The sequence below is a fragment of the Paenibacillus vietnamensis genome (genome assembly GCF_020169515.1).
Classification (GTDB): domain Bacteria; phylum Bacillota; class Bacilli; order Paenibacillales; family Paenibacillaceae; genus Pristimantibacillus; species Pristimantibacillus vietnamensis.
The window spans coordinates 625,678-683,348 of record NZ_JAHMHW010000002.1 but is presented as its reverse complement, the minus strand read 5'-3'; the positions used below and the strand labels follow the sequence as shown (position 1 = coordinate 683,348).

At 56.6% G+C, this 57,671-nt stretch carries 43 protein-coding genes and 1 riboswitch (2 of these 44 only partly in view); of the genes, 34 read left to right on the top strand and 9 right to left on the bottom strand.

What is annotated here, in order from left to right; genetic code table 11:
* The 3 genes in view from preA to KP806_RS08280 are tightly spaced (at most 19 nt apart) and all read left to right on the top strand, a layout consistent with a single transcriptional unit that may run on beyond the window.
* On the top strand, nt 1-645 hold the 3' portion of the coding sequence (gene preA / locus KP806_RS08290; RefSeq protein WP_224723084.1) for an NAD-dependent dihydropyrimidine dehydrogenase subunit PreA. Its footprint begins 660 nt before the window's first position; 645 of the gene's 1,305 nt are visible here — the last part of the coding sequence; its start codon lies beyond the left edge, outside the window; the stop codon is at nt 643-645.
* Nucleotides 646-647: 2 nt separating this feature from the next.
* A complete protein-coding gene (hydA, locus tag KP806_RS08285; protein ID WP_224723083.1) occupies nt 648-2,075 on the top strand; it encodes a dihydropyrimidinase in 1,428 nt (475 codons plus the stop codon).
* Between the two features lie 19 nt (nt 2,076-2,094).
* Nucleotides 2,095-2,313 carry a hypothetical protein gene (locus KP806_RS08280; protein WP_224723082.1) on the top strand — a complete coding sequence of 73 codons (219 nt, stop codon included), beginning with the start codon at nt 2,095-2,097 and terminating at the stop codon, nt 2,311-2,313.
* 34 nt (nt 2,314-2,347) lie between these two features.
* On the opposite strand, the gene KP806_RS08275 is transcribed toward KP806_RS08280, so the two are convergent.
* Complete coding sequence (locus KP806_RS08275; protein ID WP_224723081.1) at nt 2,348-3,964, bottom strand: PucR family transcriptional regulator; 1,617 nt, start codon at nt 3,962-3,964, stop codon at nt 2,348-2,350.
* Nucleotides 3,965-4,173: 209 nt separating this feature from the next.
* Here KP806_RS08275 and KP806_RS08270 point away from each other — a divergent pair, with 209 nt between their 5' ends.
* The 4 genes from KP806_RS08270 (at nt 4,174) to KP806_RS08255 (ending at nt 11,411) form a co-directional block, all read left to right on the top strand.
* Nucleotides 4,174-5,646, top strand: coding sequence for a CoA-acylating methylmalonate-semialdehyde dehydrogenase (locus KP806_RS08270; protein ID WP_318153512.1), 1,473 nt, complete (start codon nt 4,174-4,176; stop codon nt 5,644-5,646).
* 19 nt (nt 5,647-5,665) lie between these two features.
* Nucleotides 5,666-6,793: an alanine dehydrogenase gene (gene ald / locus KP806_RS08265; protein WP_224723080.1), complete on the top strand. Its 1,128-nt coding sequence runs from the start codon at nt 5,666-5,668 to the stop codon at nt 6,791-6,793.
* 362 nt (nt 6,794-7,155) lie between these two features.
* The gene (locus KP806_RS08260) at nt 7,156-8,322 is read left to right on the top strand and encodes an exonuclease SbcCD subunit D (RefSeq protein WP_224723079.1); all 1,167 of its coding nucleotides are present in this window, start codon (nt 7,156-7,158) and stop codon (nt 8,320-8,322) included.
* Entirely contained in the window at nt 8,319-11,411 is a 3,093-nt protein-coding gene (locus KP806_RS08255) for an AAA family ATPase (protein ID WP_224723078.1), read from the top strand. Before KP806_RS08260 ends, KP806_RS08255 begins: the two co-directional genes overlap by 4 nt.
* 108 nt (nt 11,412-11,519) lie before the next feature.
* On the opposite strand, the gene KP806_RS08250 is transcribed toward KP806_RS08255, so the two are convergent.
* Nucleotides 11,520-12,053, bottom strand: a complete 534-nt coding sequence (locus KP806_RS08250; protein WP_224723077.1) for a hypothetical protein — start codon at nt 12,051-12,053, stop codon at nt 11,520-11,522.
* Nucleotides 12,054-12,132: 79 nt separating this feature from the next.
* Between KP806_RS08250 and KP806_RS08245 the strand changes: the two genes are divergently transcribed.
* Nucleotides 12,133-12,513, top strand: a complete 381-nt coding sequence (locus KP806_RS08245) for a DUF423 domain-containing protein (protein ID WP_224723076.1) — start codon at nt 12,133-12,135, stop codon at nt 12,511-12,513.
* A 157-nt stretch (nt 12,514-12,670) separates the two neighbouring features.
* Complete coding sequence (locus KP806_RS08240; protein ID WP_224723075.1) at nt 12,671-14,560, top strand: putative bifunctional diguanylate cyclase/phosphodiesterase; 1,890 nt, start codon at nt 12,671-12,673, stop codon at nt 14,558-14,560.
* Between the two features lie 54 nt (nt 14,561-14,614).
* Here the strand turns inward: KP806_RS08240 and KP806_RS08235 are convergent, their stop codons facing one another.
* Nucleotides 14,615-15,163 carry a hypothetical protein gene (locus tag KP806_RS08235; protein ID WP_224723074.1) on the bottom strand — a complete coding sequence of 183 codons (549 nt, stop codon included), beginning with the start codon at nt 15,161-15,163 and terminating at the stop codon, nt 14,615-14,617.
* Nucleotides 15,164-15,327: 164 nt separating this feature from the next.
* Here KP806_RS08235 and KP806_RS08230 point away from each other — a divergent pair, with 164 nt between their 5' ends.
* Entirely contained in the window at nt 15,328-15,633 is a 306-nt protein-coding gene (locus KP806_RS08230) for a YunC family protein (RefSeq protein ID WP_224723073.1), read from the top strand.
* An 80-nt stretch (nt 15,634-15,713) separates the two neighbouring features.
* Here the strand turns inward: KP806_RS08230 and mtnA are convergent, their stop codons facing one another.
* Both mtnA and mtnK read right to left on the bottom strand, forming a co-directional pair.
* Nucleotides 15,714-16,766: an S-methyl-5-thioribose-1-phosphate isomerase gene (gene mtnA / locus KP806_RS08225; protein WP_224723072.1), complete on the bottom strand. Its 1,053-nt coding sequence runs from the start codon at nt 16,764-16,766 to the stop codon at nt 15,714-15,716.
* Nucleotides 16,767-16,796: 30 nt separating this feature from the next.
* The gene (gene mtnK, locus KP806_RS08220; protein ID WP_224723071.1) at nt 16,797-18,008 is read right to left on the bottom strand and encodes an S-methyl-5-thioribose kinase; all 1,212 of its coding nucleotides are present in this window, start codon (nt 18,006-18,008) and stop codon (nt 16,797-16,799) included.
* A gap of 150 nt (nt 18,009-18,158) precedes the next feature.
* Between mtnK and KP806_RS08215 the strand changes: the two genes are divergently transcribed.
* The 6 genes from KP806_RS08215 to sufB all read left to right on the top strand — a co-directional run bounded on the left by KP806_RS08215 (nt 18,159) and on the right by sufB (nt 24,088).
* Nucleotides 18,159-18,740 (top strand): DUF1802 family protein, encoded by a 582-nt coding sequence (locus tag KP806_RS08215; RefSeq protein ID WP_224723070.1) that lies wholly within the window; start codon nt 18,159-18,161, stop codon nt 18,738-18,740.
* Nucleotides 18,741-18,916: 176 nt separating this feature from the next.
* Nucleotides 18,917-19,696, top strand: a complete 780-nt coding sequence (sufC, locus tag KP806_RS08210) for a Fe-S cluster assembly ATPase SufC (RefSeq protein WP_224723069.1) — start codon at nt 18,917-18,919, stop codon at nt 19,694-19,696.
* Between the two features lie 21 nt (nt 19,697-19,717).
* Nucleotides 19,718-21,025 (top strand): Fe-S cluster assembly protein SufD, encoded by a 1,308-nt coding sequence (gene sufD, locus KP806_RS08205; RefSeq protein WP_224723068.1) that lies wholly within the window; start codon nt 19,718-19,720, stop codon nt 21,023-21,025.
* Nucleotides 21,022-22,248, top strand: coding sequence for a cysteine desulfurase (locus KP806_RS08200; RefSeq protein ID WP_224723067.1), 1,227 nt, complete (start codon nt 21,022-21,024; stop codon nt 22,246-22,248). The genes sufD and KP806_RS08200 overlap by 4 nt, the downstream gene beginning before the upstream one ends.
* Nucleotides 22,235-22,660 (top strand): Fe-S cluster assembly sulfur transfer protein SufU, encoded by a 426-nt coding sequence (gene sufU / locus KP806_RS08195; protein WP_224723066.1) that lies wholly within the window; start codon nt 22,235-22,237, stop codon nt 22,658-22,660. Before KP806_RS08200 ends, sufU begins: the two co-directional genes overlap by 14 nt.
* Nucleotides 22,661-22,690: 30 nt before the next feature.
* Entirely contained in the window at nt 22,691-24,088 is a 1,398-nt protein-coding gene (gene sufB / locus KP806_RS08190; RefSeq protein WP_224723065.1) for a Fe-S cluster assembly protein SufB, read from the top strand.
* 94 nt (nt 24,089-24,182) lie between these two features.
* Here sufB and KP806_RS08185 read toward each other — a convergent pair whose 3' ends face one another.
* The 3 genes from KP806_RS08185 to KP806_RS27765 form a co-directional block, all read right to left on the bottom strand.
* Nucleotides 24,183-25,238 (bottom strand): HD-GYP domain-containing protein, encoded by a 1,056-nt coding sequence (locus KP806_RS08185; protein WP_224723064.1) that lies wholly within the window; start codon nt 25,236-25,238, stop codon nt 24,183-24,185.
* Between the two features lie 90 nt (nt 25,239-25,328).
* On the bottom strand, nt 25,329-26,417 hold the full coding sequence (locus KP806_RS08180) for a ThiF family adenylyltransferase (protein WP_318153511.1): 1,089 nt from the start codon (nt 26,415-26,417) through the stop codon (nt 25,329-25,331).
* A complete protein-coding gene (locus KP806_RS27765; protein WP_318153510.1) occupies nt 26,418-27,149 on the bottom strand; it encodes a molybdenum cofactor biosynthesis protein in 732 nt (243 codons plus the stop codon).
* A gap of 101 nt (nt 27,150-27,250) precedes the next feature.
* Here KP806_RS27765 and moaA point away from each other — a divergent pair, with 101 nt between their 5' ends.
* From moaA to KP806_RS08080, 17 genes are all read left to right on the top strand, one after another.
* Complete coding sequence (gene moaA, locus KP806_RS08165) at nt 27,251-28,252, top strand: GTP 3',8-cyclase MoaA (RefSeq protein ID WP_224723063.1); 1,002 nt, start codon at nt 27,251-27,253, stop codon at nt 28,250-28,252.
* Nucleotides 28,253-28,260: 8 nt separating this feature from the next.
* A complete protein-coding gene (locus KP806_RS08160) occupies nt 28,261-28,734 on the top strand; it encodes a hypothetical protein (protein ID WP_224723062.1) in 474 nt (157 codons plus the stop codon).
* A 47-nt stretch (nt 28,735-28,781) separates the two neighbouring features.
* Nucleotides 28,782-30,266: a bifunctional metallophosphatase/5'-nucleotidase gene (locus KP806_RS08155; protein ID WP_224723061.1), complete on the top strand. Its 1,485-nt coding sequence runs from the start codon at nt 28,782-28,784 to the stop codon at nt 30,264-30,266.
* Between the two features lie 109 nt (nt 30,267-30,375).
* A complete protein-coding gene (locus tag KP806_RS08150) occupies nt 30,376-31,494 on the top strand; it encodes an HD-GYP domain-containing protein (protein WP_224723060.1) in 1,119 nt (372 codons plus the stop codon).
* Between the two features lie 131 nt (nt 31,495-31,625).
* Complete coding sequence (gene yfkAB, locus KP806_RS08145) at nt 31,626-32,780, top strand: radical SAM/CxCxxxxC motif protein YfkAB (protein ID WP_224723059.1); 1,155 nt, start codon at nt 31,626-31,628, stop codon at nt 32,778-32,780.
* 54 nt (nt 32,781-32,834) lie between these two features.
* A complete protein-coding gene (ytvI, locus tag KP806_RS08140) occupies nt 32,835-33,866 on the top strand; it encodes a sporulation integral membrane protein YtvI (protein WP_224723058.1) in 1,032 nt (343 codons plus the stop codon).
* Between the two features lie 66 nt (nt 33,867-33,932).
* Nucleotides 33,933-34,036, top strand: a riboswitch (TPP riboswitch).
* A 330-nt stretch (nt 34,037-34,366) separates the two neighbouring features.
* Nucleotides 34,367-36,130, top strand: coding sequence for a phosphomethylpyrimidine synthase ThiC (thiC, locus tag KP806_RS08135; RefSeq protein WP_224723057.1), 1,764 nt, complete (start codon nt 34,367-34,369; stop codon nt 36,128-36,130).
* Nucleotides 36,123-37,205 (top strand): ThiF family adenylyltransferase, encoded by a 1,083-nt coding sequence (locus KP806_RS08130; protein ID WP_224723056.1) that lies wholly within the window; start codon nt 36,123-36,125, stop codon nt 37,203-37,205. Before thiC ends, KP806_RS08130 begins: the two co-directional genes overlap by 8 nt.
* A 15-nt stretch (nt 37,206-37,220) precedes the next feature.
* Entirely contained in the window at nt 37,221-38,063 is an 843-nt protein-coding gene (gene thiE / locus KP806_RS08125) for a thiamine phosphate synthase (protein WP_318153509.1), read from the top strand.
* Between the two features lie 5 nt (nt 38,064-38,068).
* A complete protein-coding gene (locus KP806_RS08115; RefSeq protein WP_263575603.1) occupies nt 38,069-38,887 on the top strand; it encodes a thiazole synthase in 819 nt (272 codons plus the stop codon).
* On the top strand, nt 38,884-40,020 hold the full coding sequence (gene thiO / locus KP806_RS08110; protein WP_224723055.1) for a glycine oxidase ThiO: 1,137 nt from the start codon (nt 38,884-38,886) through the stop codon (nt 40,018-40,020). The genes KP806_RS08115 and thiO overlap by 4 nt, the downstream gene beginning before the upstream one ends.
* Before the next feature lie 178 nt (nt 40,021-40,198).
* Nucleotides 40,199-41,239, top strand: a complete 1,041-nt coding sequence (locus KP806_RS08105) for a FecCD family ABC transporter permease (protein WP_224723054.1) — start codon at nt 40,199-40,201, stop codon at nt 41,237-41,239.
* A 2-nt stretch (nt 41,240-41,241) separates the two neighbouring features.
* Nucleotides 41,242-42,264 (top strand): FecCD family ABC transporter permease, encoded by a 1,023-nt coding sequence (locus KP806_RS08100; RefSeq protein ID WP_224723053.1) that lies wholly within the window; start codon nt 41,242-41,244, stop codon nt 42,262-42,264.
* A gap of 155 nt (nt 42,265-42,419) precedes the next feature.
* Entirely contained in the window at nt 42,420-49,859 is a 7,440-nt protein-coding gene (locus tag KP806_RS08095; RefSeq protein WP_224723052.1) for a WIAG-tail domain, read from the top strand.
* Between the two features lie 246 nt (nt 49,860-50,105).
* Nucleotides 50,106-51,980, top strand: coding sequence for a hypothetical protein (locus KP806_RS08090; RefSeq protein WP_224723051.1), 1,875 nt, complete (start codon nt 50,106-50,108; stop codon nt 51,978-51,980).
* Nucleotides 51,981-52,045: 65 nt separating this feature from the next.
* Complete coding sequence (locus KP806_RS08085; protein WP_224723050.1) at nt 52,046-53,434, top strand: glycosyltransferase family 2 protein; 1,389 nt, start codon at nt 52,046-52,048, stop codon at nt 53,432-53,434.
* A gap of 29 nt (nt 53,435-53,463) precedes the next feature.
* Nucleotides 53,464-53,640, top strand: coding sequence for a hypothetical protein (locus KP806_RS08080; RefSeq protein ID WP_224723049.1), 177 nt, complete (start codon nt 53,464-53,466; stop codon nt 53,638-53,640).
* Between the two features lie 80 nt (nt 53,641-53,720).
* Here the strand turns inward: KP806_RS08080 and KP806_RS08075 are convergent, their stop codons facing one another.
* Nucleotides 53,721-54,728 carry a ketoacyl-ACP synthase III gene (locus tag KP806_RS08075; RefSeq protein ID WP_224723048.1) on the bottom strand — a complete coding sequence of 336 codons (1,008 nt, stop codon included), beginning with the start codon at nt 54,726-54,728 and terminating at the stop codon, nt 53,721-53,723.
* Nucleotides 54,729-54,999: 271 nt separating this feature from the next.
* On the opposite strand from KP806_RS08075, the gene KP806_RS08070 reads away from it, so the two are divergent.
* On the top strand, nt 55,000-57,671 hold the 5' portion of the coding sequence (locus tag KP806_RS08070) for a coiled-coil domain-containing protein (protein WP_224723047.1). It continues 2,530 nt past the right edge of the window; only the first 2,672 of its 5,202 coding nucleotides appear in the window; its start codon is at nt 55,000-55,002; the stop codon falls past the right edge of the window.

The window sequence follows — 57,671 nt, the reverse complement described above, 5'->3', positions numbered from 1 at the left end:
GGCAAGGGGGCGCACGGCGGCTACTGCGGGCCTGCCGTAAAGCCGATCGCGCTGAATATGGTGGCGGAATGCGCCAGAAATCCGGAGGTGGGCATTCCGATTTCCGGCATTGGCGGCATTTCCAATTGGCGCGACGCGACCGAGTTTTTGCTGATGGGCTCGACATGCGTGCAAGTTTGCACCGCGGCGATGCATCACGGCTTCAGCATCGTGGAGGATATGATCGACGGCCTAACTAATTATTTGGACGAAAAAGGGCTGGCATCCGTGAACGAGCTGATCGGCAGATCGGTCGGCCGTTATTCCGATTGGGGCGATCTGGATCTCAATTATGCAGTCGTCGCGCGCATCGACCGAGACAACTGTATCGTCTGCAACAAATGCCATATCGCCTGTGAAGATACGTCGCATCAGTGTATCGAACGCCATACGGACGACAGCGGCGCAGCTTATTTGCTGGTCCGCGAGGAGGATTGCGTCGGCTGTAACTTGTGCTCGATCGTTTGTCCGGTGGAGGGGGCCATATCGATGATCGAGGTGCCGTCATCCGATCCGCCGCTCAGCTGGAATCAGCGCCAGGCGGCGATTACGGCGATTAACCCGGACAACGGCGGGGACGATTCCGGCGAGAAGGAGGCGGTATAAGGATGAAGGCAAAATTAATCAAAAACGGAACGATTGTTACGGCGGCGGACACTTATAAGGCGGATGTGCTGATTAAGGACGGGAAAATCGCCCAAATCGGCTTTGACATGGAACCCGAGGCGGACGAGATCATCGATGCCGCCGGCAAGCTGCTATTTCCTGGAGGAGTAGATCCGCATACGCATCTGGATATGCCGTTCGGCGGGACGGTGACGGCGGATGACTTTGCGACGGGGACGATCGCGGCGGCATTCGGCGGGACGACGACGATTGTCGATTTCTGCCTGACGGGCAAGGGCAAGCCGCTTCGCGAATCGATTGAGGAGTGGCATGCGAAGGCGGCCGGAAAAGCGGTTATCGATTACGGCTTTCATCTGATGATCGGGGAAATAAACGACGACGTCCTGGCGGAGCTGCCCGTAATTGTGAAGGATGAAGGCATTACGTCGCTCAAGGTATTCATGGCATACAAAAACGTGTTCCAGGCCGATGACGGTACGTTATTCCGTACGATGCTGGCCGCGAAAGAGCTTGGCGCGATGGTGATGGTGCATGCGGAGAACGGCGACGTGATCGCTTATTTGATCGAGCAGGCGCTGAAGGAGGGTAGGACGGAGCCGATCTACCATGCGCTGACGAGGCCTTCTGTCATTGAAGGCGAGGCGACGGGCCGGGCGGCCAAGCTGGCGGCTCTGGCAGGAGCGCGGCTATATGTCGTGCATGTGACCTGCGAGGAGGCGGTGCGGCAAATTACAGAGGCCCGAAGCCTGGGCGCCGACGTATGGGGCGAAACCTGTCCGCAGTATTTGGTGCTGGATCAATCCTGTCTGGAAAAGCCGGACTTCGAGGGGGCGAAATATGTCTGGTCGCCGCCGCTGCGGGAGCCTTATCACCAGGAATCGCTGTGGAACGCGCTGAAGAGCGGGCAGCTGCAAACCGTCGGCTCCGACCATTGTTCGTTTAATTTTGACGGCCAGAAGGATCTTGGACTCGGCGATTTCAGCAAAATTCCGAACGGCGGACCGATTATCGAGGACCGCTTATCCCTGCTTTATTCCGAGGGGGTAGGCAAGGGGCGCATCACTCTTAATCAGTTCGTCGAGATGATCTCGACACGCAGCGCGAAGCTGTTCGGCTTGTTTCCGCGGAAGGGGACGATCGCGATCGGAAGCGATGCGGATATCGTCATCTTCGACCCGGAGGCGCAGCGCGTGATCTCGGCGGAGTCGCATCATATGAACGTAGATTACAATCCGTTTGAAGGGATCTCCGTAAAGGGGGTTCCGGTGAGCGTGCTCAGCAGAGGGGAATTCGTCATCCGCGACCGTCATTTCGTAGGCCGGAAGGGCGCCGGACGATATTTGAAGCGGACGCCCTACATCGAGACGGATATCGCGGCACGGGCAGCCAAATCCCAGGTTAAGCATTAATGCCAAAGGAGGGAGCCGCATGACGGCCTACGGGCAATTCATCGAGGAGCGGGACAAAATTGACGCATTCGTCCGTTTGCAATACCGGATCGCGGCGGTGCGGGAGGATTTGAGCGGCGCATGGCTGACGCTCGAGCATCCGGGCGGCGACCGGACGGAGCTGCTTGTCCGGACGGCGGATGCGCGGAAGCATTTGGCCAATGTGCTGATCCGGCAGTCAGGCGTTTCCCGGCCGTAAGCTCAGGAGCCTGAGCGGGCCGCCCGCAACAACGCTACTTAATCGTCCCGTGCACGTATTCGTAAGAGCACAGCGCCAGCTCCACGGCCAGTCTCTTATCCGGCTCCATGTAGTCGTCGCCTAGCAGAGCTGCCAGCTTATCCAGTCTGTGATAAAGCGTCTGCCTGGCGATGTGGAGAGCTTTTGCCGTATCCTGCTTGGAGCCGGAATGGGCCAGGTAAATTTTGAGCGTTAGCAGCAGCTGCCCGTTCTTCTCCCGGTCGTAATTCACAATGGCACCTAAATATTCATCCATCAATGCGGGAAGCGCATCGGCTTTCTTGAGCGCGTAAATGATTTTGCGCAAATGCAGATCGCTGTAAAAGGGGGATGGAAGCGGGCCGAGATCCTTCTGGATCGCCAGCGTTTCCTTTGCCGTTAGGTAGCTTTCGGAGATATTCGAAAGCTGCGCCATATAGCAGCCGATTCCGACAACAGAAGAGAAGAGCGCCGCCTCCTGATGCCGCTCCGTCTTCCTCAGCCGGTCGACCGCCCTCATTACACGTTCCTTGAAGGTAGCGGCGCCCAGTTGGTCGATCATAATAAACACAATTTCATCCTGAAGAGTGAGCGGCAGCAGCAGAAGGCCTTCCCCTTCGAAGATGGAGCGCGCGACCATGTTCTTCTGAATGAGCGCGGAGCCGTCGTGTACCGGGGCCGCTCCCCCGTCCGCCGGGGGATATTCGAACAGGCATACCGCTGCGCCGGTCAGCTTGGAGTTAGGCTTATAGGCGCCGAGATAGGCACGGATATCTTTGGTGGAATGTTTGCCGTTCAGCCAATCGATCGCCCACAAATCGTCCTTGTGGCGCCGCCGTTCCTCCATATACTTCGTACGCATCATCTCCTGAGCAATCGCCGTAGCGCACCGGTCAAGCGCCAGGATTTGAAATTCGCTGAGCTCCTGTCCGGAATGAATCAGCAAATCGGCGAACAGATGGTCCAGCGCCAAGATCGGACGGTGGGCAATCGAGCTTTTCGTCTGCGCCGTTTCCAGCATTTTTCCATAAATCCATTGTTCAAAAAATTGATCGGCTTTGGCGCGCGGCAGCTGCGGAACGAATACCGCCTCGGCGCCGTGAGGGAAAAAAGCGGTTTGGGCACCCGTCGTTTGATGAAGCAGCCGCAGCAGGGGCAAGATCCCTTTGCCGGAGAGAAGCAGCTGGTTCAGCTCCGCCGACAGCGCCTCCAGCTCGGATACCATACGATGGTGCTGATGGATGAAATGGGCATGCAAATCCTGGGTAATATCGATGTAGCGGACTTCTTCGTGGAAAAAAATAAGGGGAAAGCTTTCACGCATGGCCAGCTCCTTCATTTTGCCGAAAGGCCGTTTCGCATAAGTGCCAAGCTCGATGCATAAGCCGGAAGCTCCGCTGTCAATCAGCTGCCTTACGAAGGAGAGGCTCAGCTCCTCGTCGTCGTGCCAGCCGATTCCCGTACTCAGAATGAGCTCATGGCCGTTTAACAAATGGCCGACCTGGATTACCTCCATAATGTGGACCCATTTGACAGTCCGGTTAAGCGCGGCTTCATTTGCGAACGCTTCTGCCTTCCGGAATAAGGGACGATTCAAAATGTCTTTCACAGTCAGCTGCAGCACGGTTTTCACCAAAGGCAGTCACCTTCCTTACCGGATTAGTTGCGATATGCTTATTGCTTGAATTCTAAGATTATAAAGTTCCACATTATATGTACTTAGAATTCTTCGCGAAACGAAAGCTGATCTGCCAAAAGGATGGCATCAGCCGTTTACGCTTGATTATACAAGATGTCCGGCCCCTTGTGCGGAAAATTTGTGCAGATTGGAGCTGAGCGAAGATGGCGATGGAACCGGAATCGACGAGTAATACGGGGCCGCTGCGCAATTTGATCGGCGGCAAATGGACCGCTGCGACCGGAGGGCAGACGGAGGCCGTGTTTAATCCCGCAACAGGCGCGGTGCTTACGCATGTCCCGATGTCCGGGAAGGCCGAGACGGAAGCAGCGGTCAGGGCGGCCAGGGACGCATTTCCTGCCTGGAGCAAGACGCCCGTACCGCGCCGCGCCAGAGTGCTGTTCCGTTATTGGCAATTGCTGCAGGAGCATGCCGAAGAGCTGGCCGGACTGATTACCTCCGAAAACGGCAAAAGCATGAAGGAGGCGCTCGGCGAGGTGCAGCGGGGCATCGAGAACGTGGAATTCGCCGCAGGCGCTCCTTCGCTCATGATGGGCGAGACGCTGGCCAATATTGCGACGGATCTCGATTCGGAGCTGTTTCGCGTGCCTCTTGGCGTAGTCGGCGGCATAACCCCCTTCAATTTTCCGATGATGGTGCCCTGCTGGATGTTTCCGCTTGCGATTGCCCTTGGCAACACGTTTGTCCTGAAGCCATCCGAACGCACGCCGCTTACCGCAAATCGGCTGGCCGAGCTGCTTCAGGAGGCGGGGCTGCCGGACGGAGTGATGAACGTTGTGCACGGCGGACGGGACGTGGTGGATGCGCTGACCGGAGAAAATGACGTAAAGGCCGTTTCCTTCGTAGGGTCGCAGCCTGTAGCCAAATATGTGTACAGTCGCGCTGCCGCTAACGGGAAGCGGGTTCAGGCGCTGGCGGGCGCCAAAAATATTCATATCGTCATGCCAGATGCGCATATAGGCAAAACGGTGGAGAATATAATCGCCTCTTCGTTAGGAAGCGCCGGGGAGCGCTGCATGGCTTGCTCCGCGGTCGTCGCGGTCGGTGACGGAGCCGGCTTCATCCAGGCTTTGCAGGAGGCGGCCGGTAATATCGTGATCGGCTCCGGCGTGCTGGAGGAGTCTGTGCTGACGCCGGTCATCCGGGAGGAGCACCGCGCGCGCATCGAATCGTTCATCGCGGCCGGCGAGTCCGAAGGGGCGAAGCTGCTGCTGGACGGCAGGCTGGCCCCGGCCCGCCAGGCGGAAGGCTACTTCCTGGGACCGACGATCTTCGATGAAGTGAAGCCGGAAATGACGATCGCGACCGAGGAAATTTTCGGACCCGTTCTGTCGGTGCTGCGGGCTGCGGATCTGGATGAAGCGATCGCAATCGTTAACGGCTCCCGGTTCGGCAATTCGGCGGTCATTTATACCGAGAACGCAAAAGCGGTGCGGCAGTTCCGCGAAGAAGCGGAGGCGGGAATGCTCGGGGTGAACGTCGGCGTACCGGCGCCGATGGCGTTTTTTCCGTTCTCAGGCTGGAAGGATTCCTTTTACGGGGATTTGCATGCGAACGGCAAGGATGGCGTTGCTTTCTACACGAAGCGGAAAATGATCACTTCGAGATATTTTTAGCAGAGGGAGGCGAAACAGGATGGAGATCGGGATTCCGAAAGAAGTGAAAAGCCAGGAGCACCGGATCGCCATTACGCCTGTCGGCGTCCTCGAGCTGACGCGCCAGGGCCATCAAGTGTTTATCGAAAGCGGGGCCGGCTCGGGCGCCGGCATTCCGGACGAACGTTTTGCGGAAGCGGGAGCGGTCATCGTGCCCTATGCCGAGGATGCATGGGGGAGGCAGCTGGTGCTCAAGGTGAAGGAGCCGCAGCCGGAGGAGTACCGATTCTTTCACGAACGGCTGGCGCTGTTCACCTATCTTCATCTTGCAGCCGAAGCGGAGCTGACGGAAGCCCTTGTCCGCGGCAAGGTAACGGCGATTGCTTATGAGACCGTTCAGCTCGCAGGCGGGCAGCTTCCGCTGCTGACGCCGATGAGCGATATCGCCGGACGCATGGCAGCGCAAATCGGAGCGAGGTTTCTGGAAAAGGCCGCAGGCGGCAAAGGCCTGCTGATGGGAGGCGTGCCCGGCGTAAGGAAAGCGAAGGTGTCGATTATCGGCGGCGGAGTCGTCGGAACGGGAGCAGCGCAAATTGCGCTTGGGCTCGGCGCGGAGGTGGCGATTTTGGATACCGATCTCGACCGGCTGCGCAGCCTGGACGAACGGTTCGGAGGACGGATTCAGACGCTCGCCTCCACCTATAGCCAAGTCGCCGAGTCGGTGGCTTCCTCCGATCTTGTTATCGGCGCGGTGCTCATTCCCGGTGCGCGCGCGCCGAAGCTCGTGAAGGAAGCGTCGGTGAGCGCTATGGGCAGCGGCTCGGTTATCGTAGACGTAGCGATCGATCAGGGCGGCATCTTCGAAACGGTGGACCGGATGACGACGCATGCCGCTCCTGTGTTCGAGAAGCACGGAGTGCTGCATTATGCGGTCGCCAACATGCCGGGAGCTGTCCCTCAGACGGCAACCGCCGCGCTGACGAATGCGACGCTGCCGTACGTCGTTTCGATTGCGAATGCCGGCGTGAAGGCGGCTTTGCTTGGCAACGCGGCCCTCGGCAAAGGCTTGAACACGACGGCGGGCTGCGTAACCCATGAAGCCGTCGCGAAAGCTCATGGCTTCGCCCATTCCGCGCTCGGAGAAGTACTGCAAACGATGACGGCATAATGAGGAAAACGGTCTCGACGGGCGGCCGCCGATTTTTGGAGTATATAGAAGAAAAGAATCTAAACGTTCGTTAGGGGCGCTTAGGTTCTTTTTTTATTGGATGAAACGACAATTTCTGGTTCGTTGATCAGCTTGAAGAGATACGTTCCAGATTTTCTCCAATTCCGGAATTGCCGGCAGTCCGGGCCGCAAGCCGACTAGTGAATCCGAGGCTGACTATTGCCCTAGCGTCTATGAGATGCGAGGGGGATTTGCGCGCCCGGCCGCGCACTAGCCGCCGCGGTTCCGCGAGTGGTAAGATAGATGATAGGACTTTTGTATTCGACATTCAAGATTACTAGGCAAGATAGGAGTGGAAACGAGTGAAGCTGTTTCATACCGCGGACTGGCATTTGGGCAAGCTGGTTCAAGGCGTATATATGACGGAAGACCAGCGTTACGCGCTTCAGCAGCTGCTGGAGGCGATCGAAGCGGAGAGGCCGGATGCGGTCATTATCGCAGGCGATTTGTACGACCGCGCCGTTCCGCCGACGGAGGCGGTCGAGCTGCTGGACGAGCTGCTCGAGCGTATCGTAATCGGTTTAAATACGCCGGTGCTGGCGATATCGGGCAATCATGATAGCCCGGACCGTATCAGCTTCGGCACAAAGCTGATGGAAAGCCGCGGTCTATATCTGGTCGGGCAGCTTAAAGCGGAGCCGGAGCCTGTCGTGCTTCGCGATGCCGGCGGCGAAGTGCATTTCCACCTTATCCCATACGCCGACCCCGCACAGGTTAGGCATCTTCTCGGGGATGAGACGATCCGGACGCATGACGATGCGATGCGGGCCGTCGTTAAGGGACTCGAAGCCCGTATGGATCCGGCTGCCAGACAGGTGTTCGTCGGGCATGCTTTCGTAACGGCTTCCGGCGAGCCCGCCGCAAATACAAGCGAATCCGAGCGCCCGCTGGCCGTTGGAGGCGCGGAGCATGTGAGCGCCGCCTATTTCGAGCGTTTCCATTATACGGCGCTCGGTCACTTGCACCAGGCGCATTTTGTCCGGAACGAAACGATCAGGTATGCAGGCTCGCCGTTAAAATATTCGATTTCCGAAGAAAACCACGTGAAGGGCTTTTATGTCGTGGAGCTGGACGAATCGGGGGCCGTGCACATCGAGAAGCGCGAGCTTAAGCCGCTGCGCAACCTGCGAAGGGTGACCGCTTCGATCGAGGAGCTTGAGAAGCACGAGCCGAACGAGGATTATGTGTTCGTGACGCTGCTGAACGATAACCCGGTGTTGTTTCCGATGGAGAAGGTGCGGGCGGTATATCCGAATACGCTGCATGTGGAACGCCGCGCGGCATCGCTTGCCGGAACGGATGGAGCGGCTGAAGAGGCGGGTTCCGGGGGCCGGCGGGAAGCTGACCCGATTGAGCTGTTCGCCGCTTTTTATCAGGAGGTAAAAGGACAGTCGCTTTCGGAAGCGAAAAAAAGGATATTTGCGGAGTCCTATGCGGAGCTGCTGCGAGAGGAAGGGGGTGCCGTATGAAGCCGCTAAAGCTGACGATGACGGCCTTCGGTCCGTACCGCGATACGGAGACGGTCGATTTCCGGGAGCTGGAGGACCGCCGGCTGTTCGTCATATCCGGCAATACGGGAGCGGGCAAAACCTCGATTTTTGATGCGATTTGCTTTGCGTTCTACGGTACGGCCAGCGGCGAGGACCGTTCCGACCCGCGGATGCTGCGAAGCCACTTCGCAGGGGAAGAGACGCATACCGCCGTCGAATTCGAATTTGCCATCGGACGCAAATCGTATTCGGTGCTTCGCCAGATGCCGCACCGCAAAGGCGGGAACAAAAGCGAGACCGGCGGAAAGGCCGAGCTGTACGAGACGACGGGCGGACAAGCCGTGCCGGCGGTAGACCGATTCACCGTATCCGATGTAAATGCCAAGCTGGAAGCGCTGATCGGGCTGACGAAGGAGCAGTTCAGCCAGATTGTCATGCTGCCGCAAGGGGAATTCCGCAAGCTGCTGACGTCCGATACGGATAATAAGGAAGAGATTTTGCGGCGCATTTTCCGAACGGAGCTTTATGAAAGACTGGAAGGAAGCTTCCAGCGTAAAAACCGGGAGCTGCAGGAACAGCTGAAGGAAGGCAGGGCGGCGACTGCGGCTTATATCAATCAAGCCAGAGAGGCGCTGCCCGAGCGCGGGGAAAGCGGGCTGGCGCGCACGTTCCTGCAGGAGGTATACAGTCCTGCGCAGGTCGTCGAAGCGCTGGAAGCGGAGCATGCTTATTATCGCGAGGCCGCCGGTCAAGCGGAGCGGCGCAAGGCGGAGCTTGCGGCCTGGATCGAGCAGCAGGAAGCAGCGCTCAGGGAAGCATCGGCACTGAACGCCAAGCACGACGAGCATGATCAGAAGCAGCTCAGGCTCGGGCAGCTGCATGCGCGCAGCGAGGAATTCGCGGGCAAGGAGCAGCGGCTCCTGGTGGCCGACAAAGCGGCCCGCCTGGCCCCTTACATGGAGCAGGCCCAGCGGGCCAAGACGATGGCCGATTCGAAGCGGAACCAGCTTGCGGCCAGGCAGGCGGAGCTGGACGGGGCGGCCGCTGAGCACGCTTTGGCCGAAGAGCGGCATCGCGCAGAGGAAGGCCGGGAGGAGGAACGACGGTCGGCCGAGCGAGAGTACAGCCGTCTTGCGGAGCTGGTGCCGGTCGTGAAGACGCTCGCAGCGCAGCAGCAGGCGATCGATAAGCTGCTGGCGGAGGAGAAAAGCTGTGCTGCGGAGCTGGCGGCCAATGAGGCGGCGCTGAACAGGCTCCGCGAGGAGAAGCAAGCGGGGAGCGCTTCGATCAGAGCCGCGGAGCTGGAAACGGCGGGGCTTGCGGACAAGCTTGAACGGCTCCGCATGATCGAGCAGCAGGGCAAGCAGCTGAAGCGTATAGTCGACACGGAGAAGGAGCTGGCGCGGATAGCGCAGCTGGAGGCTGAATTTACCCGGCAGTACGAGAGGAAAAAAGCAGAGCACGACCGGTTGGAGGCATCCTGGATCGAGGGTCAGGCTTCCTTGCTGGCCGCGCATCTGCATGACGGTAAGCCTTGTCCGGTATGCGGCAGCGTCAGTCACCCCGGCAAGGCGGATACGGCCGCAAAGGTCGCTTCCCGCGAGCTGCTGCAGCAGGCAAAGGAGGGGCTGAGCGCAGCGGAGCGGGAGCTGCTCGGAGCAAGAGCGCAGGCGGCCGCCTCGCAAGCCGCCCGTGAGGAAGGGCTGCGGGAGCTGACCGAAGCCGGCTTGCAGGCGACGGAGCTGGAGGAGCAGCGTTCCCGGCTGCTGCGGGAATGGAAGGCCGTCAAGGAGGAAGCCGACCGGCTTCAGGCCAAGGCCAAGCTGCTGCCGGAGCTGAAGAGACGGGCCGAGGAGCAGGAGCAGGCGCTCGAGCGTCAGCTTGCCGCCAGGGAACGCTTGCAGCAGGAGCAGCAGCGCCGCATGGTGGAACGGGCGTCCGGCCAATCGGCGCTGCAGAAGGAGCTTGACCGCATTCCCGAGGAGCTGCGGTCCGAGAGCCGGCTGGCGGCCAAGCTTCGTGAAGTGAAAGAGGCAAGCGAACGGCTGGCGGCTGCATGGAAGCAAGCGCAGGAGCGGCTGGGCCGGCTGGCGGCGAAGCTGGCGGAGCAGAAGGCTTATGCGGAGCAGGCGAAGCTGCAGCTGGAGGAAGCGGAAAGCGAGTTCAGGCAGGCCGAGTCCCGGCAGCTGGAAGAGCTTGCAAAAGCCGGTTTCGCGGATGAGACGCAGTACAGGGAGGCCGCGATGACGGATGCTGCGCGTGCTGCCTTAAAGGAAGAAATCGAGGCGTACCGCTCGGCTTGCGCTTTGCTGGTTCAACAGCTGGCGGAGCTCAAAGCAGCGCTTGCAGGGAAGGACAGAATCGCGCTGGACGGCCTGCAGGAGCGTCTGGCGGATATGAAACGCGACCTGGAGCAAGCGATCGCTTCCGAGCAAGCCTTTCTCAGGACCGGACAGGAGGCGGAGCGGCTTGCGGCTTCGATCGGCCGCGCTCATCACTCTGCGAAGGAGCTGGAGGCAAGGCTGGAGGAAGTCATGGACATCTACCAGATGCTTAAAGGCGACAATGCGCTAAAAATATCGTTCGAACGGTACATTCTGATCGAGTTTCTGGAGCATATTCTGCATGCGGCGAATATCCGGCTTCGCGGGCTTTCGAACGGTCAGTTTACGCTGAAGCGAAGTGACCGCCTCGAAACGCGCGGCAAGCAGAGCGGCCTGGGACTGGACGTTTATGACGCGTACACGGGGCAAAACCGTGACGTCAAAACGTTGTCCGGCGGCGAGAAGTTTAACGCTTCCTTATGTCTCGCGCTGGGGATGACCGATGTCATCCAGGCCCATCAAGGCGGCGTTTCGATTGAGATGATGTTTATCGACGAAGGCTTCGGCTCGCTTGATGAAGAGTCGCTTCAGAAGGCTGTGACTGCGCTGGTCGATTTGCAAAAGGCGGGACGGATGATCGGAGTGATTTCTCACGTGCAGGAGCTTAAGGATGCTTTTCCGGCCTGCCTGGAAGTGAAGAAGACGAAGGAAGGCTTCAGCCGCACGGCCATTTCGTTGAAATAGGGCTCTTTTGTTGCACAAAAAAAGCCTGCTTCCATTCCCCGGACCGATCCGAGAGAAATGGAAGCAGGCTTGTCATGCGGCAGCTAATCCGGTGGAGTCCCGCGTCCGTTAAACGGCGCCGGCCGCTCCCAGAGCCATGCCGACGACAACCAAGCCGACCGCGCCGACAACGAGAATGCCGTTCAGAATGATGCCGATTACGCTGAAAACTTTTTTGCGGTTTTTGGAGAACGCACCGATTATGCCGAGGATGAGGCCTATGAAGGCTACCCCGATCGACGCGAGCATACTTAATCCGGCCAGCATGATCGGAACGATCGCATCTTCGCCGATTGCATCCATGATGGCGTTCGGATCCTCGGGGGATTCCAGCAGCAGCTCTTCGTTGCCGACGATTTGGTCGGCGAATGCGGCGCCGAATGCGATGGCGACAATAATCAGCACGACGGCAACCAAGGCTAATACGAAGGAAGCGATGCCGAGGCCGGATTGCTTCGCCGGAGCTTCCTGTGGAGGAAACGGATTGGAGAAAACCGGCCTGCCTCCGTAAGGATCTTGCCCGGAGCGCGGTCCGGCTTCGTCATTTGTATCGGTGAACCGCTCTTTGTTCAAATCAATCGGATCATTACGGTCATTATCCATCTAGATCTTCTCCTTTTCCAAAATAAAACATGCCGAGTACGGTAAAATTATACACAATGCCGAAAGGAATGAAAACCATATGTTTCCTAAATATTTTGCAATCGGGGCCATCAATGCGGCGCTAGCCATCGCCCTCGGCGCTTTCGGGGCCCATGGTCTGGAGGACAAAATCAGCGAGCATTATTTGGACGTATTCGAAACGGGCGTCCGCTACCATATGTACAGTGCGTTAGGCCTTATGCTCCTATCACTGCTCGCCAAGCAGCTCGGAACGGCCAAGCTCGTTCATGCAGGCGGCAGGCTCATTCTGGCAGGCGCCGTTATATTCAGCGGGAGCCTGTATATATTGGCGTTGACCAGCTACAGCAAGCTCGGAGCGATAACGCCGCTCGGCGGCGTTGCCATGCTGGCGGGTTGGATTTGCGTCATTACCGCTGCGCTGAAATCGAAAGCCGACTAAACGATAACGCTCCGTATAAGTATTTTATCAACAATATTCGCAGATATGTAACAGAAACCGGTTACTTATTAGCAAATTTTTCTATGACGAAACGCGTCCATCGTTTATAATAAAGCGAACACCGGCTTAACTTGTAATAGAGGAAGGACGTTGATGCGTGACGAAACGAATGGATGGCTTTCCTGAAGTGCACAAGCGGCTTTTGAACGGATCTTCTCTTATAAGCTTGGCGCTGGCGGCGCTGGCTGCCGTCTGTCTGGCGACTTCGCTGCTGTATACGGCCAACCTGATTTATAAATGGACGGCCGCGGCTCTCGCGGCCGTTTTAGCCGTTTCGGCACTCCTGGTATACCTGTGGGGCCGGAAGTCCCGCAGCCCGCGAAATTATCAATCGGCGGTAGCCGAGGCGCTGCTGCGTTCCGAAGCCGTGCCTCTGGCCGTGCTCGACCGGAACGGCAGGGTGATGGAGGCAAACGAAGCTTCGGGCCGAACGCTCGGCTATCATCGGGCCGATTTGCTCGGCGAAGCGATTTCCAAGCTGGTGGAGCCCGCAAGCCGGCAGCAGCTGGGGGATGCTTTGGAGCAGGCCATGAAAGGCGAAACTACACAGACGAATTTGAATATTACCCACCGCTCGGGTTATCCTCTGGAGCTGCAGGTCGTATGCGCGCCGATCGTTATGGATGATGCTGTCGTCGGCACCGTGCTTGTCAGTCAGGATTTGAGCGACCGGAAACGAAACGTTGAACGGATCCGATACATGGCGTATTACGATGACATGACCGGCTTGCCGAATCGTTCCCTGTTCCAAATGAAGCTGACGGAGACGCTCGCCAGAGCGAAGGAGGAGAACAGGGTTGTCGGCATTTGTTATTTGGACCTGGACCGCTTCAAGCTGGTCAATGCCTCTTTCGGCCGCGAGTTCGGAGATATGCTTCTGATGCAGGTAGCCGAGAGGCTGAACCGGGATTTGTCGGAGCAGGATTTTGCGGCGAGAATGGAAGGCGACGAGTTTGCTTTATTGTTCAGCAGCATTCAGTCGGAACGGCAGCTGCACGAGCGCTCGATCCTGCTGTTGAAATCCATCGAGGAGCCGTACGAGCTTAGGGGGTTCCCGCTCCATATTACGGCAAGCATCGGAGCGGTGACGAACCGCTGCGAGGAGGACGATGGCTATACGCTGATCAAAAAGGCCGATATGGCGCTCGTGAAGGCCAAGGAAAGCGGCAAAAACGATTGTTTGCTGTATTCGGACAGCTGGAGCAATTCATCGCTTGAAAAGCTGACGCTTCAGCACGAAATGTACCGTGCGATCCAGAGGAATGAATTCATCCTGCATTATCAGCCCCAATACGGTTTGGAGTCGGGAACGATGGTCGGCGTGGAGGCGCTGGTCAGATGGAATCATCCGCTGAAGGGCATGATCCCGCCCGGAAGTTTTATTCCACTCGCGGAAGAGAGCGGAATGATCGTGCAGATCGGCGAATGGGTGCTGGAGGAGGCCTGCAGGCAAAATAAAGCTTGGCAGGACGCAGGGCTTCCGCCGATTCCAGTATCCGTAAATCTGTCGATCAGGCAGTTCGTCCAGCACGACCTGGCAAGCAAAGTAGCGGCCGTGCTTGACAGAACAGGCCTGGAACCCAAATATCTCGACCTGGAAATTACGGAGTCGATGACGATGGACGTCGGACATGTATCCCGCTGCTTGCTGGCATTGACCGATTTGGGAGTCAATATCAGCGTCGACGATTTCGGTACGGGTTACAGCTCCTTTCATTATCTGAAGAGCTTTCCGATCGACCGGCTGAAAATCGACCGCTCCTTTGTACGCGACATCGAGCAGGATCCGAGCGACGCCGAAATCGTAGCAGCAATTATCGCCATGGCTCATAATCTCAATATTCAGGTCATCGCGGAAGGCGTGGAGAATGAGGAGCAAATGGAGTTTCTGCGGAAGCATCACTGCGACGAAATGCAGGGCTACTATAGGAGCCCGCCGGTAACAAGCGACAATATCGAACAGCTGCTTGCATCCGGTTATATGTAAAATACCCGTTCACTTGCTGCTTGGCAGCTGAACGGGTATTTTTTTGCGATTACATTAGGAAAAATCTTCAATTTCGTTCAAGCGGAACGTATAGACCTGCTTCTCATCCACGTGATAGACGGTGATTAAATTTTCGTTCTCATCCATGTTAATAATTCTGCAGGGAATGCTGAGCTTGATGCCGAGCCCTTTATTGACGATCAGACGAATGAGGGTGTTGCTTTTCATCATGGCGCGTATGTTGTCAAAGCCGTTCAAGCTGTTTACTTCCTGCTTGCCGCTTTTTCTTGTGGCCGCGGGAGGAATGCCGGCGTGATTTCCTGCTGCTTGAGGCGTTCCGGACTGCTGGTGCGCCATCTTGGGAGCGCTTCCGGGCGGGCTTGTCCCTATCGGAACTTCACTCCATCCGGGAGCGGAAGCTTTGCGGTTGTCGATTTGCGTGCCGAGCTGAATGCCGGAGGTTATACGGTAATCCAGGAGACCGGATCGGTTGAGCGAGTGAATGAGCTGCTCTAAGGCCAGCGCATGGCTGCCGCCCTCTACGAGCACTTCGATATTGTAAATAAAAGAACTGGATTCCGAAGCGGGCGTGTATTTGTTCATGGATCCTCCGAGCAATTTGACGTAGTTCCAATATACCATTAATTCAGGGGTTCATGAAGACCTATAATTTAGCCTATATTCAAACACTGTAACGAAAAATGCTGCATATAATGATGATGCGTTGTCATCCCTCTTGACCATAGAACGAAGGAGGTGGATCCTATATGATGCGAATGGTTCCTTTCACGCTGGAGTCGGGCGAAACCGTTCTTGGCGTTGAGGCGAAGCTTCCTAAAACGACTTTGCTCGCGATCATGACGGATAAAGGATATATCATGTGCGGCGCACTTGACGTCGCACTTCTGAATGAACGGCTGAAGGAGCGGGAAATAATAGCCGGCCGTGCGGTCGGCGTACGTACGCTTGAGGAGCTGATGGAAGCCCCGCTCGAATCGGTTACGTTTACAGCGGAAAAGCTTGGCGTTACACCGGGCATGAAAGGCTCGGAAGCGCTTCGCCGCATGCTCTAGCCGGTTTATAAAAAAGCCCTAACCGATTCACAGGACGGCGCAGCCGGCCTGAAACATGGATTAGGGCTTTTATTGACTTTCTATACGAAAAGCTTGCGCAGGTTCTGTTCATACGGGGCCTGGACGATGCCCTTCTCCGTAATGATGGCAGTTACATACTCGTTAGGAGTGACGTCAAAAGCCGGATTGTATACTTTAATTCCCTGCGGCGCGGTACGTTTGCCGAAGCCTTCCGTAATTTCTTCCGCTTGGCGCTCCTCGATCGGGATTTCTGCTCCCGTTGGCGTATCCAGATCGATCGTCGAAAGCGGGCAGGCAACGTAAAACGGAATGCCGTGCGCTTTGGCGAGCACCGCGACGCTGTAGGTTCCGATTTTGTTGGCTACGTCGCCGTTGGCCGCAACGCGGTCCGTGCCGACGATAACCGCATCGACCCAGCCTTTGGACATGACCATGCCGGCCATATTATCGCAGATGAGCGTAACATCGACGCCGGCCTGCTGCAGCTCGAAAGCCGTCAAGCGAGCCCCTTGCAGTACGGGACGGGTTTCGTCCGCGAACACCCTCAGCGTTATTCCCCGCTCCAATGCCAGATAAAACGGAGCCAGCGCCGTTCCGTATTTCGCTGTGGCCAAGCCCCCCGCGTTGCAGTGGGTGAGAACACCCATGTCGTTTTTGAACAAAGTGAGCGCATGCTCGCCGATCAAGCGGTTCGTTTCTTCATCCTCGCTCTGGATCGTAATCGCTTCGGTGAGGAGCGAGGCTTTGCACTCCTCCAAGGATAAGCCCTTCTCCGCGAATGCGGCTGCGGCTGCTTTCATACGGTCGAGCGCCCAGAACAGGTTGACGGCCGTGGGTCTCGAGGTTGCCAAATAATCGGCTTGCCGGTTGACCTGAGCAAGCCAGCCTTCCACCGTTTCTTCGTCGCGGCTGCCCAGTACGACGCCGTAGGCGGCCGAGATTCCGATAGCCGGAGCCCCGCGGACTTTCAGATGCCTGATCGCTTCCCATACGTCCTCGGACGTCGAAAGCGGCAAATAGACGATTTCCTCCGGCAGCAGCCGTTGGTCCAGCAAATCAAGCCGGCCTTCGTTCCATATGACCGATTGCAGGCCCGTGTAATTGGTTGTCATGATGTTAAATCAGATCCTTTCCGAATTCAATCATTTGCCGGCTGCGCTATAAACCGCATCGATGACTTCATCGATCGATTGAACGCTGCGGTTGCTGCGGATAAGCGTCGTGCCGATTTCAAGCGCAAGGCGCTGTGCTTTTTCTTTTGCAGCGGCGTCCGGAATGCGGTCGATATCGATGACGTGGGACAATCCGACGATTCGTCTGACGATTTTGCAGCCGGCGAAGCCGACCGCGTCTTGCAGCAGGCGATTCATGTAAGATTCTTTGTAGGCCGGAGTAGTGGACGCAATGCGGTCAATGCCGTCGGCATCCCACAGAGCGCGGAATTTTTGGTCAAACAGCTGCCATACGTCGCGCGCGGTATCCGTCAAATAACGGCGGTACTCGCTGCGCTGGTGGGCATCCGCGGACCAGTGCTCCTGTCCGGCGAAATTAAGCAGCAGGTTCGCGATGACGGCGCCGATATCGAAGCCGATCGGACCGTAATAAGCGAACTCCGGATCGATAACTTTTGTGGATTCCGGCGTTACGAAAACGCTCCCCGTATGCAAATCCCCGTGCAGAAGAGCTTGAGCGCTCGTCAAAAATTTCTCCCTGAGCAGCGCAACCTCGAGATGGAGCTCGCTGTCCCGCCAGAGGGCTTCGGCCGCGTCGCGGATCGCGGCATCAAAGCTGTTGTTAGGCGAATCCGTATACGGGTCGTCAAAGATAAGATCTTCGGTAATTTTGCACAGCTCCGGATTAATAAAGGATTTCACGCGATTTTTCTTATCCTGCTGATTCATGCCGAGATCGGATGTGTAAAATAACGTGCGTGCCATAAAGGTGGAAATGTCATCGGCGAATTTTGGGTAACGCGTTCCCGCGATAAGGCCATGGCGCATAATGATATGGTCGCTTAAGTCTTCCATAATCGTAAGAGCCAATTCGGGATCGTAACCGTAAACGACAGGGACTAGGCCCGGCGCGAGCTCACCTTCGATCAGCAGCTTTTCGCTTTCGATGCGGGCTCTGTCCAGTGTCAGGGGCCATGATTCGCCGACAACCTTGGCGTACGGCAACGCTTGCTTCAGAATGACGCTCTTGCCGCTGGCGGAATCTGTAATGCGGAATACCAGGTTCAGGTTGCCGTCGCCGATTTCGCTGCACTTCAGCGAAGCGCCGGCCGGGAAAAACCCTTCAATCGAGGATGCTATTTGAATGGCTTCCTGTTCGGTTAATGGATGATATGCAGACATGGCAGTCCACCTCCGGTTTCTATATATTGACCGGGCGTTAAAGCCCAGTATTCACCTCAACATAGTATAATGGATTATATTTCGCCATGGAATACTTTCCTTTGATATAATGTTATCAATTTTAGACAAGTTGGATGGAGGATGCAAAAAATGTCCGCTCAGGATGAGAAAGAGACGGTTGCGTTAAAGGAGTGGGCCGTAAGCGTCAAGGCGCTTGCGGAAGGAAAACAAATCATTGTTATGCGGAAGGGAGGAATTATTGAAGAGACCCGCGATTTCCGGCTTATCAGCCCTTCCTTTTACTTAATGCCGGCATACGAGCACCAGAAGAAGCATTTGCTAAAGGCCGGGTATGAGACCGATTTGGACGAGACGCTGGCCGATTGGACGCCGGATATGGATTCTGTTACCATAAATGCTTATGCGGAGGTTGCAGAGGACATCGAAATCATGGACCAGGATAAGCTCGACAAAATTCGCGATTTTCATATTTGGACGGATACGTTCGCCGAAGAGAGGTTGCGCTGGAAGAAGACGAAGCCGCTGCATCTGCTCGTGCTGCGGGTATACCGGCTGGAGAAAGCGGCGCAAATTCCGGTGAGGCCGGCTTATAACGGCTGCAAATCTTGGGTAAAACTGGAGGATGGGATTGACGAGCCTAGGCTTGTGCCCGTTCTGGACGAGCAGACGTTTCAGGAGGAGTGGAGGAAAATCAAGCAGGCGCTTGCGTAATTTACCGCCGCAATGTGAGCGAAATTGACAAAACGGCATAACCCGCATTGATTTAAAACAAAAACTATATTAAAATAATTATTGAGAATCAGTGAGAATCACTCTATAATAGACAGGCTTGTTTATTGTTGGAGCGATTAGGCGACATATACCAACCTTGGAGGGATCAGCATATTATGGCAACGCAATTCGTCATCGATGGACTGAAAGCGTCTATCGACGGAAAAGAAATTTTGAAAGGCATCAACCTTGAAATTAAAGGCGGAGAAATTCACGCAATCATGGGCCCGAACGGTACAGGCAAATCCACGCTGGCATCTGCTTTGATGGGCCATCCTAAATATGAAGTGACGGAAGGCTCGGCCCAGTTGAACGGCGAGGATCTGCTCGAGATGGAAGTTGACGAGCGCGCACGCGCCGGCCTGTTCCTGGCTATGCAATATCCGAGCGAAATCCCTGGCGTTACAAACTCCGACTTTTTGCGCAGCGCTCTTAACGCCCGCCGCGGCGAAGGCAACGAAATCTCGCTGATCAAGTTCATCCGCCAAATGGAAGGCAAGATGAAGGATCTGGAAATGAATCCGGAATTCGCTCACCGCTATTTGAACGAAGGTTTCTCCGGCGGCGAGAAAAAACGCAACGAAATTTTGCAAATGATGCTGCTTGATCCGAAGATCGTCGTGCTTGACGAGATCGACTCCGGTCTTGACATCGACGCCCTTCGCATCGTGTCGAACGGTGTCAACGCGATGCGCTCCGAGGATCGCGGTTTCCTGATCATTACCCACTACCAGCGCTTGCTGAACTATATCAAACCAGACTTCGTTCACGTAATGATGCAAGGACGCATCGTGAAATCGGGCGGTCCTGAGCTGGCTGAACGACTTGAGAACGAAGGTTACGATTGGGTTAAAGAAGAACTTGGCATCGTAGACGAAACGGTCGGCCAGGCTTAAGCGGAGAAGGAGGCATAACGGATGAGTACACAACTATCGACGCAAGCCAACCGGCAATCGGCCGAGGCGCTTGCCCGCAGCAAAGGCGAACCGGACTGGCTCGTTGAGCTTCGCGGCGAAGCGGCCGAGCTCGCAGGAACGATTGAATGGCCAAAGCCCGAGAAGGTTCGTATCGAACGCTGGAACCTGACGGCGATCGGCAATTACGAGCAGCCGAAAGAGGCAGGTGCCGTAAGCGAACTTCCTGAGGTCGTACGCGGACTTGTTGCCGAAGGCACGGAAAACTTGTTGATTCAGCGCAATTCAGGAGCCGTTTGGAAACAGACGTCCAGTGAATTAGCCGCTAAAGGCGTTATTTTTACCGATCTGGAGACGGCATGCCGGGAGCATGGCGATCTTGTACAGCCTTATCTGTTCCAAGCGATCGCAAAGGACGAGGATAAGCTGACGGCGCTTAACGCGGCGCTGTGGAACGGAGGCGTGTTCGTTTACGTTCCGAAAAACGTCGAAGTCGAGCTTCCGCTTCAAGCGATCTTGTACAACGACAATCCGGAAGCGACGTTCGCTCCGCATATTCTGATCGTTGCGGATAGCAACAGCCGCGTCACGTATGTCGATTGTGCGGTATCCGATCCAGGCGCCGCTGCCGGCCCGTTCGTTCATCCGTCTATCGTCGAGGTGTTCGTCAAGCCGGGTGCGCTCGTTCGTTTCGGATCCATTCATTCGATGGGCGAGACGGGTGTCGATATGACGATCCGCCGGGCCGTTGTCGAGAATGACGGACGCGTCGAATGGATTATCGGCGATCTGAACGACGGAAATACGCTGTCCGATACAAAATCGGTGCTCAAGGGACAAGGCTCCACTTCCGATACGAAGGTTATCAGCGTAGGCATGAACTCGCAGCAGAACAGCCTGACGACTCAGGCCGTCCATTTCGGCAAGAGCTCGGACAGCAACATGGTCACTCGTGCGGTTATGAAGGATTCCGCATCGGCGATCATTAACGGAATTACAAAGATCGAGCATGGCGCGACAAAAGCAAACGGCGTACAAACCGAGAAGGTGCTGATGCTTAGCCCGAAAGCGCGCGGCGACGCCAACCCGATTTTGCTCATTGATGAAGACGATGTAACGGCCGGTCACGCGGCAAGCGTTGGGCAAGTAAACCCGGAGCAGGTCTATTACCTGATGTCCCGCGGTATATCTAAGCAAGACGCTGAACGTTTAATCATTTACGGCTTTTTGGCTCCGGTCGTATCGGAAATTCCGGTCGAAGCGGTACGCGGGCAGCTTCAGCGTTTGCTCGAAAGGAAGCTAGAGGGATGAATATAAATGCGATTCGGGAGCAATTTCCGATATTGCATCAAGAAATAAACGGGCATCCGCTCGTTTATCTGGATAGCGCGGCGTCTTCTCAGAAGCCGCGTTCCGTCATTGATGCGGTTAAACGTTACTATGAGCTGGATAATTCGAACGTCCATCGCGGCGTGCATACTCTTGGTTCTAGAGCGACTGACGCTTATGAAGGTGCGCGCGAGAAGGTTGCCAAGCTGCTGAATGCCGGTGCTCCGGAGCAAATTATTTTCACGCGGGGCACGACAACCGCTCTGAATCTGGTTGCGACCAGCTATGCCCGTTCCGTATGCAAAGAAGGCGATGAGATCGTCATTACGCCGATGGAGCATCACAGCAACTTAATTCCTTGGCAGCAGGCGGCTAAAGCGACGGGGGCTACGCTCAAGTATATTCCGCTGCAGCCGGACGGTACGATATCGATTGGCGATGTGGAAAATACGATTACGCCGAATACAAAGGTCGTTTCGGTAACCTATGTTTCCAACGTGCTTGGCGTGATCAATCCAATTAAGGATATTACGCAAATCGCCCACCGCAACGGCGCTGTCATGGTTGTAGACGGTGCGCAAAGCACGCCGCATATGAAAGTCGATCTTCAAGATCTGGACGTAGATTTTTACGCTTTTTCCGGTCACAAAATGTGCGGACCAACCGGAATCGGCGCATTGTTCGGCAAGAAAGCGCTGCTTAACAAGATGGAGCCTTTCGAATACGGCGGTGAAATGATCGATTTTGTCGATTTGTATGAATCGACCTGGAAGGAAATCCCTTACCGCTTTGAAGGCGGCACGCCGATCATTGCCGGCGCGGTCGGCCTCGGCGCTGCGATTGACTTCCTGAATGAAATCGGCTTTGACGAAATTGACAAGCACGAGCGCCTGCTGGCCTCGTACGCCTATGAGAAGTTGTCGGCGCTAGAAGGCATTACGCTGTACGGACCTGAACAGAACCGTGTCGGCCTCGTGACATTCAATCTCGAGGACGTTCATCCGCACGACGTAGCTACCGTTCTGGATTCCAAAGGGATTGCGATTCGCGCAGGTCATCATTGCTGCCAGCCTCTAATGAGATGGCTGAATGTTTCGGCTACCGCAAGAGCAAGCTTTTATTTATACAATTCGGAAGAAGACATTGACCGCTTGGCAGACGCGTTATTACAGACAAAGGAGTTCTTCGGTCATGCAATTGGATGATTTATACCGCAGAGTCATCATGGATCATTATAAGAATCCCCGAAACCGCGGAACGATGAATGAAGAATCGGTTACGATCAATCTCAACAATCCGACCTGCGGCGACCGCATTTCTTTGCAGCTGCAGGTGGTGGACGGGAAAGTGACGGATGCGAAATTCAGCGGCGAAGGCTGCTCGATCAGCATGAGCTCCGCATCGATGATGACGGAAGCCGTGAAGGGCAGAACTTTTGACGAGGCGCTGTCGATGGCCGACCGGTTTTCTTCCCTTATGAAAGGCGAGCCGGTCGAATTCGAGGAGCTGGAGGATATCGAAGCCCTTTCCGGCGTGAACAAGTTCCCGGCGAGAATCAAATGCGCTACGCTCGCTTGGAATGCGCTGCGCAAAGGGATCGAGCATCAGCAGGACTAACAACACTTGAAATAGAGGAGCGTGACGATCATGGCAAAATCAATGCCGGAAATGGAAGAGTATAAATATGGTTTCCGCGACGAGCATAAAGCGATTTTCCAATCGGGTAAAGGCTTGACGCCTGAAATCGTGCGGACCATCTCCGAGATGAAGAACGAACCGGAATGGATGCTTGAATTCCGTCTTAAATCTCTGGAGCAATTTAACAAAATGCCGATGCCTCGTTGGGGCGGCAACATGGACGATTTGGATTTCGACGATATCCAGTACTATGTTAAGCCTTCCGAGAAGCAGGGCAAAACCTGGGAAGAGGTTCCATCCGAAATTAAAGAAACGTTCGACAAGCTGGGCATCCCTGAAGCGGAACAAAAGTTTCTGGCCGGCGTTTCGGCTCAATACGAGTCCGAGGTCGTCTATCACAGCATGCAGGAGGATCTCGAGAAGCAAGGCGTTATCTTTACGGATACGGACACTGCACTTCGCGAGCATCCGGAGCTGCTGAAGGAATATTTCGGAACGATTATTCCTCCGAATGACAACAAATTCGCTGCTCTGAACAGCGCGGTATGGTCGGGCGGAAGCTTTATTTACGTACCGAAGGGCGTGAAGTGTGAAATTCCGCTTCAAGCTTACTTCCGGATTAACTCGGAGAACATGGGCCAGTTCGAGCGTACGCTCATTATCGCGGACGAAGACAGCTCCGTGCATTACGTTGAAGGCTGTACGGCTCCTGTCTACAGCACGAACTCGCTTCACAGCGCTGTCGTTGAAATTCTTTGCAAAAAGAACGCGCGCGTTCGTTACACGACGATCCAAAACTGGGCGCCTAACATTTATAACCTTGTAACGAAGCGTGCGGTAGCCGACGAGAACGCAACGATGGAATGGGTTGACGGCAACATCGGCTCCAAGCTGACGATGAAGTACCCGGCTGTCGTACTGCGCGGCCGCGGCGCGAAAGGCATGGTATTGTCCATTGCCGTTGCCGGCAAAGGCCAGCACCAGGATGCAGGCGCGAAAATGACTCATCTGGCTCCGGACACGAGCTCGACGATCATTTCCAAATCGATCAGCAAGCATGGCGGAAAAGTAACCTACCGCGGCCTTGCTTCGTTCGGACGCAACTCCGACGGCGCGAAAGCGAATATCAAATGCGACACGCTCATTTTGGACAATGAGTCGACTTCGGATACAATTCCGTACAACGAAATTTTGAACGACAACATCACGTTGGAGCACGAAGCAACCGTATCGAAGGTATCGGAAGATCAATTGTTCTATTTGATGAGCCGCGGCCTTAGCGAAGCGGAAGCGACGCAAATGATCGTAATGGGCTTCATCGAGCCGTTTACGAAAGAGCTGCCGATGGAATATGCGGTAGAGATGAACCGTCTCATCAAATTCGAGATGGAAGGTTCGATCGGTTAAGGAATGCAATAAAAAGTCCCGCGGACGGCAAGATTACTTGCTGCCCGCGGGACTTTTGTTTTGATGCGCATTGAATTCACGCTCGTCGCTTGCTTCATAAATAAACATGCTCGATCTCGTAATCGCGCTCAAGGGTCAAATCGATAAAGCGGTCATCCACCTGGATAAGCGGCTGAAAAAATTCGGTCGGATGGGTCAGCACGATGATACCCGACTCGCCGTTCGAGAGCTCAATGCGTTTCCCGATAAAATTGGGCATCATATGCTTAATGAAGGTTTGAGTGGTATAAGGATCGAGCTCCGAGAAGCTCAGCCGGTATAATTCCTTTAACACAAACCATAAATCCCGTTTCTTCCGGTAGACTCGCTCGGAGATCATGGCGCTGTAAATATCGGCGACAGCTACGATTTTGGCGACGGGATGAATGCGGTCTCCGGATAGTCCTTCGGGATAACCTGTCCCGTTAAACCGCTCATGATGCTGAAGCGCGCCGATCGCTGCGACGTGGTCATCGGAGGAGGCGGTCAAGATTTCATAACCGTAAACGGTATGGCATTTGACTTTCTCGAATTCTTCATTTGTCAGCTCGCCGGGTTTATTCAATATGCGGGTATCCAGCATGCAATTTCCGATATTGTGCAGATACCCGGCCTTGCCGATCTTTATAGCCTCTTCGTTGGAGTACCCGACCCAGGAAGCCAAATAGTAGGAAAGCATGCCGACCTGCACCGAGTGCTGACAGGCGTAGTCGTCCTTCGTATTGAGGAGGAGAAGCATCGAGACGACGTCCCGTTCCATTTGCAGATTGTTCAGCAAGGGAGTAAAGACGGCTGCGGCTCGCCGAATATCGATTTGACCGTGCCCGGAAGCTTCGGCAAATAATTCGGCCATCATATGGACAGCGTTCTCGTAAAGCGGCTTTACGGCGGGCAGCCATTTCGGGCTGACCGTCGTTTCAAGCGTACGGGTAATTGTATCATACGTTTTACGTGCTTCTATATCGACATAATCGATTTTGTGCCGGAGAAGTCTTGCAATTTCTTGACTGCTTAGAGCCGTTCCGCCGGAAAGCACTTGAAGCCCGTTATCGTTAAATACATCGCGGCTCAACTGGTCTCCGTTCTTAAGATCCGTGACATGAACTCTCATCAAGACACCCCTGCTTATGTTAGTCACAATATACCTACTCATAGTAGCAATGAATGATCGGCTTGGCAATAAGAGGGTTATTTGGTGAGACTAAATACCTAGCAATTCGGCATAAACCGATCTTGCTTTCAGCGTCTGATCCGTCCCTTGTACGATAGCGCGGCCATCGGCGAATAGGACAAAGGTCAATCCGTCTTCCAGCTCGAGCCGCAGCAGAAAGCGGTTCAGGGTCAGCTTTCCGGCCAGGCTTAGGCGGCCTGCCAGCTGCTCCAGCTGAAGTGCCGCCGGCCTGCTTGGCGTAATCTGAACCGCATTGCGTCCGCAAAGGGACCCGGCGGCAGGCTCTGTCAGCTGCTCGTCCAAATAGGCGTAATGCCCCAGCCCGCAGCACGGGCAGTCGCCGCGTTTCGCTCCGGCTGCAGACACCGGCAGCCAGGCATGGTTCCATAAATCGACCTGGAACAAAGTGCGGTGCAGCGCCTGACGGTTGCCGGACAGGAGCTTTAATGCCTCCGAAGCCTGAATGGAGGCGATAATGTCGACGATCGGCGACATCACACCTGCGGTCTCGCAGGTATCGGTTGTACCCGGGGCCGGAGGATTCCGATATAAGCATCTGTAGCATGGCGTTTCATGAGGCAAAATCGTCATCGTCATGCCCGCAGCGCCGACCGCGCCGCCGTAAATCCACGGGATTCGATGCTTCACGCTGTAATCGTTGATCAAATATCTGACGGAAAAATTATCGCTGCCGTCTATGACGAGATCTACGCCTGCTAACAGCTCTTCGGCGTTAGCGGCCGTTAAATCGGCAACGACCGGCTCGATGGACACGGAGCTGTTGGCGGCGCGTAAATGGACCGCGGCCGCTTCCGCCTTCGGAAGCAAGGAGAGGACATCCTGCTCCGTATACAGCATCTGCCGCTGCAGGTTGCTCCATTCGACGAGGTCTCTATCAATCAGGCGAACGAACCCGACTCCGGAGCGCACGAGGTGCTGGGCAATGACGCAGCCGAGAGCGCCCATGCCGACGACGGCCGCCCGGCTGCGGGCGAGTGACTGCTGTCCGCTCCCCCCGAGCGGAGCAAACCGCTTCTGTCTGGCGTAACGGTCGGCGCCGGGCGGCTGAAGGGCGGCATCTTCTAAGACCGCACTCGTCCGAGCTTTCATCTCATCCATTTATAGTGCCTCCGTCGGGTTCCAGGGGCCGAGTTGATGGCCCTTCCATTCGGAGCCGTCTTCCCAAATTTCTTTTTTCCAAATCGGAACGATTTGCTTGAGACGCTCAATCGCATAGCGGCTGGCCTCGTAGCAGCTGTCGCGGTGCGGCGCCGAAACGGCGATGACGACGCTCGTTTCCGCCAGGCCGACGGCGCCGATCCGATGGCTGATCGCGCACAGGGCGCCGTTCCATCGCCCGGCGATTTCCTCTCCGATCTGGCGCATCGTGGCTACGGCCATCGGGGCGTAGGCTTCGTATTCCAGCAGCACGGTACGCTGGCCATGCGTCCATTCGCGCGTCGTTCCTACGAAGGCGATAGAAGCGCCATGCTCCGGCACGATCACCTTCGCCAGCACATCGTCAGCGCTGATCGGATCCGGAGTGACGACGTACAAGTCGGCTGCTCCGGATCCGCATGACGGCCCAGGATGGTCCTCACCGCCGGATACGGGCGGCAGCAGGGCAAGCTCGTCGTTTACGCTCAGGAGCGTATCCTCGGCTGCGTAGGCATGATTGCGGGCGATGAACGATATTTGAATCAAAGCGGTTTGCTCCGGATATTCCGCGCAAATGATTGCTTTCAGTTCTGCCGCGCTAAGCTCGTCCGATTGGGAGGTGAGCTCAAGAACCGGTACCCCGAGCCGTTCCGGCAGTCCCGCAAACAATTTGATAGACCATACATGTGTCATGTCACAAAACCTCTCATCTTCTAGGCTTAAACTGTTTATAGAATATCATAATTCCTAAAAAAATGTTATGCTGTAACATAGACAGAAAGGAAGTGGAGCTCATGCAGGCCTTGACGGACCGCTTTGGAAGGGTACACGATTATTTGCGGATATCGGTAACGGACCGCTGCAATTTGCGGTGCTTGTACTGCATGCCCGAAGAGGGAATGGAGTTTACCGAATCCGAAAATTTGCTTTCATATGATCAAATTGTCCAGGTGGTCGAAGCCGGGGCGGAGCTTGGCATTACGAAGCTGCGAATAACGGGTGGCGAGCCGCTGATCCGGCCGGGTCTGGACGGTCTTATCGGCAGACTGTCAGCCATTCCGGGCATCAAGGATATCGCTCTGACGACCAATGGCATCTTTCTGGCCAAGCAAGCCGAAGCTCTTCGCGCTGCCGGTCTGAACCGGGTAAATATCAGCCTGGACACGCTGGATCCGGCACGCTTCCGCTTTATAGCACGAAGGGGAGAGCTGAAGCGCGTCATGGAAGGAATCGAAGCGGCCGCTGCTGTGGGATTCAATCCGATCAAGCTGAACTGCGTGCTGCTGAAGGGAGTCAACGAGGATGAGATCGCGAGCTTCCTGAAGATGGCGTACGAGCATCCGCTGCATGTCAGGTTTATTGAATATATGCCGATCGGTCATGCGGACGAAAATTGGAAAAAGCACTATTTGCCGCTTTCTCGCGTGCTTGAGGTTGCCGAACGGGAGGGATATTCGATCCGCCGCAGGACGAATGTCCACGGCAACGGGCCGTCAGATGACTGGCAAATGGAAGGCGCCCGCGGCTCCTTCGGCCTGATCCATCCGATCAGCGACCATTTCTGCAGTACTTGCAACCGGCTCCGCCTGACGGCTGACGGCTCGATCAAGCCGTGCCTGTACTGGGTCGATGAGCTAAATGTGAAGGATGCGTTCGGCAGCCGGGAAGCAATGAAGCGGCTTCTGCTGCGCGCGATGGACATTAAGCCGGAAAATCATGAAATGGCCGCGAAGCTCGCGGATCAGACGTTGTCGCATGTCCCTACGGACCGGCGGATGTCGCAAATTGGAGGGTAAACGGACGGATGAAGGAAAAGGAAATCGTAATCGATCATTTTCAGCTGGGCATGTCGGCCACGACGGCAGAGGAGATGGCAAAGCTGGCAGGAGAATGCTTCCCGATCGGGGGGAGAGTGCAGGAGGCGGCCGGAGAGGCGTTTGACTGGCATGACTGGTACACGGCATGGGTAAAAGAACAAGGGCCTGAGAACGGGGCTCAAGAGCCTACGCATCTTATGGTGCAGGCGGCGGATACGTTCGAAGCGACGATTCCTTGGGAGCAGCTCGGACAAGCAGCCGTGTTGTTCGCTCAAGGCGGCGTTCCTCTGGAGAAAGCCGGACCGATCCGCCTTTATGTTCCGAACGGAAGCAGCAAATGCCTGAACGTGAAGAGCGTCGTGCGCCTGAGGCTCGCAAGGCTCGATGGCAGCGGGCACGAAGAAGCCAGCTACGGCTTTAAGCGGACATTTTCCGCGGAAGACTTGCGTATGAACAAATAACAGCGTTTTATTCCCGATTCCGGAGCGATGAGGAGGCGGCTTATAATTTGACGGACCGGTTTCATACACAGGTAGTTCTCCTTCATAGTAACGATATTCACAGTCGTCTCGAAAATGCAGCCAAAATTGCGGCATTCATCGCAGAAGAGCGGAGATCCCGAGGCGGGGACGGCGTTCTGGCGGTGGATATCGGCGATCATATGGACCGGATGCGCGTAGAAACCGAAGGCAGCGACGGAGCGGTAAATGTAGAGCTGCTTAACGATGCCGGCTATGAAGCGATTACGCTCGGCAACAACGAAGGTTTGACGTATTCCATTCAGGATTTGACCGCGGCTTATTCCGGACGCGCCCGATTTGCGGTCGTATGCGCCAATATGAAGCTTGCCGCTACGGGGGAGCAGCCGGATTGGCTGCTCCCAAGCGTCACCATCAGCAAAAACGGCCTTCGGATCGGACTGATCGGCGCGACGGCGCCGTTCACGTCGTTCTACTCCCTGCTTGGCTGGGAGGCGACCGACCCTTTCGAAGCGATAGCGGATCAGGTCGAGCGGCTGCGCGGCCAAGCGGACGTGATTGTCGTTATGTCTCATCTGGGCATCATCTCAGACCGGCAGATGGCGGAGAAATTGAGCGGAATCGACCTGATTCTGGGGGCGCATACGCATCATTTGCTCGAGGAGCCGCTTGTCATCGGCGGCACGACGATTTGCGCAGCCGGCAAATTCGGCGAGTACATCGGGCGGGTAGAAATCGGGATCGATCCGCTTTCGTCTCGCCCCGTGTTCCGCGCAGCCTGCGTGCCGACGGCCGCCATGGCGGAGCAGCCCGAGGCCGCCGCGATCATCGGCGGCTACCGCAAGGCGGGCGAGCAGCGCCTCTCCCGGGTCGTCGCCCGGCTGACCGCGCCGCTGCCCGCCTGGGCCGAGCGGGAATCGCCGCTCGGCAACTTGCTGGCCGCCGGCCTGCGCCGCTGGACCGATGCCGAGATCGGCATCGTCAATGCGGGGCAGCTGCTGGGCGGGCTCGCGCAGGGCGACGTGACGGCGGGCGAATTGCACGCGCTGTGCCCGTCGCCGATTAATCCGTGCCGGATGGTCATCGCCGGCGCGCATATCCGGGCGGCGCTCGAGCAGTCGCTGCTGGCCGAATTTGTGCACAAGCCGATCAAGGGCTACGGCTTCCGCGGCGAAGTGCTCGGAATGCTGGCAGTAGACGGGCTTGCGGTCGAATACGATTTTACCAGGCCGGAAATGAACAGGCTTGTCGCGGTAACCGTGAACGGCCAGCCGCTTGCCGACGAGAGGCTGTATACGGTCGGAACGATCGACATGTTCACCTTCCGTGCCGGCTACGAGTCTCTGGCCAATGCGGAATCGTTTGAATATTTTTTGCCGGAATTTCTCCGGGACGTCATCGCCGAGCAGCTTCAGGATCCGGAGGCGCTAGACGATTGCCTGCACGGCCGTTGGCAGGAACTGTCGACGGCTCAGGAAGAAAATTGCGGAATAAAGGCGAATGATGTCGATTAAAATAGAATAAAATGGTTGCGGTTTTCCCCTTTTTCCCTTACATTAACAATACGAACGGCTTTTTCCGATGTATTAGTTAATAGCATTCAAACAGGGAAGGATCGAGAAAATGCGTTTGTTACCGATTGCAAAGTGCAGACCCGGCATGAAGCTGGCGAAAAAAATTTTTTCCCAGGAAGGGCTCGTCCTCCTCGGAGAAAACATAGAATTGACGGAGCGCCTCATCACCCGTCTGGAGCAGTGCGGCATTCAGTACGCGTACATCGCCGATCCGAGAACGGCGGATATCGTGCTGCCGAGCATGATTAGCGACGATACGATGCGGCAGGCGCTGGGGGAAATCCGGAAGACGTTCCGCGACATGATGGACCGGCCCAAGCGCAAGAAGGGTGTCACGTATCCGTTCATCGCCCAGCCGATCAAACATATGATGAATTCGATCATCGACGAGCTGTCCGAGCATAAGGATGCCATGATCATGCTGATGGACATGAGCTCGGTCGACCATTATTTATATCAGCACTCCCTGAACGTATGCGTATATACGACGCTGCTCGGGCTGTCGCACGGATACAGCCGCGACGAGCTTACGACGCTCGGGATGGGGGCGCTGCTCCACGACATCGGAAAGACGCAAATCGCGGTCGACGTGCTGAAGAAGCCGGGCTCCTTGACGAAAGAGGAGTATGACGAGATGAAGCAGCATGCGAGAATCGGCTACGAGCTTCTCAAGGATGAACCGAATTTGCCGCTCCTGGTTGCGCACTGCGCATTCCAGCATCACGAGCGGATCGACGGCAGCGGCTATCCCCGCGGCATCAAAGGCAATGAAATTCACGATTACGCGAAATGGATCGGTCTCGTAGATTCCTATGACGCGATGACGACCAACCGGGTGTACAGCTCGCCGATATTGCCGCATCACGCCATTGAGCGGTTATACGCCGGTACGGGAACGCTGTACGAGCAAAGGATGCTGCAGCTGTTCCGCGACAAGGTGGCAATCTACCCGATCGGCATTTCCGTCAGGCTGCAGACGGGCGAGCAGGGGATCGTTACGGACATTAACCTCTCTTATCCTCATCGCCCGATTATTAGGGTGCTGTACGACGAGGCGGGCGAGGAGCTCAAAGCGCCGTACGAAATCGATTTGTCCAAGCAGCTGACCAAGATGATCGCCAGCGTGGGCGACGATACGCCTGAAGTTCAGCATGCCGCAGGCATATAGGATGAAGCGGGAGCCGCCAGGGCTCCCTTTCTTTTTTGAACGTACAGGATTTGTTTGCTTTCCTGCTGATGCGGGCATTACAATAATAGCAGAATGTTTTATTCCAGATCATGAAGTCAGGTGCTGAAGAAATGAATAGGATAGACTTGCAACAACCGAACGCAACCCTCAATAGCGCGGCGGCGCTGTCCCCGCACAACGACCCCTGGGACCCGATACGCTCGCTTCACAGGCACGGCAAACACCGGCTGACGAGCGTCGAAATGACCGTATCCAATCTTTGCAATATGCGCTGCGAGCACTGCGCCGTCGGGGACACCCTCGTCCTCTCGGAGCCGGTCAAGCTGCCTCTTGCACAAATGCTGAGGAGACTGGATGAAGTAGAGCATTTGGAGACGATCAGCATTACGGGCGGCGAACCGTCCTTCTCCGACAGGACCGTCCGAGAGTATATGGTTCCATTGCTGCAGTACGCACGCAGCCGGGGCCTTAAGTCCCAGATCAACTCGAACGTTACGCTCCCTTACAGCAGGTACGAGCAGCTCGCCCCTTATTTGGACGTCATGCATATTTCGTTTAACTATACGTCGGCCGAAGATTTTCATCAGATCGGATTTGCAAAGGCGGGCCATCACGTTTCTCTCGAGGCGGCTGCCAAGCTGTACGAACGGATGATCGACAATGCGCGCCGTTTGAGCGATGCCGGCGTGCTGGTATCGGCGGAGTCGATGATCAATTACCGGACGCACGACAAAATCGACGAAATCCACAGGCTGATCGTTGAAATGGGCTGTCAGCGCCACGAGGTGCATCCGATGTACCCGAGCTCTTTTGCCAAGGATTTGCCTGTGCTTCCGCGCGATCAGATGGTGATGGCAATCGAGAAGCTGCTGGATACCCGTGACCCGTCCGTATGGATGCTCTTCGGCACACTCCCTTTTTATCATTGCGGAGACAATCCGGAAGAACGGAAGCTGCTGAGGCGGCTGGCGGCGGAGAACAACGTAACGGTCCGCAACGATCCGGACGGCCGAAACCGCCTTAACGTCAACCTGTTTACAGGCGAAGTATTCGTAACCGATTTTTCCGATGTGCCGGCATTCGGCAATATTGCCGACTCGAAGCTCGACGATTTGTTCAACAAGTGGCTAGGGCATTCCTTGGCGCGGAGCGTAAACTGCCATTGCCCGGCAGCTTCCTGCTGCGGTCCGAACCTGCTTGTGAAGGATATGTATTACAAAGACACCGATTTCCTGACACGGACAGCCGTAATGGACGCCGTATAGGCTTAAGTGCCCTGTTGGATGCATATAGCATAAGAGAAAGGAGGAGAGTCTATTTTGTCTATTAAGACAATCGTTTTTATCGCGCTGGGCTTACTGCTTCTCTATTTGCTGTTTACGGTTGGAGCGCCTTTTCTGCTCGCGCTAGTCGTCGCGATTTTTCTCGAGCCGCTGAACCAGCTGCTCATGAAGCGGTTCCGGATCAACAGGCTTGTGGCCGCAACGGTGTCGAGCAGCCTGTTCACGGTCATTTTGATCGGACTTATCGCGCTGCTGGGTGTGAAAGTCGTCGCCGAGCTGATCGCGTTTTTCAAAAAGGTGCCGAATTACTTCGAAAATGCGAGCACTCTTGTCGACGATCTCATGCTGCGGGCGCAATCCGCCTATCAAAATTTTCCGCCGGATGCGGTCGCCACGCTTGAGGAATGGCTGCAGGGCTTAACCAGCACGCTTACGAAGATGGTCGGTTCCTTATCCAACTCGGTCATCGCTTTTGCTTCGAGCATCCCGGGCATGTTTATTTTCTTCATCGTGTTCCTCGTTGCGGTGTATATGATCAGCTTCAGCCTACATACGATGAAAGCGACCGTGCTGTCCTTGTTCGACGAGAAATCGCAGCCTCAGGTCAGCGAAGTGATGGATAACTTGAAAAAGTCGATTTTCGGCTTTTTGCGCTCGCAGTTCATTTTAAGCGCCTTGACGTATATCATTTCGTTGATCGGCTTGCTGGTGCTCGACGTCAAGTACCCGCTGGCCATCGCTTTGTTGATCATTATCGTCGACATCATGCCGATTCTGGGCACGGGCTCGGTGCTTGTGCCTTGGGGCACGTATTTGCTGCTTACCGGCAATCTTTACGCAGGCATCGGCTTAATCGTGATGTTCTTGTTCATTACCGTGTTCCGCCGGATCGTGGAGCCGAAAATTCTCGGGGATTCGGTCGGTATCGGGTCGCTGTCGGCGCTTGTCAGCCTTTATGTGGGCTTCAAGCTCGTCGGCGTCATCGGCGTGTTTCTCGGACCACTGGTCGTCATTATTTACATGGCGGCACGCAAGGCGGGCCTGTTCCAGACGAAAATCAGGCTGTAGCTGCGGCCGTGAAATTTCAAACGGAGGGTTGACACCTTTCCGTCATTAACGTTATAGTCAAACAAGGAAATCCACTAGGGGCGCCGTTACGGCTGAGATAAAGCGCAAGCTTTGGTCCCTTTGAACCTGATCTGGGTTATGCCAGCGTAGGAAAGTGGGAATGTGCGTTTTTGATATTGCGCGATTTGGCTCTGCCGCGTTCGGCTGCATGGCGGCGGAACGGGAATGTAAGGCGGAGGTTAGCCTGTCCGGGAAGTCCCGGCCGTTCGGATCGCGTCTGACGACACACTTCAACCGCTTCCTCGCAGGGGCGGTTTTTTTGTTGCGCAAATCACGCCGAAGCTTATGCGGAGCGTGATGAAGCGGACAGCGCCGTCCTCGCGGGAGACAGCTCTATCGGCCTGCGGGTGCCCGGGAGCGGCGGTTCTTCTAACTTTCTTATAGCCTTGCGCATGCCTCCAGCAGGAATTCTAATTATTCCATTTGGGAGGTTTTTTGTTATGGCGATATTAACGACGCCGCTGCCGGGCAGCAAGAAGGTATACGTAACGGGATCACAGGAAAGCATTCGGGTGCCGATGAGGGAAATCGCATTGGAGCCAAGCTCGGGCCGAAATGGGGAAGAGTTACCGAACGAGCCTGTGCGCGTGTACGACGCAAGCGGACCCTATACGGATGAAAGCTATACCGCCGATGTCAGACGCGGGCTGCCGGCTTTGCGGCTAGGCTGGATCGAAAGCCGCGGCGACGTGGAGTCTTACGAGGGGCGCGAGGTGAAGCCGGAGGACAACGGGTTTGTGTCCGCAGAGCGAGCGGAGCAGAAGGGCGCCGAAGTTTTCCCGAACTTAAACCGGAAGCCGCTTAGAGCCAAAACGGGCCAAAACGTAACGCAGCTGCATTATGCCCGTAAAGGCATTATTACGCCGGAGATGGAATATATCGCGATCCGCGAGGGCATGGAGCCTGAGTTCGTAAGGGAAGAGATTGCTAGAGGGCGTGCGATCATTCCGGCGAATATCAACCACCCGGAGAGCGAGCCGATGATTATCGGACGCCATTTCCATGTGAAAATCAATGCGAATATCGGAAACTCCGCCGTCGCTTCCTCAATCGAGGAAGAGGTAGAGAAGATGACATGGGCGACCCGTTGGGGCGCGGACACGATTATGGACCTTTCCACAGGCAAAAACATCCATACGACGCGGGAATGGATCGTGCGCAATTCGCCGGTTCCGGTCGGTACGGTTCCTATCTATCAGGCGCTGGAAAAGGTGAACGGAAAAGCCGAGGATTTGAGCTGGGAGGTGTTCCGCGACACGCTGATCGAGCAGGCGGAGCAGGGCGTCGATTATTTTACGATCCATGCCGGCGTTCTCCTGCGCTATATTCCGCTGACCGCAAAGCGTGTTACGGGTATCGTCTCCCGCGGCGGTTCGATTATGGCCGCATGGTGCCTCGCTCATCATAAAGAAAACTTCTTGTACACGCATTTCGAAGAAATTTGCGAGATTATGAAAGCATATGACGTATCCTTCTCGCTTGGTGACGGCTTGCGTCCCGGCTCGATCGCGGATGCCAACGACGATGCCCAGTTCGCTGAGCTGGAAACGCTTGGCGAGCTGACGAAAATTGCCTGGAAGCACGACGTTCAAGTGATGATCGAAGGTCCGGGCCACGTGCCGATGCATTTGATCAAGGAAAACATGGACCGTCAGCTTGAGGTCTGCGATGAAGCGCCATTCTATACGCTCGGGCCGCTGACGACCGATATTGCACCGGGCTACGACCATATTACTTCGGCTATCGGGGCGGCGATGATCGGCTGGTTCGGCACGGCGATGCTCTGCTACGTAACGCCGAAGGAGCATTTGGGCCTCCCGAACAAAGAGGACGTCAAGGAAGGCGTAATCACCTACAAAATCTCGGCCCATGCGGCGGATCTGGCAAAAGGGCATCCGCGCGCGAAGCATCGCGACGACGCTTTGTCGAAGGCCAGATTCGAATTCCGCTGGCGCGATCAGTTCCACCTGTCGCTCGATCCGGAGCGGGCAATGTCGTACCACGACGAGACGCTTCCTGCGGAAGCGGCGAAATCGGCGCATTTCTGCTCGATGTGCGGACCAAAGTTTTGCAGCATGCGCATTACCCAGGATATCCGGGAATACGCCGAGAAGAACGGGCTTGAAACGGCGGAAGCGATCGAAGAGGGTATGAAGGAAAAGGCGGAAGCGTTCAAGCAGGCAGGTAGCATGATCTATGGCTAACGATCGGGATGCCGTGTGGGCCGACCGCTATTCCAGGCAGATTAGATTTGCCCCGATCGGCGAGCAGGGCCAGCGCAAGCTGGCCGACGCCTGCGTGCTTATCGTTGGCGTCGGCGCGCTGGGCGCCTCCCTGGCACAGCATATGGTGCGCGCGGGCGTGGGCGAGGTGCGCCTGGTCGACCGCGATTTCGTAGAGCCGAGCAATTTGCAGCGCCAAATGCTGTTCGACGAAGCGGATGCGCTGGCCGTGCTGCCGAAGGCCGTAGCGGCGGCGAATAAGCTTCGCGTCATTAACAGCGGGGTGAAGGTGACGGCCGAGGTTGCGGAGGTCGGCAGAGGGAACGCGGAAAGGCTTGCGGCAGGGACGCAGCTGGTGCTGGACGGTACCGATAACGCGAAGACGCGCGTGCTGCTGAGCGACGTCTGCTACCGGCTCGGCATACCGTTCGTGTATGGCGGGGTCGCAGGTGCCGGCGCCATGAGCGCGGTTCTTATCCCCGGGGAAACGTCCTGCTTCCGCTGCCTGATTGGAGCGGATGAGCACGAGCAGGAAGCGGATACCTGCGATACGGTCGGCGTATTGGCGGCAGCCGTTGAATTTACGGCTGCGCTTCAAGCGGCAGAAGCCGTGAAATGGCTCACCGGGAACCGTGCCGCCATGCGCGGAACGTGGCTCAGCGCCGATTTATGGTCGTTCCGTGTGCGTGAAGCCGCCTTGCCGAAGGGCAGGGCGGCATGCGCTTACTGCGGCCAGCCTCACGGCGCCGCCGCAGCCGCCGGCCAAGCAGATAGCGAGGGGCCGGAAATGGTATCCGCGCTGCTATGCGGGAGAGATTCGGTTCAGGTAACGCTTGGCCGTGCGCTGGACCTTTCCCGGCTGGAATGCCGGTTAAGAGAGAGGGGCTGCGCGCTAACGGTTAACCGTTACCTGGTAAAGGCGGTTCTTCAGGACGGAGTAAGCCTTGTGCTGTTTCCGGACGGGCGCGTGCTCGTGCAGGGCACGCACGACGCCGGCCGCGCGGTAGAGCTATGCAAGGAATATATATTGGAGCAGGAGCTTCCGGCACCGCGTTAGAAGGGAGAGAGAAGCATGGGCAAGGACACTTGGAAGGATTTTCGTTTATATGTCATTACGGCGGAATCCAATCATCCCGGCAAAGCGCTCGTCGATGTGATGGAGCAGACGCTGATCGGGGGCGCGGATATTTTGCAGCTGCGCAACAAAACCGGATCCCGCGAGGAGGTGCTCGGGCAGGCGAAGGCGCTGCGCGAGCTGACGAGGAAATATAACGTTCCGTTTATTATTAACGACTATCCCGATATCGTGCTGGAGGTGGATGCCGACGGCGTTCATCTAGGCCAGGAAGATTTGCCGATTGCCGAGGCGAGGAGGCTGCTGGGGCCGGAGAAAATAATCGGGATTTCGACCCACAGCCTGCAGCAGGCGCTGGCGGCGGAGCGGGACGGCGCGGATTATATCGGCGTAGGTCCCGTATTTCCGACCGATACGAAGCCGGGACGCGCCGCCGTGACGACAAGCTATGTGGCGGAGGCGGCACGCCATGTGACGATACCGTTCGTGGCCATCGGCGGCATTACGCTCGGAAACGTAGACACGGTGCTGGCGTCCGGGGCGCGCAGAATTTGCTCGGTTTCCGCGATCGTCGGCAGCAGCGATCCCGCCGCGACATGCCGGAGCTTCCTCGAACGGATAGAGGGAGCGTCAGCCGGGACTTTGCTCGTGAATGTGAACGGCCGCGAGCAGCTGACGTCTGCGAGAACGATCGAGGAATTCGTCAAGCAGCTGGAGCAGCATAACAAGAAGCTTGTCGTGGAACGCAACGGCGAGCTGGTACCAAGGGCTTTATGGGCGGAAACGGAGCTGCTGAGCGGCGACGCCATCGAGCTTGTACATTTTGTCGGAGGGGGCTGAGCAGATTGGCTGAAAGCTATCAACAAGATTCATTAGTCATCGCAGGACAGAGATTGGGCTCGCGGTTTTTGTTCGGAACCGGACGGTTTCCGAGTCCGGCGGTGCTCCAGCAGGCGCTGGAGGCGTCGGGGGCCGAGGTGATTACGTTCGCCGTCCGCAGAGTCAATCTGGAGAGCACGGAGGATGACTCGGTGCTGCAGCACTTTGAAGAGAGGCAGCTCACTTATTTGCCGAACACTTCAGGCGCAAGCACGGCGTCGGAAGCGGTGCGCATCGCCCGGCTGGCACGCGCGGCGGGACTTGGCAATTGGATTAAGGTAGAAATAAGCGGAAATTCCCGTACGCTGCTGCCCGACCCGATCGAGACGCTCCGCGCGACGGAGCAGCTGGCCGGCGAGGGGTTTGTCGTTCTGCCTTATACGTCGGACGACCCGATCCTGTGCCGGAAGCTCGAGGAAGCGGGCGCCTCGGCCGTCATGCCGGGAGGCTCTCCGATCGGCACCGGACTCGGCCTGCTTAACCCGTATAACCTGGGACTCATTGCCGAGCAGGCAAAGGTGCCGGTCATTATCGACGCCGGCATCGGCTCGCCGAAGGACGCCGCCGAAGCGATGGAGCTGGGCGCCGACGGCATTTTGGCCAATACGCCGGTCGCGAAGGCGCAGGACCCCGTTATGATGGCACGTGCATTCCGTCTTGCGATCGAAGCCGGCCGCCTCGCTTATTTGGCCGGCCGCATTCCGAAGAAAAAATACGCATCGGCCAGCAGCGACTGGGCAGGCTCTCTCTATGAGCCGGCCGACGGCGGAGGATTAAAGATATGACGCAATCGGTCGTCGTGCTCGGCGGAGGCATCATCGGCTTGTCCTGTGCTTTCGAGGCTGCGCGCAGGGGAATGAAGGTTACCCTCGTCGAGCCCGGAGGCTTGGGCGGGCAAGCGTCAGGCGCAGCAGCCGGCATGCTGGCGCCTTATTCGGAAAACCCGGAGCAGCCGGATGATTTTTTCAAGCTGTGCTTGTACAGCCTGAACCGCTATCCGGAATGGATAGAGGCTGTCGAGGAGCTATCCGGCATATCCGCGGAATGGGTCCGAAGCGGAAGCATTAACGTATTTTTGCACGAAGCGGACTTGCTGCCGGTCGATTCGCGAATCCGGTGGCAAAATCAATGGGGTGCGGAAGCGGAGCTTCTGGATGCGGCACAGCTTCGCAAGCTGGAGCCAAGCTTGACGCATGAAGCAGCAGCGGGCTTATACACGCCGGGCGAAAGCCATGTGTATGCGCCGAAGCTAGTAACGGCGCTGATCGCGGCCTGCACGCGCCTGGGAGTTACGTTGCTGGAGCAAGCCGGAGAAATCCGGGAAGTTAAGGTGCATGCGGACGGCGGCGCAGCTGTGAAGGCGGCCGGTCTGGACCGGCCGGTGCTTGGCGACCGCCTGGTCGTATGCGCGGGAGCTTGGACGGGCGCTTACGAAAGATGGTTCGGATTGTCGCTTCCGATTCATCCGATCCGCGGCCAAATTTGTTCGTTCGATCATTCGCAGGCAGAGGTGCGGCATATGGTATTTTCCAGCCAAGCTTATTGGGTGGGCAAAAAGAACGGCAGCCTGGTATGCGGCGCTTCCGAGGATGTGGCCGGATTCCAGACGAGCGTAACGGAACGCGGAATCGGACGTCTGCTTCGGAGCAGCGAAAAGCTGCTGCCGTTTCTGAAAGGAAAAGAGCCGCTGCACCGCTGGGCTGGGCTTCGTCCGGCGACCAGGGACGGGCTGCCTTTGCTGGGCCAGGCTGAGGACACCGGTACCGTCATTATGGCCGCCGGGCATTACCGGAACGGCATTTTGTTAAGTCCGGCTACGGCGGCCGTCGTTGCCGATTTGCTGGAAGAGAAGCCGGCGGATATCCGTCTGGACCGATTTGCTCCGGACCGCTTCACGACTGCCGGACTGCGGAGGTAATTGCTCCCGGTTCGTAGCGGAGCCGGAGCGGGAGGCCGGGCATGTAAATTCATACATTGAAAAACAATTTAAAACCTGCTATATTGAAAACGAGAATCGTTATCATAGAAGCGGGTTTTTTGCCATTCTATGAATTGTTTTTTTTGCACAGTATACATAAAGAAGGGTAGTTAAAAGCATGTCCACGCCACTCAGTCCGAACGGGGCACAAGCCCCGAAGCTTCGCTCGCGGCCGGTTACGGCCGCTCTGATTTTGTTCGGGGGGATCGCGGCGCTCATCCTATCGCTTGCTCTCTCGGTCTCCGTCGGTGCGGCGGATATCCGCCTGGCAACCGTATGGGAGGCGGTTTTTCATTTTAACCCTGACCTCACCCATCATCAAATTATTAGGGAATTGAGAATGCCAAGAGCCGTTGCCGGCGCGCTTGTCGGGGCGGCCTTTGCCGTTGCCGGCGCCTTGATGCAGGGCATGACGCGCAACCCGCTCGCAGACTCGAGCTTGCTCGGCATCAATGCGGGAGCGAGCTTCATGCTGGCGGTTAGCTTTGCTTTTTTTGCCGATATTTCCTACCTTCAAGTTATGTTTATGTCCTTCGCTGGAGCGGCCGTCGGCTTAGGTCTGGTGTATGGAGTCGGTTCGCTAGCAAAAGGCGGATTGACGCCGGTAAGGCTCACCCTTGCGGGGGCGGCCGTCGGCGCGCTGCTCGTCGCTCTGGCGGAAGGAATTGCGATTTATTTCCACATCGGACAGGACCTCGCATTCTGGTTCGCCGGCGGCGTCGCGGGCGTCAAGTGGCTGCAAATTCAGATCATTGCACCGTGGGTCATCGGCGCGCTCCTTGCGGCAATCGCGCTGTCCCGTTCGATTACGCTGCTTAGTCTCGGCGAGGACGTCGCGGCCGGACTCGGCCAGCGGACCGGTCTGGTGAAGGCGGCTGGAGTTATTATCGTGCTGCTGCTGGCTGGCGCGGCCGTATCGGCTGTCGGCTCCGTCGCCTTCGTCGGGCTGATCATTCCGCATATCGCCCGATTTCTCGTAGGCGTCGATTACCGCTGGATCATTCCTTGCTCGGCAGTGCTCGGAAGCCTGCTGATGGTATTTGCCGATATCGGCGCCAGAACGGTCAACCCTCCATTCGAAACGCCGATCGGAATGGTAATCGCCTTGCTAGGCGTTCCCTTCTTCCTATTTTTGATTACTAGAATGAGGAGGGAATAGCCGTGACCACTTCCTATTTGACATCCGCGGAGCAGCGCAGGAAGAAACGCGCCGCCGCTGTGATTGCCATTCTTGGCGCACTTATCGTGATTTGTTTTTTGATCAGCATGAACACCGGCTACATCAGACTCAGCCCGCTTGAGGTGCTAAAGACGCTGTTCGGCTATGACACGGGAAAGCAGATGATTTTGTTCGATTTCCGTTTGCCGCGCATCGTCATCTCCGTAATGATCGGTGCGGGCTTTGCGGTATCGGGAGCTATCATTCAAGGGCTTTCGCGCAACCCGCTTGCCGATCCGGGGCTGCTCGGCATCAATGCGGGGGCGAGCCTTGCAGTCGTTCTGTTCGTGAGCTTTTATCCGGCGACGGAACGCGGCTCCATCTTCCTGATGCCGGTGCTGGCTCTGCTTGGCGCGGCCTTGACCGCTCTGCTCATATTCGTGTTTTCGTACCGCCGGCATCACGGCTTGATGCCGACCCGGATGATCCTGGTAGGCATCGCGTTAGCGGCAGGCATCCATGCAGTGATCCATCTGCTTCAAATCCGGCTCGATCCCCAGCAGTTTCAATTTATCGCGGTGTGGATGGCCGGCAACATTTGGGGAACGAACTGGAAATTCGTGCTGGCGCTGCTGCCTTGGCTGATCGTGCTTTTGCCGTTTGTTTTCCTAAAGGCGAAAGTATTGAATGCCCTTAATCTGGGAGAACAGCTGGCGGTCGGTTTGGGTACAAGGGTGAATAAGGAGAGGGCATGGCTGCTTGCGGCGGCGGTCGGCCTGGCCGGCTCTTGCGTAGCGGTCGGGGGCGGCATCGGCTTCGTCGGGCTGATTGCCCCTCATATGGCAAGGCGGCTCGTGGGCCCTCAGCATCAGGTGCAGCTGCCTGCATCCGCACTGATCGGCGGCCTGCTCGTGCTGGTCGCAGATACGCTTGGACGCTTAATCAGCGACGAAATACCGACCGGAATCGTCGTAGCGGTCATCGGCGCTCCGTATTTCCTTTATTTGCTGGCCCGATCGAAGTGACGATTTAAAAGAAATGGACGTTCCTGAAAGCAGCCGAGCTGCCGGGGACGTCCTTTTTGTCATGAACGAAAATGAGCCGGGAAGTCCATTGTAGCGAGCCCATGGGTAAATGCATATATTACCTATGACATTTCAGGTGGAAGAAGGAGAGCACAATGACAAAAAGCAGAAGAGGGAAGAACCTGAGGGGTCGGAAGCCGCTCTTTTATGTCGATAATCCGAATACTTCCGAGCTGCAGTGGCTGGATGAAATAAGCAAAAGGAAAGCGGATATCCAAAGCGCCGCCTTGGCGGAACGGCAGAAGCCCGGGCAGCTGCGGTATTCATCCGACGACGATCTTGAGGATCTGGCTGATTTTGACGAATATGAAGTATTCGAAGACCAGGAAGAGGGCCTGAGCGAGGAAGCGGCTCCGGAGCCGCAAAATGTGCCTGAGGAGGCGAAGCCGGCGGAGGAAATCTCCTTGGAAGAGCTGAAATCCGCCCGTGAAGAGAAGCTGGAAAAAATAGAAGAAAAGAAAGACCCGGAAATGCCTGCTCCCTTTATTTATTCGGACGATATCGTCGAATTCGCGGTCACGGGGGACAAAATTGCGCCGGGCGCCGTAACCGGCAGCAAATTGGCGGCCGGCAGCGTGCAATCCGACGCCTTGGCGGATTACTCCGTTCAAAGCATTCATATTGCCGACGGCGCCGTTTATTCGAAAAAAATCGCGCTGCATTCGATTACGGCGGAGCATCTGGCGAACAATTCGATTACAGGCGACAAATTGCTGGAGCATTCCATCGGGGGAAGCAAGCTGCAGGACGGCGCCATCACGCCGGAAAAGCTGGCCGACCGCATGATCGGCTCGGACAAAATCGCCGAAGGCTCGATCGACTCGAAGCATCTGAAGCCTTTTCTGATTAAGAGCGACCTGCTCGGCGAGCAGTCCGTTACGTCGGACAAAGTTAAAAGCGGGGCGATCAAGCACGATCATTTGGCTAACGCCGCCGTCAATAACTCCAAAATAGCGGACGGCGCGGTGACCCGCTCCAAGCTGCGCGACGGTGCCGTTACGTCTGAGAAAATTGCCCATGAAGCTATCGAAACCGAGCATTTGAGACCGGGCCTGCTTGTAGCCGAGCATGTCGCTCCGGGCATTATCCAGGGAAAGCATATGGCCCCAGGCGAAATCGAGGCCGAGCATTTGGCGGAAGGGTCGATCGGAGCAAGGGAATTGAAGGCAGGGGCCGTCAATTCGGAAAAATTGGCGGAAGGCTCGGTCTCCTCATCCCACCTTCAGGCGGAGGCCGTTCAAAGCGAGCATCTGGGAAAAGGACTAATCGATTCCACGCATCTCGCTGACCAGTCGGTTACCGCCTCCAAATTGTCCGATCAATCGGTATCCACGGTCAAAATCGTCGATCATTCTATAACACTGTCGAAGCTGTCCGACCAAAGCGTCAATTCCCAGAAGCTGTCCAATGATGCGGTGCTAACCCGCCATCTGGGCCGGTACAGCGTCACTTCGGAAAAAATCGGCGAAGGCCAAATACTTCAGCCTCATTTGGCGGAGGACTCCGTTTCCACGAAGCAGATTGCGGAGAATGCGATTATCGGCAAGCATCTGCAGGACGGAATCGTAACGGAAGAAAAGCTTGCCCAAGGCTCGGTCCGGGAGGAGCATATCGTCCGCGGCGCGGTAGGTTCGTCGCAGCTGGCCGACGAAGCGGTAACTGCCAGCAAGCTGGCCGAAGGCGCGGTGACGGAAATTCATTTGGCGGACGGGGCCGTCGAGTCCGGACATTTGCAGGACGAGAGCGTTACGTTTCAGAAGATCGCTCCCGGCTCGCTCAGACCCTACCATTTCTCGCTTGGCGCGGTGAAGGAAGAGGCGATATCCGAGGATGCGATCAACAGCGGTCATTTGCAGGAGGGCGCGGTCGACAGCGAGCATCTCGCTCATGACGCCGTTCAGACGCCGAACCTGAAGGACGGATCGGTAACGGGCGCCAAGCTGGCGCTAAACGCGGTAACGGAGCGCCACATCGCTCCCGGCGTGGTATTCTCCCATCACTTGGCGGATTATGCCGTGAACTCGCTGAAGTTGTCGCCGGAATCGGTAACGACCGAAAAGTTGTCCGAGGTCAGCGTAACCGAGTCGAAGCTGGCGGACGGAAGCGTAGGCAGCGGGAAGCTGGCCTCGGGGGCGGTTCAAGCGCGCCATCTTGCAGAAGGCTCGGTCGCTTCCCGCCATATCGGAAACGGGGCGATCGGCTCCGGGCATTTGCAGGATCATATCATTAGCGAAAAACATCTTGCTCCGAAATCGATCAGCCTCAGCGCATTAAAAGATGAGATTATCGGAGGAGATAAGCTGTCTCCAGGCTCCATCCAATCGAAGCAGCTTGCTGCGGATACGGTGCAAAGCCGTCATATTTCAGGGGGAGCCGTGCTGGGCATCCACTTGAGCGAGAGCAGCGTACACGTTAACCACTTGGTAGACGGCTCGGTTACTGCAGAGAAGCTGTCCGAGAACAGCGTAAGCGAAAAGCAGCTGCAGCAAGGCAGCGTCGGCCCGGATCAGCTGCAGCCCGGGGCTGTACGGACGGAGCATCTGGCGGACGAAGCGGTGACATCGGACAAAATCGCCAAGCTGTCGATCAGCTCGGTTCAGCTGATGCCGGACGCTGTGCAGGAAGTCCATCTTCAGGCCGAAAGCGTCGGGGAAGCCGCGCTGCAGGACGGATCCGTAACCGGACCGAAGCTGGCTTTCGGGGCAGTCACCGGCGATCATGTGCAGCTGGAATCGCTCGCAGGCAAGCATTTTAAAGCCGAATCGATTCAGGGCTACCACATCCGGAAAGGGACGATTACGCTCAGCCATCTATCGGGAGAGGTGCTCTCCTTCGAGAAAATAGCGGATGAAAGCATTCCCGGCTATAAGATCCGCAAGGGTACGGTAAGCCGCGGCCATCTGGCCGAAGATAGCGTTGGCAGCGAGCAATTGACGGAAGGGGCCGTGACCCGGGAGAAGCTGTCGGATCAATCGGTCGGCGGCGAGCAGATCGACAGCGGAGCGATCGGAACGGAGCATTTGGCGGACCGCAGCATAACGGAGGTTAAGCTGTCTTATGGCAGCGTTGGAGAGCAGCAGCTTGCGGATGGCAGCGTAACGGAGAATAAGCTTGCGGACGGCAGCGTCGGCGAGGAGAAGCTTGCCGCGGGCAGCGTAACGACGGAGAAGCTGGCGCTTGAGAGCGTGGGCACGGAGAAGCTGGAAGCCGGCAGCGTTACGATGGAGAAGCTCGCGCTGAGAAGCGTCGGCGAAGAGCAGCTTGCCGCCGGCAGCGTGACGACGGAGAAGCTGGCGTTAAGAAGCGTCGGCGAGGAGCAGCTGGCTGCCGGCAGCATTACGGCGGAGAAACTCGCCGACGGCAGCGTAGGAACGGAGCAATTGGCCGACGGCAGCGTTGACGAGCAGAAGCTGGCTGCCGGCAGCGTAACGACGGAAAAGCTGGCCTTCGGCAGCATTGGAGAAGAGCAGCTTGCGAACGGCAGCGTAACGGGCGGAAAGCTGGCCGACGGCAGTGTCGGTACGGGGCATCTGGAGCCGGGCAGCATAACGGGAGAGAAGCTGGCTCTGGAGAGCGTAGACAAGGAGCATTTGGCCGACGGCAGCGTGACGACGGAGAAGCTGGTGCCTGGAAGCGTAGATACGGAACGGCTTGCGGACGGCAGCGTAACAGGCGGGAAGCTGGCTTACGACAGCATAGGCGAGGAGCATTTGACCGCGGGCAGCGTGACGGCGGAGAAGCTGGCAATCGGCAGCGTGAATACGGACCGGCTTGCGGATGGCGGAGTAACGGGAGACAAATTGGCTCTCGGCAGCGTAAGCGAGGAGCATTTGGCCGACGGAAGCGTAACGACGGAGAAGCTGCAGCCGGGCAGCGTGACGACGGAGAAGCTGGCGTCCGGCAGCGTCGGAACGGAGCAGCTCGCGGCGGGCAGCGTGACGACGGAGAAGCTGGCACTGGGCAGCATCGGTCCCAAGCAATTGTCCGCACAGAGCGTAACCTCCGATAAGCTGACCTTCGGCAGCGTCGGAACGAAGCAATTGTCTGCCGGCAGCGTGACGGCGGAAAAGCTCGCTTTTGGCAGCATTGGCGAAAAGCAGCTGGCGGCTGGCAGCGTCACACGGGAAAAGCTGGCGTTAGGCAGCGTGGGAGAAGAGCAGCTGGCATCCGGCAGCGTCACGCAGGAGAAGCTGGCATCCGGCAGCGTGGGTGAAAATCAGCTGGCGGACGGCAGCGTGACGACCGGGAAGCTGGCGCTCGGCAGCATCGGCAGCGGGCAGCTGGCGGACGGCAGCGTGGCGACGGAGAAGCTGGCGGCGGGCAGCGTCGGCAGCGGGCAATTGGCGGACGGCAGCGTGACGGCAGCCAAACTGGCGCAAGGAAGTGTCGGAAGCCCTCAGCTGGCGGACGGCAGCGTCACGAGCGATAAGCTGGCGCTCGGCAGCGTAGGAGCCGATCAGCTCGAAGCCGGCAGCGTGACGACGGAGAAGCTGGCTTGGGGAAGCGTAGACGAGGAGCAGCTGTCGGCAGGCAGCGTCACAAGCGAGAAGATCGCCCTCGGCAGCGTCGGCTCCGGGCAGCTTGCACCGGATAGCGTAACGATAGAGAAGCTGGCCCGGGAAAGCGTCGGAACGGAGCAATTGACGTCAGGCAGCGTCACTACGGAGAAACTGGCATTCGGCAGCGTAAGATCGGACCAATTGTGGAATGGCAGCGTGACGGGAGAGAAGCTGGCGTATGGCAGCGTTGGCGAGGACCAGCTGCAGGATACGAGCGTCACGGACAGGAAGCTGGCTGCCGGCAGCGTCGGCTCGGAGCAGTTGAAGGCAGGCAGCGTGACGGCGGAGAAGCTGGCCGGCGGCAGCGTCGGTTCGGAGCATCTGGCGGAAGGCGGCGTAACGGCAGAGAAGCTGGCGTACGGAAGCGTCGGAACGGAGAAGCTGTCGGACGGCAGCGTCACAAGCGAGAAGCTGTCGTATAGAAGCGTCGGAACGGAGCAGCTGTCGGACGGCAGCGTCACAAGCACGAAGCTGGCATATGGCAGCGTCGGAACGGATCAGCTGATGGAAGGCGGCGTCACAGGGGCGAAGCTGGCGTACGGAAGCGTCAGCTCGGATCACCTCGCCGGCGGCAGCATCCCGGGCGATAAGCTCGCTTACGGCAGCGTCACTCAGGATCAGCTGATGGAGGGCAGCGTCACAAGCGAGAAGCTGGCGCTAGGCAGCGTGGGCGAAGAGCATCTGGCGGAGGGCAGCGTCACGGGCGATAAGCTGGCAAATGGCAGCGTAGGGGCCTGGCATTTGGCTGACGGCAGTGTGACGAGCAAGAAGCTGGCGTATGGCAGCGTCGGAACGGATCAGTTGACCGAAGGCGGCGTGACGGGCGAGAAGCTGGCAAATGAAAGCATCGGGACCTGGCATTTGGCTGACGGCAGCGTGACGAGCAAGAAGCTGGCATATGGCAGCGTCGGAACGGAGCAGCTGTCGGAAGGCGGCGTGACAGGCGAGAAGCTGGCAAATGGCAGCGTCGGAACGGAGCAGCTGGCGGATTGCAGCGTAACCGTCGAAAAGCTGGTTCCCGGCAGCGTCGGAACGGATCAGCTGACGGAGGGAAGCATTACGTCGGAGAAGCTGGCTTACGGCAGCGTAGGCACGGAACAGCTGTCGGACGGCAGTGTGACGAATGAGAAGCTGTCGTATAGAAGCGTAGGGGCAGAGCAGCTGACGGACGGCTGTGTAACAAGCGAAAAGCTGGCGCTTGGCAGTGTGGGGACCGAGCAGCTTGCTGACGGCACCGTCACAAGCGAGAAGCTGGCCTTGGGAAGCGTAGGTTCGGATCAGCTGGAGGATGGCAGCATTATAAGCATAAAGCTGGCTCCTGGCAGTGTCGGCCCGGATCAGCTGTTGGACGGAAGCGTCACGGCGGATAAGCTTGAGCCCGGAAGCATTGGAACGGATCAGCTGACGGATGGCAGCGTAACAAGTGAAAAGCTTGCGTATGGCAGTGTGGGGACCGAACAGTTGTCGTCAGGCAGCGTTACTAGCGATAAGCTGGAGTCCGGAAGCGTCGGCTCGGAGCAGCTGGCGACCGGCAGCGTGACAAGAGATAAGCTGGCGTTCGGCAGCGTCGGCACGAGGCAGCTGACAGGCGGCAGTGTAACGATTGAGAAGCTGGCGTTCGGAAGCGTAGGTACAGGGCAGCTGACAACGGGCAGCGTAACGGGAGATAAGCTTGCGCTTGGCAGCGTAGGGCCGGAGCACCTGGCTAGCGGAAGCATTGGCACGGTGCAGCTCGCAGATGGCGTCGTGACAAACGAGAAGCTGGCCATCTCAAGCGTGGGAACCGAGCAGCTGACGGATGGCAGCGTAACGAGCGAGAAGCTTGCGCTTGGCAGCGTCGGGACGGAGCAGCTGTCGTCAGGCAGCGTTACTGGCGATAAGCTGGAGCCGGAAAGCGTAGGTACGCAGCAGCTGGCAAGCGGCAGCGTAACGGGAGATAAGCTCGCGCTTGGAAGCGTAGGTCCGGAGCATCTGGCAAGCGGCAGCATCGGCTCGAAGCAGCTTGCATTCGGCGGAGTGACAAGCGAGAAGCTGGCTATCTCAAGTGTGTGGACCGAACACCTGACGGACGGCAGCGTGACAAGCGAAAAGCTGGCGCTAGGCAGCGTAGGAACGGAGCAGCTGTCGTCAGGCAGCGTTACTTCCGATAAGCTGGAGCCGGAAAGCGTAGGAACGGAGCAGCTGACGGATGGCAGCGTAACGGGAGATAAGCTGGCGATTGGCAGCGTCGGCCCGGTACAGCTGGCGATTGGCAGCGTCGGCACGAAGCAGCTTGCGGATGGCGGAGTGACAAGCGAGAAGCTGGCTATTTCAAGCGTAGGAACGGAGCAGCTGACGGACGGCAGCGTAACGAGCGAAAAGCTGGCGCCAGGCAGCGTAGGAACGGAGCACCTGTCGTCCGGCAGCGTGACGGCCGATAAGCTGGAGCCTGGCAGCGTAGGAACGGAGCAGCTGTCATCCGGCAGCGTGACGGCCGATAAGCTGGCGCAGGGAAGCGTAGGAACGGAGCAGCTGTCGGACGGTACCGTCACGAGCGAGAAGCTGGCGCACGGCAGCGTAGGGCCTGAGCATCTGGCAAGCGGCAGCGTTACCGCCGATAAGCTGGCGCCGGATCTTCTGCAAAAGTATATATCAGACCAAGGAGCATCGCCGGCTCAGCTGCCTGCTAAGGTCGAGCTTTCTTCCTTGAGCTTCGCTCCCGTCATAACGGCATCGAGCTGCGGAGCCGCCAAACAGCAGTTTGGACTGACGCCGTTCAGCTTCACAGCGCTGGAGGAGCAGATTCATGTCGTCCTCGCATTCGAGGAGCCTTTCGCCGATGCCCGGTACGTGCTGACCGCAACGATCGACAATCCCGCCTGCTATGCCGTCATCCACTCCAAAACGGCGGAACAGGCCATCGTAACCGTCATACGGACGCGTATCAGCCTGGATCCGAGAGGGGATATTAACTGGATTGCCATCGGCAGGGCATAGGCGCTGCAAGGCAAGAGGATTTTGACCGTAAAACGTCAAATCCTCTTTTTTTCGTTCATATCTGCACAAACGAAAAATGCTGCATCTCCTTTTCCCTCCGGCCGTTAACATCGATATAAAATGGGCCTCCGTTTATGGTTATTTATCTATACCCGCTATTGTCCCTCCACATATAACTACTTAAGAGGATATGTAAGAGAAGCTGCCCAGGGGCTTTTCACACTGCAGGAGGGAGCAGAAAAAAATATGGACAAAAGAAAAAAAGGGAACCGCTCGAAGAACGGTCCGAAGAGGCGGAAGCCGCTTTTTTATGTCGATAATCCTAATATTTCCGAAATAAAGTGGTTGGATGATTTGAGCAGCAAAAATCCTGTCTCAAAAGCCGACCGAACTTTGAAGGTGGCCAATAGTTCCGCCGGGGAAGATGCTCCTCAAGACCGGTTCAAGGAGAAGGAAGAGGCTGCCGCGTCTTACAAGAGGTATCGAATGGCAATCGACACGGCCCAGCCGCCCAGGGAAGAGAAGCTGACTAGAGTAATCGAAAAGAAAAGCCAGGATACGCCGGCTCCATTTATTTATACGGACGATTTGGTGGATCTGGCGGTTACGGCGGACAAAATTGCTCCGGGAGCGGTCGACGGCAGCAAGCTCGCAGCGGGCAGCGTTCAATCGGATGCGATTGCCGACTATGCGGTTGACAGCTATCATATCGCAAAGCAGGCGATAGCCGGCGAGCATTTGAAGGATAAAACGATAGCCGGGGATAAGCTGCAGGACGGAAGCATTACGGCTGAGAAGCTGGCTGACCGCACGATCAGCTCGCACAAAATTGCGGAAGGCTCTATTGATGCCAAGCATTTGAAGCCGCTGGCCATTACAGCGGAGCAGATCGCGGAGCAGTCGGTTACTTCGGATAAGATCAAAAGCGGCGCTGTCCGGACGGAAAATTTGGCCAACGGAGCCGTTAACAGCTCGAAGCTCGCTGAGGGCGCGGTAACGGAGATGAAGCTGCGCGACGGAGCGGTTACGGGCGACAAAATCGCCAAGGCGGCGCTGGGTGCCGTTCATTTGAAGCCGGCCTCGGTCGACGCGGAGAAGCTGGCAGCCGATTCGGTAGCTTCGTCCCATCTGCAGGAGGAAGCCGTACAAACCGAGCATCTTGCAGACTTGTTAGTCACGACGGATAAATTATCCGATCATTCGGTAACCTCGATGAAGATTGCCGATAATTCAATTACCTTATCCAAGCTGTCCGACAAAAGTGTAGACGCTCAAAAGCTGACGAACGATGCGGTTCTTAGCCGTCATCTTAGCCGTTATAGCGTAACCTCGGACAAAATCGGCGAAGCCCAAATTCTTCAAGCCCATTTGGCAGCGGAATCGGTATCGACGAAGCAGCTTTCGAAGAACGCCGTTGCCGGCAAGCATTTGCAGGACGGTATTATTAATGAAGACAAACTGGCTCCGCATGCGGTTCGTAAGGAGCATATCGACAGCGGGGCCGTAGGAGCTGCGCAGCTGGCCGAGGAATGCGTCACGTCAGATAAGCTGGCTGCGGACAGCGTAGGAGAAAAACAGCTGCAAGCCGGCTCGGTGGGGACAACAGCGCTCAAACAGGGGGCTGTCGGCTCCGTGCATATTGCCAACGGGGCTGTTACGGCCGATAAAATCGCAGAGCATTCCATCGGCGCGAAGCAGCTGCAGCCGAACGCGGTACAGGAGGCTAACCTGGAAGCGGCGAGCGTAGGCGAAACGGCGCTGCAGAATGGAGCGGTAACCGGCGCGAAAATCTTTTATCGAGCGGTGGCGGGCGATCATGTGCAGCTGGAATCGCTAGAAGGCAAGCATTTGAAGAACGATACGATCCCGGGGCGCAGCATTCGCAAACGGACGATTACACTCGCTCACCTATCGGAAGAAGTGCTCGAGCTTCTCGGCGCAATTTCCGCAAGACAGACGAAAAAAGAGAAATCCGATACCGGTAAGCGCAAGCGGGGATTGGCTTTGAGCGGGCAGCCGATCGAAAGCGAAGACGGCGACCGGACTCATGGAAGCAAAGCTCCGTCAAGAAAGAAGCGCGTCAAAAGGAAAGCGGGCTCCAGGAAGAAAAAACGGAGTTAAGCGGCCGGAAGTGAACGTTGTAAAGCTGATCGATCATTGACGGATTGGGATTGGAGAGATCAATGATGAGACGAAACAAAAAAGAACCCCAGCGACTCGCTAATAACAAGCCGGAGCTGCCCAGCGATTTGAGTAAACGGATGGAGCATTATAACCGCGCGCTGAACGACGGCTATCAGGAAGGGTTCGAATACGGCTATAAAAGCTTTGAGAGGCATTTTGACGGAACGAGCATTATTATACCATGCTATAACGAGTTGAAATCCGTAAGAAGCTGTATTGAGGCCATCATGAGCCATACGGATTCGGCTTACGAAATTATCGTCGTCGACAATCATTCGCAGGACGGAACCGCGCATTATTTGAAGCAGCTGGACGGAGTGGTCAGATATCATATTTTGCCCGGGCATTACGGGTTCGCGGGAGCGGCTAACCGGGGCTTGATGATGGCGAAAGGAACGACGCTGCTGCTGCTGGATCATCATGCGGTCGTTACAGACAAATGGCTCGACAACATGCTGCGCTGCCTGGAAAGCGATCCTGACGGAGGAATGGTCGGCGCCGTATCGAACGGGCTGGAGGGCGTTCAGCATTTCGATATGTCGTTCAAAAGCATCGAGAGTATGCAAAAATTTGCTTCCTGGAACAATAACGGCGATCCTGCGCGGTGGGGCACGGCCGATAAGCTGTCACTCAAATGCTTGCTGTTCAAGCGGGATCTGCTTGATAAGGTAGGCTTTCTGGACGAAGGCTTCCGGGAGGAGCGGGCGGCGGAAGAAGACTTTTGCATCAGGGCGAGGCTTCAAGGCTATTCGCTGGCTTATGCGGGAGACGCGTTCGTTCATTTCGATGCGCAGGACAAAGAAACGGCGGAGCAGGACGTCGCTGGGACGGATATCCCGGATTCTATTCATTATACGGACAAATGGATTAAACCGAAGGAAGTGCTGTACCGGTACGCCGGCAAAACCGCCTTAAGCCGCTCGGATTCCGGGAAACCGGAAAGTCCGCAAGCGAAGCTTTCGGGAGTAACCGCCTATTACCCGCAAGCGATCGCGGTGAAAGGGCTGACGGATACGATTTTTTGGATTGAAAACGGGCTGCGGAGGCCGGTGGAAGGCATATGGGACGGGACTGTCTTTCAGGTTTCCCAGCTTGATCTGAGGCAGTGGAAAATCGGAAGCGTACTGAAAGAGGCAGAGTCGCAGCTTAAGCTGAACCTCATTCAAGGGCACAGCGGCCCCGGCGTATGGCACGGATGCGTGTCCTCCAGTTCGAACGGTGATATGTATTACTTGGAAAACGGCACGAAACGGGCCATATTAAGTCCGCTCGCAGCCAAAGCATGGAAATTGAATTCGCGGCGGACGGTCAGCTTGACGGATGAGGAGCTGCAGGCCATTCCGGATGGACTTCCGATCATCGCGCCCGTCCGTCTCCGTCAAGCCTTATAACGAAAAGGATTAGGAGGAAGGAAAGTACGATGGCCGACAAAAAGAAAAACGAAGTGAAACGCAGAAAAAACATTAGCAGGAAACGCCTTGTAAAAACTAAAGAAGATAGCGTCAAATCGGGTCAAATCTATCATAACGGCTTTAATGCCGGCTTTACGAAAGGGTTCGAAGACGGCCATCAGCTGGCTTACGAGCAGCAGCCGTAAAACATAGGTTTGCGCGAAGTCGAATGGAAAGATCCCTTATGCCGGATTACGGGGCATAGGGGATCTTTTTTTGCAGCCTATTACAAGGACCAGCGGATAATGACGCCTGCCTGCGTCAAGCCTCCCCCGAAACCGAACAGCAGCATTTGCTGTCCATTCCGAACGGAGCCCGCCTTGACCGCTTCATCGAGTGCGAGCGGGATCGACGCGGCCGACGTATTTCCGTACCATTTGATGCTGCTTAGCGTCTTGTCAAGCGTAAAGCCGGTCCGTTCGCACAAGGCTTCTATGATGCGCATATTCGCACTATGCGGAATAAACCAGTCGATGTCGGCTGTCGTTAATCCGCTTCGCTCCAAAAGCGTATTTACGCTCTCCGCGACCTGGCTGACCGCCCACTTGTACACCTCGCGTCCGTTTTGCACAATCAGGCCGTTTGTCTTGATCTCCTCGCCGCCAAGGATGGAAGAAAGGCTGCTTCGGTACAGCAAATGACCGCGCGCGCCGTCTGTTTTGGAATACACCGCGAGAACGTCTCCTTGCCCTTCATCGCTTGCTTCCATCAGAATGGCGCCTGCTCCGTCACCGAACAAAATGCACGTCGTACGGTCCGTATAATCCGTGATTTTGGATAAAGTCTCGGCGCCGATGACCAGCACCTTGCGGTATGCCCCGGACAGCAGCAGCCCGTTAGCGAGCTGGATGGCTGCGGTAAAGCCTGCGCATGCCGCCTGAATGTCCGCCGTCCCGCAGCCTTCAATGCCGAAATGAGACTGGACTTGTGAGGCAACGCTTGGAAATACGGCATCGGGCGTGGAGGTAGCGGCAATAATATAATCGACGTCGGTTATGGAGATGTTATAGCGTTCGATCATGTTTTGTACGGCAGCGACGCCAAGATGGCTCGTGAATTGACATTCCGCCGCGATATGGCGCTCGCGGATGCCGGTGCGCTGCACGATCCATTCATCGTTCGTGTCTACCAGCTTCTCTAAATCCGCATTCGTTAAAATCCGTTCCGGCACGTATGAGCCGATTGCAGTAATGACGGCATTGGAGCGTACCCCGGATCGAACATTCGCATTCATCAAACACACATCCTTTCGAATTTAGTACCAAGTGCTAGTAGTTGATACTAATTTACTTTATCGTGCTTTCCTTGTCAATGCCGGCCTAGAGGAGAGTTTGAATACCGTTCCGGAAGAGATAGAAGTGTTAATAGAAAGCAAGATTATGGTACGATAAACATATATTTCTTTTATTAAAATGATATAATTTATGGTAGAAAGGCGGTGATGCGGGGGACGACCCGTCTGCAGGAAGGAACGGTTATTTCAATGGAATCGAGAGGAGTTTGTCATGGGCAAATTTACGAGGATTGTCATCACGGGCGATGATGACATCCGTTATATCCGCTTTGAGCGGGACGGCGTTAAGTATGCCGCCAAGTGGTTGAGCTTTAACGTTGTCGAGAATATCGCGGATGAAGGCAATCTGAAGCAATTGCGTCTGGAGAAAAAAGCCGCCGAGCTGAACGCCCGTTACTGGTACATGAAAGAAGACGACCTCGATGGCGACGAGCCGCCTGACCGCTTGACGCTGTATAGTGACGATTACAGCATCGGAATTACGACGTCCCGCTCCATCTCGGGCTGGTACGGCACGTTCCGGGAAGCGCTTAACCTGACGGTGGAAGCGTTCGACCGGGTATCCACCAATCCCTTTGGCCGCTACGACAACGCATCGGACGGACCGAAGCGGATATTGGTCGTACCGAAGAAGTCGCTTCCTACCTATAAAGCCTTTTTCGAAGATCCCAACACCAGCCGGAAAATTCACCATCCGCTGGAAATCCGGGACACGGCGCCGACCGGCTTCGATCTGGTCGGCATCACGAAGGCTTTCTCCGTCTATGTGCCGAAAAAAGCCTTTCCCGTGATCGCGCAGCCGGACGTCAGCCTGGCGTTCGACGTGCACGGGGAGCGATTTAACGACACGTTCATCCAAGCAGCGGCGAAGCGCACGCTTAATGCCCGGATTACCCCGGATCAGGTACAAGCTTGGATGGGCCAGAAACGGAATCCGCAGCAATCGACCGTCATGAACGGCCACTCTGCGGGTGAAGTGGCCGCCGACCTCAAGCTGCCTGACGTCGATTACGAATGGCTTCATCTCGTTGCCCATTCGTTCGGCCCGGCACAATCGCTCGCAACCCCGCAGCACCGGAATAATCTGGTGCTGGGAACTTCGGCCAGCAACTCCCAGATGCTGGAGCATGAATCGAAGATCCAGCTGTATGCCCTATTCGCGGAATTTACTGTTGACCTGAAGGTGACGGTCAATTGCGTAAAGCTCGGGACGAAACGGTTCGCGACTTGGCTGGCGACGGACATTAATTATGACTATCGGGTGCTCGATACTTCGAAGAAGCCGAATAAGGTCATTTTCACCGAGGAGGTGACCTTTAACCCTTTCCTCGGCGCCACGCCTTCGCTGGCGGAATTTCTGGCGGCCAGGGAATTCCTCGGGCCCTCCGTGAAAAAGCAAAAAACAAGCAGTGTCAAGACGAACATGTTTTTCGTCATGCCCGGCGTGCCGGTTGTCCCCTCTGAGCCGCTTACCGAAGCGTCGGTCAAGGCGCTCCTGCCGGACCGTTATCTTCCGCTTGGTCTGAAGCTTGCGGCAATTGATCTCAAGCCTGCGGAGGAGCATGCAGGACCGCTGATCGGCGGCATGAAATCCCCGGCACCGAAGTTGCTCCGCAATCTAAGCACTAGCCTGGACGAGAATCCGGGTTTTACGTTCACGGCCACAGGGTCATCGCTCGGCAAGCCGGACATACCGGTTCGGGGAGCCGTGCTGAAGGACGGTCAGCCGGTGGCGACCACGATGACAATCGCGAAGAACGGATTCGTCTTTACGGATTTGTTCAAAAACCTCGCCATCGAACATGTCGACCTCTTCATTCTGGATGATGTGAACCTTCACTTGGTCGCGGGCAGTGAAGGCGCCCCAAATCAGCTGCTGCTGGATGGCGTGCTCCGGATGGACAGCGGTTCTCTGGCGGCCTTCAAGAGTTTGCTCGGCCTGGAGCAGGGCATCTTTATTAGCGGGCAATTGGATTTCCAAGGTTCATCCTTGGACGAGAAGCTGGAGATGCAGGAATTGACGCTGGCCAGCGCCGCGACGTTCCGGGCTTCCCTGCCGGGCGGTCTGACGCTCGTATCGGGGGCCCTGCAGATCAGCATCGGCCCCAGCCTGGATAATGTGGCGTTAACCGAGGGCTGGTACATCTCCGCCTTTATCGGCGCAACCATGGAGATCGGCGCATTGGGCGGCGAGCAGCCGGCGATTCTGGATGCGTCCTTGGCGTATCAGGACGGATCGGTCTATCTCCATGCCGAGGCGCTCGGTATTACGGACGTATTCGGCATTCCTGGCTTCACGCTGGATTCCCTGGCGGTGCAAGGAAGCATCGGTTCCGTTAACGATTTGCAGATTATCGCCCGGCTGTCCACTGGCGTGCAGCATTACAGCTTCCTGGGAGAGCTGTCCGAAAGCCGGGCCGGCATCATCGCTTCGGCGGAGAACTTTTCGCTCCACGACGTGGCGGACCTGTTCTTCCTGCTGTCCGGGGAGCAGCTGGCGCTTCCGGAATATGACATGACGTTCGAACAGGTCTTCGTGGGATTGGCAACAAGTGAAGGGACCGTTGCCGGCCAACCGTTGTCTAAAGGGTTGACGGTCCGCTGCGACTTGACGGTCCATGGCCACCGCGTCGGCGCGGAGGCAATCCTTTCGACGGACGGGGTCTCTTTCTCGGGGACGCTCGGGGATCTCGATATCGGCCCCTTGTCGTTCAAGGAGGCGAGACTCTCCCTGGATCTGTACCGGGCTTCTTCCGGGAAACCGACGGACTTCGCGATCCGGGGCGCCGTCGTCATCGAAGGTGTGGAAGTTGACGGCGAGGTCCGTTATGAGAAGCAATCGAACGGCTGGGGCGCGGTCGTGTATGCCCGGTTAGGAACGGA

What these genes read in the sequence shown, in the direction of transcription:
- KP806_RS08230 (WP_224723073.1), top strand. Translation starts at nt 15,328, where the DNA reads ATGATGCGAATGGTTCCTTTCACGCTGGAGTCGGGCGAAACCGTTCTT.
- ald (WP_224723080.1), top strand. Translation starts at nt 5,666, where the DNA reads ATGGAGATCGGGATTCCGAAAGAAGTGAAAAGCCAGGAGCACCGGATC.
- KP806_RS08095 (WP_224723052.1), top strand. Translation starts at nt 42,420, where the DNA reads ATGACAAAAAGCAGAAGAGGGAAGAACCTGAGGGGTCGGAAGCCGCTC.
- KP806_RS08235 (WP_224723074.1), bottom strand. Translation starts at nt 15,163, where the DNA reads ATGAACAAATACACGCCCGCTTCGGAATCCAGTTCTTTTATTTACAAT.
- KP806_RS08130 (WP_224723056.1), top strand. Translation starts at nt 36,123, where the DNA reads ATGGCTAACGATCGGGATGCCGTGTGGGCCGACCGCTATTCCAGGCAG.
- KP806_RS08215 (WP_224723070.1), top strand. Translation starts at nt 18,159, where the DNA reads ATGTCCGCTCAGGATGAGAAAGAGACGGTTGCGTTAAAGGAGTGGGCC.
- sufB (WP_224723065.1), top strand. Translation starts at nt 22,691, where the DNA reads ATGGCAAAATCAATGCCGGAAATGGAAGAGTATAAATATGGTTTCCGC.
- KP806_RS08200 (WP_224723067.1), top strand. Translation starts at nt 21,022, where the DNA reads ATGAATATAAATGCGATTCGGGAGCAATTTCCGATATTGCATCAAGAA.
- KP806_RS08150 (WP_224723060.1), top strand. Translation starts at nt 30,376, where the DNA reads ATGCGTTTGTTACCGATTGCAAAGTGCAGACCCGGCATGAAGCTGGCG.
- KP806_RS08075 (WP_224723048.1), bottom strand. Translation starts at nt 54,728, where the DNA reads ATGAATGCGAATGTTCGATCCGGGGTACGCTCCAATGCCGTCATTACT.
- KP806_RS08255 (WP_224723078.1), top strand. Translation starts at nt 8,319, where the DNA reads ATGAAGCCGCTAAAGCTGACGATGACGGCCTTCGGTCCGTACCGCGAT.
- KP806_RS08180 (WP_318153511.1), bottom strand. Translation starts at nt 26,417, where the DNA reads ATGGATGAGATGAAAGCTCGGACGAGTGCGGTCTTAGAAGATGCCGCC.
- sufD (WP_224723068.1), top strand. Translation starts at nt 19,718, where the DNA reads ATGAGTACACAACTATCGACGCAAGCCAACCGGCAATCGGCCGAGGCG.
- mtnA (WP_224723072.1), bottom strand. Translation starts at nt 16,766, where the DNA reads ATGACAACCAATTACACGGGCCTGCAATCGGTCATATGGAACGAAGGC.
- moaA (WP_224723063.1), top strand. Translation starts at nt 27,251, where the DNA reads ATGCAGGCCTTGACGGACCGCTTTGGAAGGGTACACGATTATTTGCGG.
- KP806_RS08245 (WP_224723076.1), top strand. Translation starts at nt 12,133, where the DNA reads ATGTTTCCTAAATATTTTGCAATCGGGGCCATCAATGCGGCGCTAGCC.
- thiO (WP_224723055.1), top strand. Translation starts at nt 38,884, where the DNA reads ATGACGCAATCGGTCGTCGTGCTCGGCGGAGGCATCATCGGCTTGTCC.
- mtnK (WP_224723071.1), bottom strand. Translation starts at nt 18,008, where the DNA reads ATGTCTGCATATCATCCATTAACCGAACAGGAAGCCATTCAAATAGCA.
- KP806_RS08160 (WP_224723062.1), top strand. Translation starts at nt 28,261, where the DNA reads ATGAAGGAAAAGGAAATCGTAATCGATCATTTTCAGCTGGGCATGTCG.
- yfkAB (WP_224723059.1), top strand. Translation starts at nt 31,626, where the DNA reads ATGAATAGGATAGACTTGCAACAACCGAACGCAACCCTCAATAGCGCG.
- KP806_RS08105 (WP_224723054.1), top strand. Translation starts at nt 40,199, where the DNA reads ATGTCCACGCCACTCAGTCCGAACGGGGCACAAGCCCCGAAGCTTCGC.
- KP806_RS27765 (WP_318153510.1), bottom strand. Translation starts at nt 27,149, where the DNA reads ATGACACATGTATGGTCTATCAAATTGTTTGCGGGACTGCCGGAACGG.
- KP806_RS08090 (WP_224723051.1), top strand. Translation starts at nt 50,106, where the DNA reads ATGGACAAAAGAAAAAAAGGGAACCGCTCGAAGAACGGTCCGAAGAGG.
- hydA (WP_224723083.1), top strand. Translation starts at nt 648, where the DNA reads ATGAAGGCAAAATTAATCAAAAACGGAACGATTGTTACGGCGGCGGAC.
- KP806_RS08185 (WP_224723064.1), bottom strand. Translation starts at nt 25,238, where the DNA reads ATGAGAGTTCATGTCACGGATCTTAAGAACGGAGACCAGTTGAGCCGC.
- KP806_RS08080 (WP_224723049.1), top strand. Translation starts at nt 53,464, where the DNA reads ATGGCCGACAAAAAGAAAAACGAAGTGAAACGCAGAAAAAACATTAGC.
- KP806_RS08085 (WP_224723050.1), top strand. Translation starts at nt 52,046, where the DNA reads ATGAGACGAAACAAAAAAGAACCCCAGCGACTCGCTAATAACAAGCCG.
- sufU (WP_224723066.1), top strand. Translation starts at nt 22,235, where the DNA reads ATGCAATTGGATGATTTATACCGCAGAGTCATCATGGATCATTATAAG.
- KP806_RS08270 (WP_318153512.1), top strand. Translation starts at nt 4,174, where the DNA reads ATGGCGATGGAACCGGAATCGACGAGTAATACGGGGCCGCTGCGCAAT.
- KP806_RS08250 (WP_224723077.1), bottom strand. Translation starts at nt 12,053, where the DNA reads ATGGATAATGACCGTAATGATCCGATTGATTTGAACAAAGAGCGGTTC.
- KP806_RS08280 (WP_224723082.1), top strand. Translation starts at nt 2,095, where the DNA reads ATGACGGCCTACGGGCAATTCATCGAGGAGCGGGACAAAATTGACGCA.
- thiE (WP_318153509.1), top strand. Translation starts at nt 37,221, where the DNA reads ATGGGCAAGGACACTTGGAAGGATTTTCGTTTATATGTCATTACGGCG.
- thiC (WP_224723057.1), top strand. Translation starts at nt 34,367, where the DNA reads ATGGCGATATTAACGACGCCGCTGCCGGGCAGCAAGAAGGTATACGTA.
- sufC (WP_224723069.1), top strand. Translation starts at nt 18,917, where the DNA reads ATGGCAACGCAATTCGTCATCGATGGACTGAAAGCGTCTATCGACGGA.